Genomic DNA, 57,014 nt, shown 5'->3' with positions numbered 1-57,014 from the left:
CTCATGGCCGGCCACCCCGAGCGGTAACGGCAAGTGCCCGAACAGATCCCAGATCACCAGGACTGTGATGACGGTGGCGGCGATCACCAGGTTGGCGACCACCAGGCGCCGCGCCCGCCGGGCCAACGCGACCACCGCGCCGATCGTCGACAGGTCGTCGCCGACCGTGACCACGTCAGCCGTGTCGACCGTCAGATCGGCACCGCTGCGACCCATCGCCATCGAGGAATGGGCGGACGCCATGGCCGGTGCATCGTTGATCCCGTCGCCCACCATCAGCACCCGCCGTCCACCGGATTCCAACTCCCGGACCGCAGCGGTCTTGTCGTCGGGCAGCAGACCACCCCGCACATCCTCGATGCCAAGCTGCTCGGCCAGCCGCGACGCTGCGACCTGGTTGTCACCGGTGAGCAGAACCGGCTGACATCCGGTGAGCGCGTGCAGCTTCCGGACCGCATCCGCGGCACCCGGGCGCACCCGATCCTGCAGACCCACCACCCCGATCGCCTCCCCGTCGACCGTGACGACGACAGCAGTCGCCCCGGTGGCCTCGATCTCGGCCACGTCCGGGACCGCCGGGCCTCGATACGTCGCCGGACTCAGGACCTCGACGGTGCGCCCATCGACGACCGCCCGGACACCACGACCCGCGCGAGCGGTGAAATCGGCGGCCTCCGGAATCCGGATGCCTCGCATCACCGCCTCGGCGACGACGGCGCGTCCGATGGGATGCTCGCTGAATTGCTCTGCGGCAGCGGCAGTTGCGAGGACGTCGCCGCTGTCGCCACCGGGCAGCCCCACAATCTGCACGACGCGCGGGGCTCCCGTGGTCAAGGTCCCGGTCTTGTCGAGCACGACGACGTCGGTATCGGCCAGTCGCTCCATGGCGACCGCGGACTTCACCAGCACTCCGTGCCGGCTGGCGTTGGCGATCGAGCACAACAGCGGCGGCATGGTCGCGAGCACCACTGCACACGGCGACGCCACGATCATGAACGTCATGGCGCGCAACAGGGTTGAGCGCAGATCCGCACCCAACACCAACGGCACCGCGAACAGTGCCAGGGTGGCAGCCACCACCAGCACCGAATAACGTTGTTCGATCTTCTCGATGAACAGCTGCGTGGTGGCCTTGGTTGCCGAAGCCTCGGCGACCGCCGCGACGATGCGCGCCATCACCGTGCTTGAGGGGTCGCGGGTGACGGTGACCTGCAGGGCCCCGGTGGTGTTGAGCGTTCCGGCGAAGACGTCGTCGCCCACCTGTTTGGCGACCGGCAACGGTTCACCGGTGATCGAGGACTGGTCGACGTCCGAGGATCCACCGAACACGGTGCCGTCAGCCGAGATTCGTTCCCCGGGCCGGATGAGGATTCGGTCACCGAGGCGCAGAGAGCCTGCGGCGACGACGCGATGGGTGCCGTCCTCGTCGAGGACGGTCGCGTCGGCCGGAGCCAGGTCGAGTAGACCACGCACCGAACGTTCGGTGCGTGCGGTGGCCACGTCCTCCAGCGCGCCCGACGTCGCGAAGATGACGATCAGTAGCGCGCCGTCGATCACCTGCCCGATGGCTGCCGCACCGATCGCCGCGAGGATCATCAGCAGGTCGACATCGAGCGTGCGGGCACGCAGCGCCTGCACACCGGATACCGCCGACTGCCAGCCGCCGGCGAGATAACACGCCAGATACAGGGTCCACCACAGCGGTTGCGGAGCATTCGCCGCTTGCGCGAGCACGCCGCACAGCATCAGCACAAGGGCTGCGGCCGCCCAACGCACCGAATCCAGGGACCACATCCATGCACCGACACCGCGTGAACCTGCGGGCCCCGCGTCGGCGCCGGACAGCGGCGACCGGTCGGTCGACAGAGCGGTCATCGACGACACCTCTCGTTCGTGCTCGGCCCCTACAGCGCATACATTTATACATGTAAAGATTGAAATGTATCAACCATGTTTGTTCCGCATGCTTGAATGAGTGCCATGGGCCACGGAGTTGAGGGGCACGCGACGCCGGCAGCGTCCCTCGACGCCGTCTCAGCGACCAAAGTCGCCGAGACGCTGCAGGCCCTGGCATCCCCCAACCGATTGCTGATCCTGACCCGACTCCGGGAATCGCCGTGCTCGGTCACCGAACTGTCCGCGGCAGTCGGCATGGAGCAACCCGCGGTTTCCAATCAACTCCGGTTATTGCGGGCGCTAGGCCTCGTCACCGGTGACAGGTCCGGTCGCAACATCGTGTACCGGCTCTACGACAACCACGTCGCCCTACTGCTTGACGAGGCCATCTACCACATCGAGCACCTCCGGCTCGGCGCCCGCGACACCTCCGCCTGAGCCCCTAAAGCCGCCGCAGCCAAAGAGTTTCACGCAGTGTTCACCGGCGTGTCCGCAGCCGAAATAACCGTCGCGCAAAAAGCCGCGCAGTTTAGGGAATCCTTTATTTTCACCGTGGAGCGAACTATTGTGAAGTCGTTATATGTTGATGTCCGCCCATACTCGGGAGTTTGCTGCCGGTCATACCGACGGCACCCGAACAGTGAGGAGTTGAACGACGATGCGCATGGCAACCAAGGGATCCTGCACCTGTCGCTGTAATGCCTGCGACGGTGGCCACCACTGCGGAAACCCCCCGAACTGCAACGCACGGCGCTGACGCCGTCGGTGGCCTGTCGTCCGGGCAACCGGCGACAGGTCACCACCCGTAGCCCCTACGCCGCCTGATCATCGGGCCATCACCTCATCGATCGCACCGATCGGTCGTGCGATTTCGCGCTTCGCCACATTTCTCACCACTCCCGCATCCCCGGTTCTGAGCCGTCGCTGTCTTATGCTGCGGCTGTGCTCACCGCGTTGACCTGGGGCCTGGTCGCCGCATCCTCATTGCTCATCGGCGCGGTCGCCGGTGTCGTCCGCGACTGGAATCGACGTCTCGTCGGCCTCGTGCTCGGTTTCGGCGCCGGGGCACTCATCTCCAGCATCTCCTTCGAGCTCGCCGAGGAAGGCTTCCGAGCCAGCGGCGGCTGGGCCGTGGCGCTCGGCCTGGCCCTCGGGGCCGTGGTGTTCTACCTCGCGGACAAAGCAGTAGATCGAATGGGCCGCAAGGGAACCCAGACCGCCGGGTTGCCCCTGCTGCTGGGCGCCCTACTCGACGGCATTCCCGAACAGGCCGCGCTCGGCATCGGTATCGCCACCGGGGCCGGTGTCAGCCTGGCGCTGGTGGTCTCCATCTTCGTGTCGAACCTGCCCGAATCCATCGGGTCGGCCAGCGACATGCGATCCGCCGGAGAACCGGCCCGCCGGATCGTGGGCGGATGGGCCGCGATCGCCGCACTGTGCGCGCTGGCCACCGTGGGCGGCTACCAGCTGCAGGATGTCGCCGGCGCCCAATTGCAAGGCGGGATCAACGGATTCGCCGCCGGTGCACTGCTGGTCATGCTGGTGGGCTCGATGATTCCGGAGGCCACCGAGAAAGCCGGCGAAAACGCCGGTCTGGCGGCCGTGCTGGGATTCGCCGTCGCCGCCGGACTGTCGCTGGCCGGGTGAAGCGCTCGCGCGTTAGGTTCGGCAGGTGACTGCGCAGTGGCACCTGGGGCCCGTCACCGTCGGGGTGCACAACCTGTTCGTCGCCCTCGGGGTGTTCGCCGCCCTGCTCGTGTTCGTCACCGAGGCCCGCCGGCGCGGCGCTGTCAACGAGCAGTCCGTGGTCGCCGCGGCCGGCGCGCTGATCGGTGGTGCGATCGGGATGAGGTTGACCGGGTGGATCCGTCACCTGGACTTCAGCGCCAATCCGACCCTGGCGCAGGCCTGGCAGTTCGGCTCGCGCAGCATCCTCGGCGGACTGCTCGGGGCCTACCTCGGCGTGCTGATCGCCAAGCGTCTCGGCGGTTACCGCGGGAAGACCGGCGACCTGTTCGCACCCGCAGTCGCGCTCGGCATGGCAATCGGCCGCATCGGCTGCCACCTCACCGAAGCGCCCGGACGGCCCACCACGCTGCCGTGGGGAATCCACGCCCCGGCCGACACCCCCGAATGTCCCGGATGTCTGGCCGGCCTGGCGATGCATCCGTCGTTTCTGTACGAGATCGCCTTCCAGCTCACCGCATTCGCCGTGTTGCTGTGGCTGCGTCCCCGGATCGGCAGGCCCGGTGAGCTGTTCGTGCTGTACGTCGCGGCCTACGCGGTGTTCCGCTTCCTCGTCGAGTTCGTCCGGGCCAACGGGACGGTGTGGCTGGATCTGACCCGCCCGCAATGGTTCCTGCTGCCATCGCTGCTGATCCTGGGATTTCGCCTGTGGTACGGCTACCGCCGCGGGTACTATCGCAACCCAGCCCGCATTGAGGAGGTGCCCGCATGACGACACCGCCCGATCCTCCCGATGACACACCTCCCGAGGGCTTCCTTCCACCGCCTTCCGGACCGCCTGCCTTCGGCCCCCAAAGCTTTGAACCACAAGGGATCCCACCGGCCTATCACGGCGAGCCCGCTCCGCCACCACCTCCGCCTCAGGGCTACCCCGGATATCCGTACCCGACCGCCTATTCGTACGGCCCGCCGCCGAAACCCCCGCAGCGCATCTCCGTCCTCATGGTGATTCTCGGTCCGTTTATCTATGCCGCGCTCAACCTGGTGATCGGCTTCGTCGCCTTCATGGGCGCCGGCGCGACCGACAGCGCCGGCGGCAGCGCCAACCTCGTCCTCGGCGGGGCCGCAGTGTTCTTGGCCGCCGTCGCCTTCGGCGGCGGGTTCCTGATGTTGATGTCCAAGAATCCGACGGCAAGGGGCCTCGGCATCGGACTGATGGTGGGCTGGGCCCTGATGTCGCTGTTCACCGCAGGCTTCTGCACCGGCGTCAACCCGGAGCTGTACGCCCGGTGAGCACCGGGATGGGTTTGCGCGGCGACCGCCTGCACCGCTACGTCACTGCGTTCTGCCCGCACTGCCACAGCGAGGCACCCGAGCGCCCGCTGGCCGACGTCGTGCGCCTGGCCGGCATCCTGGTCGAGCGCGACGGGCATATCTGGCTCGAACGCGGCTGCCGCACACACGGGTTGGTACGCACCCTGTACGACGAGGACCCCGAGATCCTGTCCTACCTCGAGGAGTGGACCGCTCCGACCAAGGCCCACATCCCCGACGTCGCCGGGAACTTCGACCCGATCCCGTCGGCCTACCTGCGTGGCCTGCCCGAGATGCAGACCCAGCACACCTGCATCCTGCTGCAGGACATCGCGGAGACCTGCAACCTGCGCTGCCCCACCTGTTTCACCGACAGTTCGCCCGATCTGCGGCATGTGGTGCCCACCGCTGACGTCCTCGCCAACGTCGATCAGCGGCTGGCCCGCGAGAACGGCCGCATCGACGTCCTGATGCTCAGCGGCGGTGAACCCACTCTGCACCCGAACCTCGCCGAACTGCTCGATGAGCTGGTGGCCCGTCCGATCACCCGAATCCTGATCAACAGCAACGGGGTGCGCATCGCCAACGACGACGCGTTGCTGGATCTGCTCACCGCGCACCGCGAACGCGTCGAGGTGTACCTGCAGTACGACGGTTTGTCCGAGCAGGCCCACCGCCACCACCGCGGTGGCGACCTTCGTCGCACCAAAAGCCAAGCCCTACAACGGCTCTCCGAGCGGGAGATCTTCACAACCCTGGTGATGACGACTGCACTGGGCGTCAACGACGACGAGATCGGCGACATGGTCCGGCTGGCCCTGGACACCCCCTACGTCGGTGGGCTCACCATTCAGCCGCAGTTCGGCTCCGGGCGGTCAGGGGCGATCGACCCCATGCACCGGCTGACCCACACCGGGGTGCTCAAGCGGCTGGGACCCCAGACCGGCGGCGCCGTCACCTGGCGCGACCTGACCGCTCTGCCCTGCTCGCACCCGCACTGCTGCTCGGTCGGCTATCTGGTCCGTGACGACAACGACCGGTGGCGCTCGCTGGTATCCCTGATCGGCACCGAGAGTCTCAAGGACAAGCTGGGCCTGGTGTCCAATCGGATCGCCGACGCCGAACTCCCCCGCGAGCTGCGCATGGCCGTTCAGGAGTCACTGCTCGGGCTGCTCTCGGAACAGTCGTCCCTGTCGCACCCTCAGATCGGTGACGTCTGGCGCGCCATCTGCGAGGGCTGCGACCTGGGTATGGGGACACTGCTGACATTGGCGTCCTCGGCACTGCCCGGCCGCCGCCGCAAGATCCGCAAGCTGCTTGGCGAGCGCGTAGTGCGCCTGACCGTCAAACCGTTCATGGACATGTCCACGATGATCGAGGAGCGGCTGACCCAGTGCTGTGTCCACGTCGGCACCCGCTCCGACCAGTCGGACACTGCCCAACACCAGTGCGCGCCGTTCTGCGCCGTGCAAGCCTGGCCTGCACTGGGGCGTCAACGGCTGTCCCTGTCAGTAGGCCGGGCACTACCGCTCATCGAGATTCGATGAGCAGGAAAAACGGCTGGTCATCGTCACATTCGGTTCCGACCAGCAGCGTTCGGGACCAGGTCAACGACGCTTTCTGCCAGGCACCGATGGCAGAAACTGTGAACTACTGTTCCTAACCGTCCTCTTAAGCTGATAACTTCGCATGAAGTGGGTGTCCCACTGCCGGGGGGCCTGCCACCTTTCTTTGGACCAGTCAGGAGTGAACGCCTTGAAGAAGACGAACATCAGTACGGCCTTTGCCGGAGCGGCTATCGCCGCCGCGGCGATCGTCGCCAGCGCCCCGATGGCGCTCGCCGACGCCGAGGACAGTGCTGTCACCACCGCTGCGCTCGGCGGCCAGGGCAAGCTGGACGGCGGTACCCAGGTCTGGACTGTGACCGACCTGAAGCCCAGCACTGACACCATCAACTACACCCCGCGCGGCACCCTGTGGGAGGTCACTGCGACCAACGAGGCCCTCCAGGGCTCGGTGACGCCGATCGTCTCCAACTTCAACGTCCGCGCCGCCGACGGCCAGAACTACCGCGCGCTGTTCCAGGTGCCCAGCACCCAGGGCGTCAACCCGGCCACCCTCGCCCAGGGCCAGAAGACCAGCGGCAAGATCTACTTCGATGTCACCGGCGACCAGCCGACGTCCGTCGTCTACAACGCCGGTGGCCATGACGTGCTGGCGTGGGACAAGACCGCTACGCCCGCCGCGGCCCCGGCCGCCGGCGCCCCGAAGCGTCCGGCTCCTGCCGCCGCTCCGGCCGCCGCCCCGGCACCTGCCGCAGCTCCGGCTGCCGGTGCTCCGAATGCGGCTCCGGCCGCCGCCTCCCCGGCTCCCGCGCCCGCCGCCGTTCCGGCTACGCCCGCCGGCACCGGTGCAGGCAACGCTGCTACCGCGCTCTCGCCGGCCGCGACCCCGGGCGCTCCGGGTGCACCGGCCGCAACCCCCGCCGCTCCTGGCACTCCGGGCGCTCCGGCCGCCACCCCGGCCGGCACCGAAGCGGTTCCGGCCGCTCCGGCCCCGGGCACCGAGTCGACCCCGGTCGCTCACGGCACCCCGGTCGCCGAGGGCGCACCGGCGGCCACCGGTGCGGGTAACGCCGCCACCGCGATCTCGCCGGCAGAAGGTGTGCCCGCCGAGGGTGCGCCCGCCGCTGCTCCGGGCGCTCCTGCTCCGGCTGCTCCGGCACCGGGTGCTCCGGCCGCTCCGGCCGCTCCGGCCGCTCCGGCTGCTCCCGCCACCGAGCCCGCACTGGTTCCGGCCGGCACCCAGCCGGTCATCACGCCCGCCCCGGCCCCCGCGGTCGCCCCGGCGAGCAACCACGGGACTGCGTCCTGATCTAAGTAGTCAAGGCGACGGCCGAACGCGGGCAACCGCGTTCGGCCGTTGTTTTATGTGTGGGGTGTTGCGCTGCCCGCTGCGCCGCGCCCCGCCGTTTTCTACACCAGGGCTGCCGATCGCGTGGTCCAACGACCCCACGGTAGAAAACGATGAGGCGCCGCCGCGTGGCCCGTTCGATCACCCGCCGCGCCCGCCGCGGTTTTCTACACCAGGGCTGCCGATCGCGTGGGATCACAACCCAGGTGTAGAAATCTGCGCGCGGAGAAGCGCTTTCGAAACGTAAGAAGCGCCAACAGTGCGGGAAAAGGTCAGGCGATCGACAGCGCGATGCCGTCGAGAATGTCGTGCTCGCTGACCACCAGTTCACCGATACCGGCCCGATCGCTGAGAACGGCCGCCAACTCCTCGACGATGATCGCACCACCACCGATCACGTCAGCGCGGCCGGCATGCATCGGCCCCAGCGCGAGGCGTTCGGCCTTGGTCATGCCGATCAACCGCTCACACACTCCGAGCAGACCATCGAAACCTATGCGGGACAAGTGAATTGCCTCGGGATCGTATTCGGTCATCCGCTGCGCCAGCGCCGAGAGCGTGGTCATCGTCCCGGCCACACCCACCCATGTGTGAGCACCGTCGACCGGCACCACCGCAAGCGCCTCGGCCAGGCCGTCACGAGCCACCAGCCGCGCCTGCTCCACCTGGTCCGCGGTGGGAGGATCGGAGTGCAGGCACCGTTCGGTGAGCCGCACACAGCCGATGTCGGCAGAGAAGCTCGCCTGTACGGCCGTCTCGCCCAGCACCAGTTCGGTGGAGCCGCCACCCAGATCGACCACGACGAAAGGTCCTGCGGCAGGGTCGAGTTCACCGACCGCACCACGGAACGACAGCTCGGCCTCCTCGGTACCGGTGATCACCTCAGCCAGCGATCCCGGGACCACCTTGCCCAGCAGACGTGCGGTCATCGCGAAGAACTCGTCACGGTTACCGGCGTCCCGCGCGGCCGACGTGGCAACCATGCGTACCGCGGTCACCGAATGCTCGATCATCAGCGCCACATAGTCAGCAAGCGCGGATTCGGTGCGCGCCAAGGCTTCCGGAGCGAACTGTCCGGTGGCGTCGACGCCCTGCCCCAGCCGTACGACCCGCATCTCACGGTGCACATCGTGAAGCTTGCCGTCCACCAGATCGGCGATCAACAGGCGGATCGAGTTGGTGCCACAGTCAATTGCACCGACCCGGCGCGGGCCGTCGATTGCGTCGACCCGACTCAAACCCACACCTCTCGATCCAAGATTCCTGCCATCGCCGGCTCGACCGCGAGCACTGCGAGCGCTTCGTCACCAAAGGGGTTGACACCGGGACCTTTTGCCAACGAATGGGCCATCACCACATGTAGGCACTTCACGCGGTCGGGCATACCGCCGCCGGTGAACGTGGTGCCCAGCGATCCGATCTCGTCCCGCTCGGCCAGATACGACTCGTGCGCCCGGCGATACGCGGCGGCCAGGGCCTCATCCTCTTGCAGGCGTTCGGTCATCTCCCGCATCAGCCCGGAGGATTCCAGCCGGCTCGCGGCCGCCGTCAGCGCCGGATGCGTCAGGTAGTACAGCGTCGGGAATGGCGTACCGTCGGGCAGTTTCGGCGCGGTCTTGACCACGCCGGGTTCGCCGTTGGGACAGCGGTAGGCGACCTCAAGAACGCCGCGTGGCTCGCGGCCCAATTGCCGTGTCACAGCCTCGATGTCGGCGGGATCAACCATTGGGACCTCTGGACGGCTCGGCTGGTGGCGGAACGGGGGGTGGAGGTGGGCCACCCGGTGCCGGCGGTGGTCCACCGATGGTCGGGGAAACCCCGTGCGGTTCATCGGCAATCGTGTGCCATAGCGAGGTGTACCACGGCTGCCCCACGGGCACGGCAGATCCCGGCAGCACAGGCTCGCCCGGTTCGCCCGCCGCGATGGCTCCGGGCGGCAGTTGCACCTGATATGGAGTGTCGCCGGGCATGACGAAGCCGAGCCGCTCCCTGGCCTGGGCCGCGATGTACACCGGGTCGGCCAGTTTGACCTTCTGTTGTTCCAAGTCGGCGATCTTGGCGCGCAACTGCTCCTCGCTGGCCTTGAGTTGTTTCATCTCGGTGCGCTGGGCGAAATAGGTGCGAACCGGACCCGCGATGGTCAGCGTCAGCACACACACCACCGCGGCGAGGATCGCCGCTCGGCGCGCCGTCGACCCGAACCGCTGTTCTGACTGCAGCTCGGCCTGCTGCTGCGCCTGCACCGCAATGGCTTTGGTGACCGTCTCGTCGGCAACCGGTTCCGCCTGTGCCGGACGGGACTCGGTCGCCCGGCGCCGGGGCTGTGAAGCGCGCGGCCGATTCGACTCCCCAGCCTTACCCGGCTTGCCGGGTCGGGAGGCTGGGGACCGCCGCTTCGGGTCTGGCCGCTTCGCTTCAGGCATCGACGTGTGGGGGCGCAGGCGCCTGCGTTACTTGGCCTCGAACCGAGGGAACGCGAGATCGCCCGCGAAGCGCGCAGCGTCGCCCAGCGCCTCCTCGATACGCAGCAACTGGTTGTACTTGGCCACCCGCTCGCTGCGGGCCGGGGCACCGGTCTTGATCTGACCGCTGCCCACCGCGACCGCGAGGTCGGCGATGGTCGTGTCCTCGGTCTCACCGGAGCGGTGGCTCATCATGGTGCGGTAACCGCTGTTGTGTGCCAGCGCAACGGCATCCAGCGTTTCGGTGAGCGTGCCGATCTGGTTGACCTTCACCAGCAGCGCGTTGGCGGCGCCGCGTTCGATGCCATCCTCGAGGCGTTCCGGGTTGGTGACGAACAGGTCGTCGCCGACCAGCTGGATCTTGTCACCGATGGCCGAGGTCAGTGCCACCCAACCGTCCCAGTCGTCCTCGGACAGGGGGTCCTCGATCGAGACCAGCGGGTAGGAGTCGAGCAGGCCGGCGTAGAACTCCGCCATCTGCTCGGCGGTGCGGGTTTCCTTCTCGAAGGCGTAACCCGTGCCGTCCGTGTAGAACTCGGTGGCGGCGACGTCCAGCGCGAGTGCCACATCGCTGCCCAGCTTGAACCCGGTGGCCTCGATGGCAGTGGCGATCAGGTCCAGGGCGGCCTTGGTGCCCGCGACGTCGGGGGCGAAGCCGCCCTCATCGCCGAGACCCGTGGACAGGCCCTGCTTCTTGAGCACGGACTTGAGCGAGTGGTAGACCTCGGTACCCCAGCGCAGCGACTCCTTAAAGGAGGGAGCGCCGATCGGGGCGACCATGAACTCCTGGACGTCCACCCCGGTATCGGCGTGAGCGCCACCGTTGAGGATGTTCATCATCGGCACCGGAAGGATGTGCGCGTTCGGACCACCGAGGTAGCGGAACAGCGGCAGCGCGGCGCTGTCGGCCGCGGCCTTGGCCACCGCCAGCGAGACGCCGAGGATCGCGTTGGCGCCGAGACGCGACTTGTCCGGGGTGCCGTCCAGATCCAGCAGCGCCTGGTCGACGAGACGCTGATCGTCGGCGGCCAGGCCGATGATCGCCGGGGCGATCTCGTCGAGAACGGCCTCAACCGCCTTCTCGACGCCCTTGCCGCCGTAGCGGGAGCCGCCGTCGCGCAGCTCCACCGCTTCGTGCTCACCGGTCGACGCGCCCGACGGCACTGCCGCCCGAGCGAACGTGCCGTCGGTCAGGGCCACCTCGACCTCGACCGTCGGGTTGCCACGGGAGTCGAGGATCTCGCGGGCTCCAACCTGCTCGATGATGGGCACTGGCTTCTCCTTATTGAGTCCGGCGTGTAGGGATGAGACTAGATCGTGGCGGGCGCGACGGCGTGTTTGGGCTTGTCACGCGGGTCACCCACGCGCGTCACAAGCCGTGGCCACCGGCATACGCCGTCGCCCAGTCACGGACCATCCGGGCGTACTGGTCGGAGTTGTTGTAGGCCTTCAGCGCCTTCATCCAGCCCCGCGGCGTGGACAGGTCCTTGCCATACCAGCACAGCAGGCCGGCGGCCGAGAGCGCGGCGTCGTCGAAGTTGTCCGGGCTCACGACCCCGTCGTTGTTGGCGTCCACCCCGAAATGACCCCAGGTCTCCGGGATGAACTGCATCGGCCCCATGGCCCGGTCCATCAGCGGATCCCCATCGAGCTTGCCCTTGTCGGTGTCAGGAATGCGCAGATTGCCGGCCGTCCCGTCCAGCTGGACGCCGCGGATCGGTGGCGTGACGTCGCCGTTGCGGGCGATCATCGCGCCGCGGTAGGTGCCGTGGTGACTCTCGACCATGCCGATGCCGGCCAAAGTGGTCCAGGCCACCTTGCAGTTGGGATTCTCCACCTGGGCGACGCGCGCCGCGTAGGCGTAGGCCTCCAGGGCGTTGACGGGCATGCCCATCGCGGGCGCTCGCTGCGCCGCCCATTCGTGGAGCTGATCGGCCGGTCGGCCCTTGGCATAGGTGTCGATCGCAGGCACCGCGTCCCCGGCCGGCGGTGGCACACCTTCGGGAATTGGGGTCCCCAGATGCCACGAACAGCTGGATGCCAACAGCAGCGCTGTCGCAGCAATAACGGCGACAGCCCGCAGCCAACGCACTGGCGACACCGGACTCCCTCAACCCCGCTCGGTCTGATTGGCCATCGTCGCATGCGCGACCGTGGACGCGTCGGGCGACGGGGGCGTGCCGGAAGAACGGCAGGTGAAGTCAGCCGGTCCCACAGACCCCCCTGCTAAGGTGAGCCACGCCTTGCTATGGCAAGGCAAGGCTACATTTTTCACGGTGCTTTCACCCCGGTCGAACGAGGACGCTTTGATGACTGTCATCTCGGACGTTCCGACCAGCACGCTGGCCGCCTCCAACGTCACATCGCAGGTATTCGGCAGTGGCCTGATCGGTTTGCGGGAAGGTCTCGAAGCCGCCATCGTGGTCTCGATCCTGGTGGCGTTTCTGGTCAAATCCGAACGCCGCGACGCGCTCAAATGGGTGTGGCTGGGAGTCGGCGCCGCGATTGCCATGACCGTCACCGTCTTCCTCGTGATCCAGTTCGGTGAGAACACCATCAGCGGACTGGGCGCCGAAGCCATCGCCGGCATCGCCTCACTGATCGCCGTCGTCATCGTCACCACCATGGTGCTGTGGATGAAGAAGGCGTCGGCCTCGATGTCGGGCCAGCTGCGCGGCGACATGTCGCAGGCGCTGGAGACCGGCGGCCTGGCGGTGGCACTGCTGGCCTTCCTGGCGGTGGGGCGTGAAGGGGTCGAGACCGCGCTGTTCATGGTCGGCTACGCCGAAGCCGAGACGCTGTGGCCGCTGATGGGTCTGATCATCGGTGTGCTGATCGCCGCCGCGATCGCCTACGGCATGTACGCCGGGGCCGTCCGGATCAACCTCGCCAAGTTCTTCAAATACACCGGCATCTTCCTGATCGTGGTGGCCGCCGGAATCCTGGCCTACGGCATCAAGGCGCTGCAGACCGTCGGCTGGATCCCCGGGCTCAGTGCCAAGGCCTTCGACATGAGCGGTGCGTTCGACTGGTCGGCCTGGTACGGCGAGATCATCCAGGGCGTCTTCAACATCGACCCCACACCGACCGTGCTGCAGTTCGGTGCGTGGGTGGCCTACATCGTGGTGGTGCTGGCGCTGTTCCTGAAGCCGGTGCGCGCCCACAGCGCCGCCTCCGGCGCCTCAACCACTTCCGAGCCGTCCTCCGAGTCGACCGTCGAGCCGGAGACCTCCACCGCACCCGAAAGGTCGACCAAGTGAAGATGACCCCTGTCGTCAAGACCGGATTCGCGGCCACCGCCGCGGTGCTGGCCGGCATTTCGATGAGCGCCTGCCAGGCCAAGGAGACCACCAGCGGCGACGACGCCAAGGCGGGCACGATCACCGTCGACGCCTCCGACACCGAGTGCAAGTTGTCCGGGACGACCGCGACCACCGGGCCCAGCACCTTCGAGGTCACCAACACCGGCGACAAGGTCACCGAGTTCTACGTCTACGGCGAGGGCGAGCGGGTCATGGGCGAGGTGGAGAACATCTCACCCGGACTCAGGCGGCAGCTGATCGTTCAACTCACCCAGCCCGGCACGTACCAGACCTCGTGCCGGCCCGGCATGGTCGGCGAGGGCATCCGCGGCAACTTCGAGGTCACCGGCGAGGCCGTGCAGGTCGATACCGAGGGCAAGTTCAAGGACGCCGCCGACAACTACAAGCGCTACGTGATCAGCCAGGTCGACGCCCTGGTTCCGGCGACCGAGGAATTTGTCGCCGCGGTCAAGGCCAAGGACGTCGAAAAGGCCAAGGCGCACTACCCGACCTCGCGCGTCTACTGGGAGCGCATCGAGCCGGTCGCCGAATCCTTCCCCAATGACCTCGATCCGCGAGTCGACCTGCGTGAGGCCGACCTCGAGCCCGGGCAGAAGTGGACCGGCTTCCACGCGCTGGAGAAGCAACTGTGGGTCACCGGCCTGCAACCGGACGCCAACGCCCTCGGCGATCAGCTGATCGCCGACGTCAAGGAACTCCAGGCCGGGGTCAAGGCACCGGACTGGACCATCGACTCCACCCAGATCGCCGGTGGTGCACAGGGTCTGCTCGACGAGATCGCTATGAGCAAGATCAGCGGCGAAGAGGACATCTTCAGCCACACCGACCTGTGGGACTTCCGGGCCAACGTCGAAGGTTCGCAGACCGCGGTGGCCTCGGTGCGGCCGATCCTCGACGAGCGCGACGCCGAGCTGGGCAAGCGGGTGGACGCCCGCTTCGCCGACGTCGAGAAGTTGCTGGAGAAGTATCGTGACGGCGACGGCTTCGTCTCCTACGACAAGGTGACCGAGCCGCAACGTCAGGAACTGTCGCGCGCCATCGACGCGCTGAGCAAAGAAGTGAGCCAGGTACAGGGTGTCATCGCCAAGCAGTGATTCTCCGGAATCCACCCCGGATGCCGAGCAGTCCGCCGGATTCTCCCGGCGCAAGCTGTTCGGCGCCGCCGGGGTCACCGCCGCGGTAGTCGGTGCGGCCGGCGCCGGTGCGCTGGCCGGCCGCGCTTCGGCGGCCAGCGTCCCGCACGGTGTCCTGCAGGGGCCGGTCCCGTTTCGAGGTGACCGGCAGGCAGGCATCATCACCGAGGCGCAGGACCGGATGCACTTCTGCTCCTTCGATGTCACCACCGACAACCGCGAGGACGTCGTTGCACTGCTCAAGCAGTGGACGCAGATGGCCGAGCGGATGACGCGCGGCGAGGAGACCGAAGACGGCGGCGCCGTGGACGGCAATCCGTATGCGCCACCCTCGGATACCGGTGAGGCACTGGGACTTCCGGCCTCACAGCTGACCCTGACGATCGGGTTCGGGCCGTCGTTCTTCCGCAAGGACGGTAAGGACCGCTTCGGCATCGCCGACAAGCAGCCCGCCGAACTCAAGGATCTGCCAAAGTTCCCCAACGAAACCATGGATCCGGCCCGTAGCGGGGGCGACATCTGCGTCCAGGCGTGCGCCAACGATCCCCAGGTCGCGGTGCATGCGATCCGCAACCTGGCCCGCGTCGGGTTCGGCACGGTCGCGGTGCGGTACTCACAGCTGGGGTTCGGCCGTACCTCGTCGACCACCCGGGACCAGGCCACCCCACGAAACCTGTTCGGGTTCAAGGACGGAACGAACAACCTCAAGTCCGATCAGACCGATCTGCTCGACAAGAACGTCTGGGTGGGCGAGGGTGACGGGCCGGCCTGGCTCACCGGCGGCAGCTACCTGATCACCCGACGGATCCGGATGCGCATCGAGAACTGGGATCGCACCACACTTCTGGAGCAGGAGCGGGTGATCGGCCGGCAGAAGGGCAGCGGCGCCCCCAACGGGTTGCAGCAGGAATTCGACGAGCTCAATTTCGAGATCACCGACGGCAAGGGCGATCCGAAGATCGACAAGGACGCCCATGTTCGGCTGGCCTCGGCCGACCACCTCGGCGGCATCGAGATCCTGCGTCGCGGCTACAACTTCACCGACGGTTCGGACGGTTTCGGCCACCTGGACGCGGGCCTGTTCTTCATCGCGTTCGTGCGCAGCCCCGAGAAGCAATTCATCCCGATGCAGCGCGAGTTGTCCCGCAAGGATCTGCTCAACGAGTACATCACCCACACCGGTACAGCCATCTTCGCCTGCCCGCCCGGGCTGCGTGGCGGTGACAGCTCGGGGTACTGGGGTTCGACGCTGTTCGAGTGAGGCACTGACCCGATGACGCGCAACACCCGAATGCTGCTCACCGCACTGGCAATCGCGGTGCTGGCCATCGGCGTCTTCGTGTATCAGTCGACTCGTGATCGCGGCGGCCCGCCACCGGTGGCCGCCGTCGAATCCGGCCAGGTGGTGCGCGAGAACAGTCATCGGCTGAACTCCGTTCCCGACAGCGACGTGACATTCGTGGAGTTCCTCGACTTCGAGTGCGAAGGTTGTCGCGCGGTGTATCCCTCCATCGAGCAACTGCGGGCCGAGTACGGCGACCGGGTGAACTTCGTCATCCGGTACTTCCCACTCAGCGCTCACTACAACGCCGAACGAGCGGCACGCGCCGTCGAGGCCGCCGCCCAGCAGGACAAGTTCGAGGCGATGTACAAGAAGATGTACGACGCCCAAGATCAATGGGGCGAAAAGCAGGATCCGGCGGACGAGGTATTCCGGGGCTTCGCAGCAGAACTCGGTCTCGACATGGCCGCATTCGACAAGTCCTACAGCGACCCAGCCACCGCCGCCCGCGTCCAACTCGACGTGGCCGACGGCCGCGCCCTGGGCGTACAGGGAACGCCGACGTTCTTTCTCAACGGCGAGCGCATCCAGCCCCACAGCTATGACGATCTGACCTCGCTGTTCGACCAGGCACTGGCCGAATAGCGAGACGGCCCAGCACGGTCAGGCACCGAGCAGGATCTGGCTGAGCCGAGTGGTGGTTGCGACGCCGTCGTCGTAGCCGCCCTGCCCGTTGAGTCCGTTCATGATCGCCAACGTGTAGCGCTGATTGGGTCCGGCGAAGCCCACCGAGTTGATGACCCAGCCGCCCTGTTCCTGCGACCAGCCGTTCTTGTTTCCCGGATTCATCGACGGCCCCGCACCCCAGACGCCCCACTGTTGCTCCCCACCGACCCGTTGCATCTCGGCCACCACGGCAGCCGCATCGGACGGATTCAGTTGGGTCAGTGTGTAGTTCATCAACCGGTCGAGATCGTTGGTGGTCGATTTCTGGAAACCCCAGTACGGAAACATGTCACCGAAGCCCGGTTGCGGTCGAAGGTCGGTCATGCCGTAGCGCGGGAAGCCGGCGTTGAACGCCTTGTGATCCGCCCCGCCGTAACGGGTCCACAGCGCGTCGGCCGCGTCATTGTCGGAGTTGCGCAACATGTTCACCATCAGCTGCCGGTCGTTGCCCGACATCCGCAATGCTCCGGCACGTTCCCGGGTCAGCAGGTCGACCACCATGGCCAGCTTGATGGTGGACGCGGTCCAGATCATCTGGTTCGCATTGGGATTGGCATAGCGTGTGCCTGCGGCGCGATCACGTAGGACGTAGCCGACGGTGCCCGGCCGCGACGCCAGGTAGGAATCTGCCGCCGCGATGCGCGAACGCAGATCACATCCCGTGGCCGTGCAGTCCGCAATGGCCTGCGGTGCAACCACCATGCCCAGCACGAGCGCGAGGACGGTGGCGGCGGCCCGCAGCATCGTCATGGCCCCACGGTAACGGGGCAATGAGGTGGCAAGCTGCTGGCACGCCGTCAGGATGGACGGGCCAAACTTCGCAGTGGCCGAACCTCCGTTGAAACAGCCCAGAACGGTCCGCCGCGACCCGCGTTTGTAACGTGGTGGCGGAGAAACCGGCCGGAAACCGCCCTGACGTTACAAACGCGGGCGGCGTCAATCGCTAAGGGCGATCGCCCTCGTCGGTCTCGTCGCCCTCGGAGACTGAAGCGCCCTCTTCAGCTGCGTCGTCGGCCGCGTCGCCCTCAGAGTCCGAATCATCCGCGTCGGCGTCAGCTTCCTCGGTGTCCGCGACGTCCTCGACTGGAGCGGCATCCTCGTCATCGTCCCCGAGCTCGCCGTCCGCATCGGGCTCGGGCTCAGGCTCGACAACCGCCCACGGCCAGTAGGTCCGCCACTCGTCCTCGGTGATCGACCCCAGCGGTGTCACGTCGAGTTCCTCGGGAACGTCCTCGCCACGGCGACCCGCCGCGACATCGGACTCCACCACCCGCACGGTGTCCATGAACTCCAAAACCGCGCTGCGCAAATCATTCTCGGCATCGGCATCCGCAGAAACCACCACCGAGGTCAGCGCAACCGGCACCAGGTCGCCGGGCAGCCCAGCCTGGGCTACCCGGGCCAGCACTTTCTGCGCCAGTGCCAGAGCTGGTTGCCCCGTGGGCACGTCATCCATCGACGACCCGCGGGCTTTCACCTTCTGTTCCTGTGCCTTGCGCTGCTCCCACTGGGCCAGCTGCTCATCCAGGGAAATCGATTCTCCGGCAAGGACTGCCGGGACCCGGTTACCGAGCTTGCGCACCAGTGAATCGGCGACATCGTCGATGTTGAACGGGTGAACGGGCGCATCCTCGGCGATGCGGGCGTGGAACAACACCTGCAGCAGCACATCGCCGAGTTCCTCGCGCAGCTCGTCGGCGTTGCCGCCGCGCACCGCGTCGAAGAGCTCGTAAGTCTCCTCCAGGAGATAGCGACGCAACGAGTCGTGGGTCTGCTCGCTTTCCCACGGCCCGTCGGTACGCAGCTTGTCCATCATCGCCACGGCGTCCACGAGCCGCTCCCCGGCCTGCGCCCGCGGGGCGGCGATCAACCGGTCCCCGGCCGCCAAACGGGCCTTGACCGCGGGATGCTCCGGGTCGGAGGACAGCAGAACGGGAGCATCTTCACCGTCATAGGCCGGTCGCGCCGCCGGCAGCGACCACGGCACCTTGACGGGCATTTCCTCGGTGTACTGCACATCGCCGGTGAGCAGATCGATCGCGTCGACAGGGATCAGCGAAGGGCGGCGCGGGTCGACCAATACGACGGTCATCGAGCCCCACCCCTTCCATTTCGACGAGATTTGCTGATCTCGGTTATACCAACACTGTGCCCGACTTCGACGTACGTCGTGAGCACGGCCAACGCGGCGATTCGCCCGCACCGGGCGGCAGCCACACGGGATGGCCGCCCTGCCCGAAGGCAAGGCGGCCATCATGTCACAGGCCGTGGTTTACGACTCCGGCGGGAACTGGCCCTCCGGGATCACCCAGTGACCCGGCGTCTGGTCGTAGAACGGGTTGGCGACTCCATTCACCGTGGGCAGCGTCTTGAGCTGACCAGGCGCGATTCCGAAGAACGGATTCGCAACGCCGTTGATGGTCGGTGAGTTCGTCAACTGACCCGGCGCGATGTTTCCGTTCGGCTGCCCGAAGAAATTATCTACCTCGGGAAACCTGACGGTCGGAACGTTCACATCGGGAACATTCACAGCCGGCACATTCACATCAGGAACATTCACACTGGGGACGTTCACATCAGGAACATTCACAGCCGGCACATTTACATCGGGGACGTACACGCTGGGAACATTCACATCAGGAGCATTGACGCTCGGAACGTTCACATCAGGAGCATTAACGCTCGGAACGTTCACATCAGGAACGTTGACACCCGGCACATACACATTTGGCGTGCCCACATTGGGCACCGCCGGACCGGGAACCGGAGGCGGCGTGGGCACGTTCGGAACGGCCTGCGCCAGGCCTGTACTCAGGCCAAACGCGCCCAATCCCAGTGCTCCGGCCATCGTTGTGGTTACTGCGAACTTCTTGAAGTTCATGGTCACTCCTTCGCCTTGCCTCACCGCGACCTGTCGCCAATAGACGTCAATCGCGTGATGTTCGGTTTGGGAAATTGCATGACCGCCCTATGGCCGACGATCTCGCCGCCTCTTCTGCAGACGACTACGCAATACCTTGACCCCCCGCATATATGTCGGATCCCCGTGTCGGTGCGTTAACAGCGCTTCGCGGATACGGTCAGGCGCAGACGCCAGAAAGGCGCCGCGACCAGGCAATAAGATGCGAGAAAAAAAATTACAGGCCCGCGGTGATGTCGATGCTGCCCTCGGTCTGCCCGTGGAGCACCAACACCAGGCCGGCCACCATGCGGACAATGTCGAGGTCACGGATTCGCGGGGAGCCGATGCCGTCGGTCTCACGCGGGATCGGCACCTGAACCACCGAGGTGGTGGCCCGGTAGTGCGCACCCGGGTACATCCGCTTGAGCCGCAACTGCGCGGAATCGGGAAGGACCAGCGGCGACAGTTTGATCGTCGATGCCGACACCGCACCGATCTCGGTGATGCCGTACTCGCGGCACAGCAGCCGCAACCGGGCTACCGCCACCAGCCGCTTCACCGGCTCGGGCAACGGGCCGTAACGGTCGACGAGTTCGTCGACCACGGCCTTCACCGCGTCCTCATCCGTCGCCGCCGCGAGCCGCCGGTAGCCCTCCAGCCGCAGCCGATCACTGCCGATGTACTCGGGCGGCAGGTGAGCATCGACCGGCAGATCGACCCGCACTTCCTTTGGCTCCTCCGCTGTGGCAACGGTTTTCCCGTCGGCAGCAGCTCGGTAGGCCTCGACAGCCTCGCCCACCAGTCGCACATACAGATCGAAACCGACCCCAGCCACGTGGCCGGACTGCTCGGCGCCGAGCACGTTGCCCGCGCCGCGGATCTCCAGATCCTTCATGGCCACCGCCATGCCCGCACCCAGCTCGTTGTTCTGCGCGATAGTGGCCAACCGGTCGTAGGCGGTCTCGGTCAGCGGTGAATTGGGCGGGTAGAGCATGTAGGCGTATCCGCGTTCGCGGCTTCGCCCCACCCGGCCACGCAGCTGATGCAGCTGTGACAACCCGAAGGTGTCGGCCCGTTCGACGATCAGCGTGTTGGCGTTGGAAATGTCCAGGCCGGTCTCGACGATCGTGGTGCAGACCAGAATGTCGTACTCGCGGTTCCAGAAGCCCTCGACGGTCTTCTCCAGGGTCTCCTCGTTCATCTGTCCATGCGCGACGACGACCCTGGCTTCGGGCACCATCTGACGAATCCGCGCCGCGGCCTGGTCGATGGTGCGCACCCGGTTGTGGATGTAGAACGCCTGACCATCCCGCAGCAGCTCACGACGCAGCGCCGCGGCCACCTGCTTGTCGTCGTGCGGGCCGACATAGGTCAGCACCGGATAGCGCTCTTCGGGCGGGGTCAGGATTGTCGACATCTCCCGGATGCCGGCCAGGCTCATCTCCAGGGTGCGTGGGATCGGGGTGGCGCTCATCGTGAGCACGTCGACGTGTGTACGCATCGACTTGATGTGCTCTTTGTGTTCGACGCCGAAGCGCTGTTCCTCGTCAACAATGATGAGGCCCAAGTCTTTCCAGGTCACCCCGGTCTGAAGCAGCCGGTGCGTGCCGATCACGACGTCGACCGAACCGTCCTTCATTCCCTCCATGGTGGCCCGCGATTCCGCCGGATCGGTGAACCGCGACAATCCCTTGACCGTCACCGGAAAACCCGCCATCCGGTTGGTGAAGGTCTGCAGATGCTGATCGGCCAACAATGTCGTGGGCACCAGCACAGCGACCTGCTTGCCGTCCTGCACGGCCTTGAACGCCGCCCGCACCGCGATCTCGGTCTTGCCGTAACCCACATCGCCACAGATCACCCGGTCCATCGGAACCGGTTTCTCCATATCGGATTTGACCTCGGTGATCGCGGTCATCTGGTCGATGGTCTCGGTGAAGCCGAACGCATCCTCCATCTCGTTCTGCCATGGAGTGTCCGGACCGAACGCATACCCGGGCGCGGACTGCCGCTTGGCGTACAGCGCGACGAGCTCACTGGCGATCTCCCGAACTGCCTTGCGGGCCTTGGTTTTCGTATTGGCCCAATCGCTGCCGCCGAGCTTCGACAACGACGGCGCTTCACCGCCGACGTAGCGCGACAGCTGATCCAGCGAATCCATCGGCACGTACAGCCGGTCCGATCCGCCACCTCGTTTGGATGACGCGTACTCCAGCACCAGGTACTCACGACGCGCTCCGCCGACCACCCGCTCGGTCATCTCGACGAACTTGCCGATGCCGTGCTGATCGTGCACCACCAGATCGCCGGCGGTCAGCGCCAGCGGATCGACGACGTTACGTCGTTTGGCCGCAAGCTTTTTGCCTTCTGAGGCCGTCACCCGATTACCGGTCAGATCGGTCTCGGTGATGATGACGAGGTTGGCTCCGGGCAGGATCACACCGTCGTGCAACGGCCCCTTGAGCACCCCGACCACACCGGCCTTGGGCGCCGTCCCCGGTTCCAACATGCCTGCAGGCGTGTCGGAATCGCCGAGCTGCTCCACCACGCGGTGCGCCGTACCTGTGCCCGGGGTGACCACCGCGGCGTAGCCACCGGTGGCCACGTGGGCGCGCAGCATCGCGAAGATCTCTTCAAGGCTCTGCTGGCTGCGGGCCGATGGAGACGGCCGCAGGTCGAGTTCGGTGGCCTTGCCGTCGGGCAGCTGGCTCAGCGTCCACCACGGATGACCGCCGGCCACGGAATCCTCACGGGCCTGCTCGAACGGGACGAACCCGGACGCACCCAGCGCCTCGAGGTCGATGGGGGCATCCCCGCCGACGGCAGCCGTCGACCACGACGCCTCCAGGAATTCCTGGCCCGTCTTGATCAGGTCCGCGGCCCGGGTCCGCACCTTCTCCGGGTCGCACAACAGCACCGGGGCACCCTCGGGGAGGTGGTGCGTCAGCGTCGTCGGCTGCACCGGATGCAGCAACGGCAGCAGGGCCTCCATCCCGTCGACCGGGATGCCTTCGGCGAGCTTGGCCAGCATGTCGGGCACGCTGCCCGGCACGCTGTTCTCGTGCGTGGGGTGTTCTTGAGAAAGCACCGCAGCACGGCGGCGCACATCCGGCGTCATCAGCAGTTCGCGGCATGGCACTGCGACGACGTTGTGCACCGGGATCTCGGGGATCGAACGCTGGTCGGCGATCGAGAACATCCGCATCTCGGAGATCTCGTCGCCCCAGAACTCGACACGGACCGGATGCTCGGCAGTGGGCGCGAAGATGTCGAGGATGCCACCTCGCACGGCGAACTCCCCGCGTTTGCCGACCATGTCGACGCGGGTGTAGGCCAGGTCGACCAGGCGGGCGACGACGGCCTCGAACTCGGCCTCCGCACCGACGGTGAGCGTGACCGGCTCGGTATCCACCACGTCGGGGGCCATCGGCTGCAGCAGCGAACGCGTGGTGGTGACCACCACCCGCAGCGGCGGCCCCAGCGTCTCGTCCTCGGGATGAGCCAACCGGCGCAGCAGCAACAATCGGGCAGCGACGGTCTCGACCCCCGGGGACAACCGCTCGTGCGGCAGCGTCTCCCAGGAGGGGAACAGTGCGACGGCATCGCCGACGACGCCTCGCAACTCGGCGGTCAGATCGTCGGCCTCGCGCCCAGTGGCAGCCACCACCAGCAACGGGCCCTGCTGGGCCAGCCCGGCAGCCACCAGCACGCGGGCGCTGGCCGGCCCGACGAGCGCGAGATCAGCGGGCCGGTCGGCGGCGCGGCGAAGGACGTCCTGCAGAGACGGATCGGTTAATGCCAGCTCGACGAGACCCGCGATCGGGGTCTGGACATGGTTGTGCCCCGGTGCGGTCATGATGGCGCCATTCTACGGGGCCGGGAATTCGGCTCCGCCCCGCTCTGTCCGGGGAGATCATGGACCGATGAAGCGGTGGGCGGCGGCGCTCGCGGTCGTGCTGACGGTGGCGCTCGCGATCATCTGGCTGACCGGCCGGCACTCGTCGGAATCCACGCACGAGGCAGTACCGACGCACCTCGGACCGGACGGCGTCCCCGACTTCGCCGCCTACCCCGCCGTCGATCCGACGCAGTATGTCCTGCGTGAAGGCCAGGGATTTCCGGTCCAGGGATTTCGCACCCCCGACGGCTTCGCCTGCATGACCACCCAGCACCGCGCGATGTACGCACTGGATTGCCGTGGCCCCTTCGTCGGAGCGCCCAACGATGCCAACCTGGCACACCTGTTCAGTTACGGCACGACCAACGGCGCGATACCGATGAGCTTCACCCGTACCGCAGAGCCGCTCAGCCCGGTCGACGGCCTCACCGCGGACGAAGCCGCGATGCTCCCGGCCGGCCAACGCTTCGACGCGGGCAACGCCACCTGCGTGCACACCGACGACATCCTGCTCGCCTGCCGGATGGCCGATCCCGTCAAAGGCAACGGGTTCATCGCGACGGCGACGGAGACGAAGTCCTTCGGCAGGGCCTGAACACGTCAGGATCGGCCCCGGTGACGTCAAGGAAACGTCAAGCTTGCTGACAGCTCCGCTGCCACGGCCCACGGTGGAGTCATGACCCTGCTGGACATCCTGCCCTCACTTCGCGACACCACCCGACCGCGGCTCGACCCGAACATCTGGCCACTGACGACGGGTGTCGACGAGTTGGGTCGGATCACTGTGGGCCGGGTGGCGCTGGCCGACATCGCCGACGAGTACCGCACCCCGGCCTATGTTCTGGACGAAACCGATTTCCGCACCCGTGCCCGGCGCTACCGCGCCGCCCTCGGTCAGACCGAGGTGGTCTACGCCGGCAAGTCATTGTTGACCACGGCCGTCGCTCGCTGGGCCGCCGAGGAGGGCCTCGGAGTGGATGTCTGCTCTGCGGCCGAACTCGCGACAGCCCTGGCCGGCGGGGTCGACCCGGCGCGCATCGTGATGCACGGCAACGCGAAGTCGTGTGACGAGCTGCGCGATGCCATCGACGTCGGGGTGGGCCGGATCGTGATCGACTCGCCGATGGAGATCACCTACCTGGCCGGATTGGTGCGCCGGCCCCAGCCGGTACTGATCCGGGTCACCCCGGGCATCGACATCCACGGGCATCGGGCGGTCACCACGGGTGTGACCGATCAGAAGTTCGGCTTCGCTCTGGCCGACCGCCGGGCTGCCCGCGCCGCGGCCCGCATTCTGGCCACCCCGAACCTCGATCTGGTTGGCCTGCACTGCCATATCGGTTCGCAAATCACCGATCCCACCCCCTACGGAGTGGCGGTGCGGCGCCTGATCGGCGCCATGGCAGACATCCGTGCCGAACACGGCCTGGTGCTGACGGAGCTCAACATCGGTGGCGGCCACGGGGTTCCGTACGTCCGCGGGGAAGCGGCCCTCGACATCGGCGCGTTCGCCGCCGTCGTCGACGACGAGCTGACCGCGGCGTGCGCGGCCGAACGCTTTCCGCGGCCACGTCTGGTCGTCGAGCCCGGCCGGGCCATCAGTGCGCGAGCGGGCGTGACGCTGTACCGGGTACACGGGGTGAAATCCCAGCCGGGCGGCCGCACGTTCGTCGCGGTGGACGGCGGCATGAGCGACAACCCGCGGGTCGCCCTGTATGGAGCGAAATACACTGTGGCCCTGGCGAATCGCCATCCGCTGGGACCGACGATGGTGGCCACGGTGGTGGGCCGCCATTGTGAGTCCGGTGACGAGATCGCGCGCGATGTGGAACTACCCGCGGACATCCATGCCGGCGACCTGCTGGCCGTGGCCTGCACCGGCGCCTACCAGCACAGCATGGCCTCGACCTACAACATGGTCGGGCGCCCTCCGGTGGTATCGGTGCGCGACGGCGCCGCGCGGGTGCAGGTGCGCCGGGAGACGACGGCGGACCTGCTATCGCGGGACTTGGGATGAGCGCTCGCGCGAAGACCCAGGCAGCTACTTTGAATTATCCTGCTCGACAGCATCTTTGATCCTGGTAAGCCGGCGTTCCCAGCCCGCCGCGATGCCGTCGAGCCGCCGCGCCACCTCACTGAGCCGAGCCCCCACCGTCTCGTACCTGATCTCCCTCCCGACCCGGGTGGCCACCACCAGGCCGACATCGGTGAGCACTCTCAGGTGTTTGGCGATGGCCTGGCGACTGATCGGGAGCTCGTCTGCCAGCCCTGACGCCGAGGCCGGCCTGCGCCCCAGGGCAACCAGAACCTGCCACCGACTGTCATCGGCAAGCGCAGCGAAAACCTCGACCGGCGAGGCGTTCTCAGGCATCGGCGGCGGCCCCCACCAGGTACTTCTGGGCGAGGGCGAGCTCAAGCGGCCAGCCGCCGCTGTGGTCGTCGAACCGGGAGCGGCGGTCAGCCTCGGGCTCGTCGAGCGAGGCGAACCCACTCTCGACAACCCGGAGCACCACGCCCGATGGCGCCGGGGTGATCCAGAATTCGACGAGGGTGGATGAGCTGTCGAGGTCATCGGCGTCGATGTGCCACCGGAAGGCTGCATAGCGCGGCTCATCGAGTGTGACGGTTCGCAACGCGAACTTCCCGTGCGTGGGGTCGGTGACGATCGCGACGTCGCCGTCACGATCGATCTGATGTTCGGTGATCCGCTCTTCGTTGATGTACCAACCGGGTTCGCTCACCAGGTCCCAGACGCGTTGCGCCGGTGCGTCGATGGCGATCTCGCGCTCGATGCGGTCGAAGTCCGTGGTCATGTCAAGGTTCCTCTCTTGGCGGAATTGCTGCAACCCAAGAGTTGCACATAAGTACCCGTTGCTGCAACCTCAAGGTTGCAGTTTGTACGAGCGAACCGCTGACCTACTCCTCGTGCAGGATCGGGTCGGACTCCAGATGCGTCAGCCCGTTCCACATCAGGTTGACCACATGCGCGGCCACCACTTCTTTCTTCGGCTCGCGGACGTCGAGCCACCACTGCGCGGTCATCGACACCGAACCGACCAGCGCCTGGGCGTACAGCGGCGCCAGGTCCGGGTCGAGCCCGCGCCGGGAGAAATCCCCGGCCAGAATCGAGGACACCTGGTTGACCGCATCGTTGAGCAGCGTCGAGTACGTACCCGAAGTGATCGCCGCCGGCGAGTCCCGGATCAGGATGCGAAAACCGTCGGTGCGCTCCTCGACATAGGTCAGCAGGGCCAGCGCCACCCGCTCGACCCGCGTCCGCGACCGGTTGTTGGTCAGCGACGAGGTGATCCCGTCCAGCAGGGCCGACATCTCCCGGTCGACGACGACGGCGTACAGACCTTCCTTGCCGCCGAAGTGCTCGTAAACCACGGGTTTGGAGACATTGGCGCGCTGGGCGATCTCCTCGATCGACGTCCCCTCATAGCCCCGCTCGGCAAAGAGCGACTTGGCGATCTCGATGAGCTGTTGTCGCCGTTCACTGCCGGTCATCCGGGCCCGGGGGGCCCTGACTTCCTTGTCGGGTGCTGCCACGCATATCAGGCTAGACCGTTCGACTAGAGTCTCTTCCGAACATTCCGTCGTGGTGTAATCGGCAGCACCTCTGATTTTGGTTCAGATAGTTCAGGTTCGAGTCCTGGCGACGGAGCTCACGATCCCGGCGAGCGACCGCAAAATGACACAGTTGGCGGCGTGCCAGCACGGATGCTGGGGGCACCTCCCGCTTGCGGGGGAGGTCGCCCGGCAGAGAAGGGGATGATGGTGTCGACCACCGAAGCCGCAGTCGTCGTACTGGCAGCAGGTGCCGGGACCCGAATGCGCTCGGACACCCCCAAGGTGCTGCACACCCTGGCCGGCCGCAGCATGCTGAGCCACGCGGTCCACACCGTGGCCAACGCCGCCGCCCAGCATCTTGTCGTCGTTCTTGGCCACGACCGGGAGCGCATCGCCCCCGCGGTCGGCGAACTGGCCGACAAGCTGGGCCGCACCATCGACGTCGCCATCCAGGACCAGCAACTGGGCACCGGTCACGCCGTCGCCTGCGGCCTCAGCTCACTGCCCGACGAATTTGCCGGCACGGTCGTGGTGACCTCCGGCGACGTCCCACTACTCGATGCCGACACCCTGGCCGGGCTCATCGAAACCCACAGCGCCGCGACGGCCGCCGCCACCGTGGTGACCACCACCGTGCCCGACCCCACCGGCTACGGTCGCATCCTGCGCACCCAGGACAACGAGGTCATCGGCATCGTCGAGCAGGCCGACGCCACCGAGTCGCAACGTGCCATCCGGGAGATCAACGCCGGGGTGTACGCATTCGACATCGCCGACCTGCGCTCGGCGCTGAGCCGGTTGAGCTCGAACAACGCGCAGCAGGAGCTGTACCTGACGGACGTCATCGCGATCGTGCGCCAGGACGGCCGGACGGTACGGGCCATGCACGTCGACGACAGCGCCCTCGTCGCCGGCGTCAACGACCGGGTGCAGCTCTCCGATCTGGGCGCCGAACTCAACCGCCGCATCGTGGCCGGCCACCAGCGCGCCGGCGTGACGATCGTCGACCCCGCCACCACGTGGATCGACGTCGACGTGACCATCGGCCGCGACACCGTCGTCCGCCCCGGCACCCAGCTCCTGGGGACGACCGAGATCGGCGCCGGCTGCGAGATCGGCCCGGACTCCACCCTGACCGATGTCGAGGTGGGCGACGGCGCATCGGTGGTGCGCACGCACGCCCAGCTCGCCGTGATCGGCGCGGGCGCAACCGTCGGCCCCTTCGCCTATCTGCGCCCAGGCACGATCCTCGGAGCCGAATCGAAGCTCGGCGCGTTCGTCGAATCGAAGAACTCGACCATCGGCGCGGGCACCAAGGTGCCGCACCTGACCTACGTCGGCGATGCAGACATCGGCGACCACAGCAACATCGGGGCGTCCAGCGTCTTCGTCAACTACGACGGCGAGAACAAGCACCGGACCACCATCGGCTCCCATGTGCGCACCGGCTCCGACACGATGTTCATCGCGCCGGTCTCCGTCGGCGACGGTGCCTACACCGGTGCCGGCACCGTGCTCCGCGACGACGTCCCACCCGGCGCGTTGGCGGTCTCGGACAACGCCCAGCGCACCATCGAGGGCTGGGTCGAGCGCAAGCGCCCGGGCTCGGCCGCTGCCGAAGCCGCCCGCAAGGCCCGCGCCGCCGAAGACTGAGCACATCTGCGCCTCGGATCGCAGTCACTATCGAGCAGCAATCCGAGGCATGGGCGGTCGCCCGCGGACGCCTTGCTCCCCGCCCAGCTCGGTGCCGTTGGGAAGTTTCGTGTTGGCAATCTGGTAACCCGGCTACGAACTACCAGAAACGCTACGTACGATTGCTCCGTATCGATCCCCAACCGCGAAGGCAGCGAAGTGGCCACGGACTGGACCGACAATCGAAAAAACCTGATGCTGTTCTCGGGGCGCGCGCATCCGGAGCTGGCGGAGCAGGTGGCCAAGGAGCTCGGGGTCGAGGTCACCGCGCAAACCGCGCGGGACTTCGCCAACGGCGAGATCTTCGTCCGGTTCGATGAATCTGTGCGTGGTTGCGACGCGTTCGTCTTGCAGAGCCACCCCGCACCGCTGAACCAGTGGCTCATGGAACAGCTCATCATGATCGACGCGCTCAAGCGCGGCAGCGCCAAGCGCATCACCGCGATCCTACCGTTCTATCCCTACGCACGGCAGGACAAGAAGCACCGCGGCCGCGAGCCCATCTCGGCCCGCCTGGTCGCCGACCTGCTCAAGACCGCAGGCGCCGACCGTATCGTCTCGGTCGACCTGCACACCGATCAGATCCAGGGCTTTTTCGACGGTCCCGTCGACCACATGCGCGGTCAGTCACTGCTGTGCGGCTACATCGCCGACAAGTACGCCGGCACCGACATGGTGGTCGTCTCTCCCGACTCGGGCCGCGTGCGCGTCGCCGAGAAGTGGGCCGACGCCCTGGGCGGCGTCCCGCTGGCCTTCATCCACAAGACCCGTGACCCGCTGGTGCCCAACCAGGTGAAAGCCAACCGGGTCGTCGGTGACGTCAAGGGGCGGACCTGCATCCTCACCGACGACATGATCGACACCGGCGGCACCATCGCCGGCGCGGTCAAGCTGCTCCGCGAGGACGGCGCCAAGGACGTCATCATCGCCGCGACTCACGGCGTGCTCTCCGATCCGGCCGCCCAGCGCCTGGCCGACTGCGGTGCCCGCGAGGTGATCGTCACCAACACGCTGCCGATCACCGAGGACAAGCAGTTCCCGCAGCTGACCGTGCTGTCCATCGCCCCGCTGCTGGCCAGCACCATCCGCGCGGTGTTCGACAACGGCTCGGTCACCGGACTGTTCGACGGGTCGGCCTAGCGTGCCGGCACGGATCTACCACAACCCCAAGTGCTCCACCTCTCGTAAGACGCTGGATCTGTTGCGCGAGAACGGGATCGAGCCTGAGGTGGTGCAGTACCTGAAGACGCCGCCGACGCGTGACGAGATCGCCGCGCTGATCAAAGCTGCGGGGATCGACGTGCGCACCGCAGTGCGCAAACGTGAATCCCTGTACGCCGAACTGGGTTTGGCCGATGCGTCCGACGACGAACTGCTCGATGCGATGGCCCAGAACCCGATCCTGATCGAGCGCCCGTTCGTCGTCACCGACAACGGCACCCGGCTGGCCCGGCCGATCGATTCGGTGCGCGAGATTCTGTGAAGCGGCTGCTCGCCACGGCCGGCGCGCTGGCGGTGCTCGTCACCGGTTGCGGCGCCGAAACGCCTGATTACAAGTCGATCTGGACCACGAGCTCGACGACCCCCGCTGCCCCCGCCGACAACCAGCCGGTGCCGCTGTGGCAGTACCTGGAAGACTCCGGCGTGGTCGGTGAGCCCATCGCACCCGAGAAGATCCCGCATCTGACGGTGACCATGCCGAGCCCCCCGGGCTGGCATCCCTACAACAATCCGAACCTGGCCCCGGGCACCCGGATGATCGCCAAGGGCAACACCTACCCCACCGCGATGATGCTGGCGTTCACCTTGCACGGTGATTTCGATGTGCCCAAGGCCCTCAAAGACCACGGCTACGCCGATGCCCAGTTGTCGGAGAACTTCAAGCAGCTCAATGCTTCCAACGCGGACTGGAAGGGCTTCCCGTCGGCGATGATCGAGGGCAGCTACGACCTCAACGGCAAGCGCATGCAGAGCTACAACCGCGTCATCATCGCCAACGATGGGTTACAGCCCCCGCAGCGGTACCTCATCCAGCTGACCGTCACCACCTACGCCGACGAAGCTGCGGCACAGGGACCGGACATCGAATCGATCATCGCGGGCTTCAACATCGCGAAGAAGTGATCGGGCCGCCCGTAGGGTGGTCAGCATGAGTGGATGGACCAGCGCCGACCTGCCCTCGTTCTCCGGCCGCAGGGTGATCGTCACCGGCGCCAACAGCGGGCTGGGGCTCGTCACGGCCCGTGAGCTGGCCCGCGTCGGCGCCAAGGTGACCGTTGCCGTCCGCAACCTGGAAAAGGGCACCGCGGCCGCCGAGACGATGACCGGCGGGCAGGTGGAGGTGCGCAAACTCGACCTGCAGAACCTGGCCTCGGTCCGCGAGTTCGCCGACACCGTCGAAAGCGTCGACGTGCTTGTCAACAATGCCGGCATCATGGCGGTCCCGCTGAGCCGGACCGTCGACGGCTTCGAGAGCCAGATCGGCACCAATCACCTCGGGCATTTCGCCCTGACCAATCTGCTGCTGCCCAAGATCACTGACCGCGTGGTCACGGTGTCGTCGCTGATGCACCTGTTCGGGCAGGTCAATCTGCGGGACCTCAACTGGAAGTCCCGGCCGTACTCGGCATGGCTGGCCTACGGGCAGTCCAAACTGGCCAACCTGATGTTCACCTCCGAGTTGCAGCGCCGCCTGACTGTGTCGGGCTCGCAGGTGCGCGCACTGGCCGCTCACCCCGGCTATTCGGCCACCAACCTTCAGGGCCAGAGCGGCAACAAGTTCGGTGCCCGCATGATGGCCGTCGCCAACCGGATATTCGCCAGCGAGCCGTCGTTCGGCGCCCGCCAGACGCTCTATGCGGTGTCCCAGGATGTTCCCGGCGACAGCTTCATCGGGCCGCGGTTCGGCCAGTTCGGCCCCAGCCAACCGGTGGGGCGCAGCCCGCTGGCCCGGCGGGTGGACACCCAGAAAGGCCTGTGGGACCTGTCCGAGCAGCTCACCGACACGGCATACCCGCTGTAAGGCCCAGCTCCGATTTTTGGTGGCGGGCCCCGTCTTTGCTACCCTGACCTGGCGTCACGGCGAGGGTGGACCTTTGGGGCCACCGTTATCGGCGGGAACTTCTTCAAGTGTTGCGACCCTTGCCGTGCTGACGATCTGACCGCAGTACCGCAATTTAGAGGAGCAACATCATGGCCAAGACCGCCGCCAAGAACATTCCCAACAAGCTGACCGCGACGGTGCGCACCCGCACCGGCAAGGGCGCCTCACGCCAGGCCCGCCGCGACGGCAACGTGCCCACCGTTCTGTACGGCCACGGCACCGACCCCCAGCACCTGGAGATCAACGCCCGCGAGTTCGCCGCCGTGCTGCGCCACTCGGGCACCAACGCCGTGCTCACCCTCGACATCGAGGGCAAGGAGCAGCTGGCCCTGACCAAGGCGCTGGACATCCACCCGATCCGCCGCAACATCCAGCACGCCGACCTGCTCGTCGTGCGCCGTGGCGAGAAGGTCACCGTCGAGGTCACCGTCACCATCGAGGGCGACGCCGTCCCGGGCGCCCTGGTCACCCAGGACACCAACACCATCGAGATCGAGGCCGAGGCCCTGTCGATCCCCGAGCACCTGACCGTGTCGATCGAGGGCGTCGAGACCGGCACCCAGATCCTGGCCGGCCAGATCGAGCTGCCCACCGGCGTTTCGCTGGTGTCGGATCCCGAGCTGCTCGTGGTCAACGTCGTCGAGGCCCCGAGCGCTGAGGACCTCGAGTCCGAGGGCGCCGGCGAGGCTGCCGCCGAGGCCCCGGCCGAGGAGCCGGCCGCCGAGGCTGCCGAAGCCGCCGAGTAAGTACCCCTTTCGATGGCCGAGCCGCTGCTGGTGGTGGGCCTGGGTAATCCCGGGCCCGCCTACGCCAAGACCCGGCACAATGTCGGGTTCATGGTGGCCGATGTACTGGCCGCCCGCATCGGCTCGGCCTTCAAGGTGCACAAGAAGTCCGGCGCCGAGGTGATCACCGGCAGGCTCGCAGGAGCCCCGGTGGTACTGGCCAAACCTCGGTGCTACATGAACGAGTCCGGTCGTCAGGTCGGGCCGTTGGCCAAGTTCTACTCGGTGCCACCGGGCCGCATCGTGGTCATCCACGACGAACTCGACATCGACTTCGGCCGGATCCGGCTCAAGGTCGGAGGCGGCGAAGGCGGCCACAACGGATTACGGTCGGTGGCGTCGGCCTTGGGCAGCAAGGACTTTCAGCGGGTCCGCATCGGAGTGGGCCGCCCGCCGGGCCGTAAGGATCCGGCGGCGTTCGTGCTGGAGGCCTTCACTGCCGCCGAACGCGCCGAGCTGCCGACGATCTGCGAGCAGGCCGCCGATGCCACCGAGCTGTTGATCGCCCAGGGCCTGGAGCCCGCCCAGAACACCGTTCACGCCTGGTGATTCGCTGCGGGCTTCCTCGCGCGAGCAGACGCAAACTTGCCCTTTTTCACACGAAAATGGGCAAGTTTGCGTCTGCTCGCGGACGGACTGCACCGGCTACCAACGGAACGGCCTATCCAGAGTGAGCGTGCGCTCGGCCGGTGCATACCAGCCCTGCGCCGCATGCTGGTCGGTGTGCAGATAGCACTGCACCCTCACCTCGTGGCTACCCGGACGAAATGTCAGCAGCCGGCTGATCGGCAGGGTCGTGATCGGCATGTGATGGCGGCTCAGTGACGCCATATTCATGAAATAGGTTCCACCCCAGGCCTGCTCGACATGGGTTTTGCCGCCATACGAGTCGTCGGGATTGGTGTGGGTATGCCCCGCCAGCCACAGCGCCACCGCCCCCGGATGTTCGGTGAGATACCGCTCGAAGGCCCCGGAATCCGGCTTGCCGCCAACCCAGTACAGGTAGGACGCGCCTTGCGGCGTCCCCTCCAGGAACGGCCGATGGTAGTGCTCATGGAGCTTCCCATCCGAATCCCGGCGCACCCCCTCCCACTCCCCCGATGCCACCGTGGTGTCCTTGAGGACGTAGTGGTGCACCGTGACGATGATCGAACCACGGTTCTGCTCAACCATGTTCGCCCACCACTCGAACGTCTCGGCGGACACCACTCCGCCGGGATTACCCCCGAGCGTGCCCCGACCGACCGTCTGCGACGGCTCGTTGCGGTCGCTCAGCATCAGGAACAGCAGGTTGCCCACCCGAAACGAGTACCGCTCCCAGGTCCCGCTGACGGGATAGGGCCGGGCTGTGGCGTCGACCCCGGAATGTGCGGTGTGCGCACCCAGCGGATCGATCCATTTCTGCCACCACCAGGCGTCGGGTTCGGAAAGACCACTGCGATCGTGATTCCCGCACACCGAGTACACGTCCTCGCGCCGGTGCTTGCGCATCACCGACAGCTGCCTGCGGACCTCCCGCCCCTCGGCGTCATCGGGCAGGCTGTGATGCGCGCCGGACATGTCTCCGACGTCTACCGCGATGTCCCAGTCGAACGGCGGACCGCCCTCGGCGCCACCGTATTCCGACTGCCGGATGGCGTCGGCCAGGCTCTCCCGATCGAACTGGTTGTCGGTGCCCACGTGAGCGTCGCCGAACGCCCAGAGCCGGAACTCACCCTGCTTCGCCATCGTCGCGACAGATTAACGCCACGGTCCGGCGACGTCTGGTGTTGCGCTCAGGCGGATTTCAACTGCCGTCGAGCGCGCGGATTCCACTGGCGACCACCTGCACGGTCTTGTGCGGAAACCGTTTCTCGGCGTGAGCCTTGGCTGCCGAGTTCGGCAGCACGTACAGCGTTTCCCGTTTCTCCTGCAGAGGTTTGAGCACGCGGTCCATGAACTCCTTGCGGTCGTCGAGGTAGGGTTCGATCACGTCCTCCCCCGCTGGGCACACCGCCAGGCAGTAGGCCGCCTTGTAATTGGCTTTGAAGGACAGGCTCTGCCACATCGAAGCGTTCTCCGAATCACTGACCCGGGAGCGGAAGTCGGCTGCGTCGGCACTGTCGGCGATGGTTTGCGCCCAGTCGGTGAACCCACCCATGAACTCGCGGTAGTTGTGCACCGAGCAGGCGGCGAAGTCGAACTCGCCGTCCTTCCCGATGGCGCCGACCGGGCAGGCCGCCACACACAGCTTGCATTCCAGGCACGGCGAATAATCCAGCGGCTCACCGTAACTGCTTATCGGTGAGCCAACCAGAATGGTGGCCAGCAGGATGAAATTGCCGAATCTGGGGTGGATGACGTTGCGGTGGATGCCCATCACTCCCAACCCCGAGGCGACCGCGACGGGTTTGTGTGCCACCACCCAGATCCGCCCCGGGTATCTGTCCATCTCCATCGGGAAGGTGGCCGACGGGTTCACCGCGCTGCGGCCTGCGTCTTCCAGTGCCCGGGTGATCCGGTGAGCAGCTTCGTTGATGATCTCGCCGCTGCGGTGGAACTCCTGGTTGGCCACGCTGCGAGTGGACGACCGGACGTTGTCGCGGTTCATCTTGACCACCAGCGAGATGTAGCTGCGCACCCCGGGCAGCGCAGCCTCGACATGTTCGCGCTCGGAGGCCAGAGCGGGATCATCCACCGCGGCGAAGGCAACGTCGTCGGCTCCGGCGTCCAGACACAGTTGCCGCAGCCAGTCCGCGTCGATCACGTCGGGCACCACCGCGTCGGCGCGGGCGCGCACCGCGCGCACAGTCGGGTGATCGGCCAGACGGGGTGAAAGCTTTGGCTTCATGCAGCTGAGTATAGATAACTATACCCAGAGTGCAAGGATCCGTCGTCGCGCCGTAAAGAAACCGTTCGGGCTCGGTCCGAGCGCGTGCGCAGCGGGTACACCCGAGATATGGACGGCATTCGGCTACTGACCCCACTGCTCGACGGCTCCCGGGTATGGGGTTGCGTGCAGATCCGGCCGGGCCGTTTCGGCATCACCTACTACCGGCTGGTGGTCTACCCGCCGGGCCTGAGCACCGCAGAGCGCCGGTTGGTCCGACTGGCCCGCGGCTGGCCACTATGGGGAATGCTCGTGTGGTTGCTGTGCGAGCTCTGGCTGAGCGGGCAGATGTCACCCTGGCCTGCGTTCGGTGTGGCCACCGCGGTCTACTGCGCCACCGGCGCCATCACACTCGGTCTGTCCGGCAGCGCCTTCCACCGGGTGCGGACACTGTGCGCCACGACGATGGCCGGCTACGACGATCCAGGACCGCAGAGTGCCCGGGAGCGCCTGGTCGTGCTCGCCGCGACACTCCTGCAAGCCGATGAACGCCGCGACCGCGGTGAGCTCACCGCGGTCGATCACGAGCTGATCTGGTGGCAGGTCTACAACCGGATGGGCACCGACCACGCTGCAAACACCAAGCAGGCCAGCTGATGTCGGACATGCTCGAAGTGATGTCGATGATGGCGGCACCGGCCGCGATGCTGTTGATGTTGCGCGGCTACGTAATTCGGCAGAACCGGCTCGCCGATACGGCTGAGCGCACGGCGCACGCGTCGACTCCATAAACGCCACGAGCGGGCGTGCCACCAGAGGCACGCCCGCTCGCGGGTGTCGGTACTACGGGGTTGCCTAGCGGCGTGCCCCCGGCATTCCGAGCCACGGGAACACCGGGATGTTGGCGGGCGGCGCCGTTGTTCCGGGCCTTGCCTTGATCGATGTGCTGCCGTTGGTCGTGCAGATGGTCTTGGTGGCGGTCTCCTGGCAGGTCGGCCTAGCCGAAGCCATCGGCGCCGAAAACACTGACACCGCAACCAAACCCGCCATCAGAAAAGCAAACTTCCCGCGACCTGTCATCATGTCCTTCCCCTTCCGGGCTACGATCGCGATACCAGAATGGTCATGCGCCACATGGGCCGGCATCCGCTCGCTCATCAGGGGCAGGCCGATACGACAACAAAGGAATCTGCATCGAGCGGGGTGTTGTTGGCAGCCGCCTTGTTGAATGCGTCCTGGCGGGCAGCCTCCACCGTCGCGCCGGCTCCGCCGGCTACCGCGTGATTGCTGGGACTGGCGACGGACACGATGCACAGGTTGTCGTTGGTCACCTCGTCGGCAGTGCATTCCACACCGCCGGCATTCGTGCATGCCGCGATCACTGCCGCGGAGGCCTCCTCGGCGGTATCACCGGTAGCCGTGAAACCAGCCAAGGTGTCGACGAATTCGCCAGTGCCCACCGCCGCAAACATGTCTTCGGGATCTTCGACGTAACCTCCGGGACCGCCCGCCCAGGCGGTGCCCGCGGTAATCCCGGCGGCGACAACGCCTGCGCCTAGGATCGCCGAAACCCATCGGGATTTGACCATGCCGGTCCTCTCGTCAAATTAGTTTCGGCGTCAGAATACACAGGTCACGCACAGTTCACCGGCCGTCCAACAAATGACTGCGTGTCATTCCACGACGAATGAACCAGTACGCGTCGTGTTGCGGCAGAACACAAACCGCCCCGTTTCCATCGAAACGGGGCGGTTTTGGTACGAAGTGCTGCAGCTAGCCGGTGACGAGCGAGACCGAGTTGGCCCGACGCAGCTTGCCCGACGGGGTCTTCGGGATGCTGCCGGGACCGAGCACCACGACGTTGCGCGGACGCATGTCGACCTCGGACACCACCTCGTGTGCCACCTGATGCTCGATCCGGCGCACCTCGGCCGGATCCTGCCAGGCGTTGGACTCCACGGCGACGGCGAAGGTCTCGCGCGAGTGACCAGCATCCAGACGCACCGCCACGGCGCAGCCCGGCCGCACACCTTCCACCCGGCCGGCCGCACGCTCGATGTCCGTCGGGTAGATGTTGCGCCCGGCCATGATGATCACGTCCTTGACGCGACCGCACACGATGACGTTGCCCTCCTCGGTGATGTAGCCGAGGTCGCCGGTGTCGTACCAACCGTGCTCGTCCTGAGCCGGCAGGAAGCCGCCCATGGTGATGTAGCCGGGGGTCAACGACTCGCCACGCAGCTCGATGACGCCGACGCCGCGAGCGGGCATCACGTCGCCGTGCTCGTCGACGACACGGGCCTCGAGGTCCTTCAGCAGCGGGCCGAGTGAGGCCAGCCGGCGGGTGTTGCCCTTGGTGGCGGGCACGGCGCGGCGCAACGCGGCCAGCAGGTCGGCGTCGACCTCGTCGACCACCAGACCCGCGTTGCACGGGGAGAACGACACGGCCAGGCAGGTCTCGGCCATGCCGTAGGCCGGCAGGATCGCCGACGAGGGCAGCCCGAACGGCTTGCCCGCGTCGAGCAGGTCCTCGACGTCAGCCGGCTCCACGGGCTCGGCGCCCGAGAGCGCGAACCGCAGGGTGGACAGGTCGTACTCGCCCGGCTTGGCCTGACGGCGCAACCGCTTGGCGAACAACGCATAAGCGAAGTTGGGCGCCGCGGTCATGGTGCCCTTGTACTTGGTGATGAGCTTCGCCCACAGCAGCGTGTCGCGCAGGAAGTCCATCGGCGTGACCTTGACGAGCTCGGCGCCGAAGTACATCGGGATGGTCAGGAAGCCGACCATGCCCATGTCGTGGAAGCAGGGCAGCCAGCTCACCATGACGTCCTTGTCGACGTCGTACTCCGCACCGATGAACATCGCCTCGGCGTTGGAGTGGATGTTGCGGTGCGTGATCTGGACTGCCTTAGGAGACCCTGTCGAGCCAGACGTCAGCTGCATCAGCGCCAGATCGTCCTCGCCGGTCTCCACCGGATCGATCGGGTCGGCAGCCAGCAGGTCGGCGATCTTGACGACCTTGATGCCCTTTTCTTCGAGCACCGGGATGGCCACCAGGAACGGCTCGGAGACGATGACGGCGTCGGCCTCGATCATGCCGATCACGTTCATGGTGTCCTCGGCCCACACCGCCAGGTCGGTGCGCGGGGTCGGCTGGTGCAGCATGGTCAGGCTCGCGCCGCGCATCCAGACGCCCTGCGCGGTCGGCGCGATCTCGACGGGGAAGCCGGCCAGCACGCCCACGGCGTCGCCGTGACCGATACCCGCGGCGGCCAGACCGCCTGCGATCCGCCGGGCCCGCTCGTGAACCTCACCCCAGGTGTGGCGAACCGGCTCATGCGGCTCACCAGTGACCATTCCGCGCTTGCTCTCACGAGCATTGCGGAACATCTTCTCGGTGAATCTGCTCACGACGACCTCCTTGGGTTCCGCGGCCCCCACACCGACGACAGTGCGCCAGGTGCAGTTGCCCGGTTATCCATGCTCCGCCCGCTGTGCACCGCTTTTGGGTAGGCGCGCGCACACGATTGGGGAGCAGTTATGTCTCGAAAAGGTGATGCCCCAGATCCGGGTGTACGTCTGGGCGACCCCCCACCGTCATGGACGGCGGGAGCACAAGTCGCATCCGATGCGAGATCGCTAGCATTCACCGCCGCTCATCTTAAGAGACCCTTAAGTAACTGCCAAACCCTCGCGATAATTGAGGTCTGCGTCACAGTTTCAGACAGACGTCGACGGGTACTCCGTCGATTTCTACTCGGCGGGTTGTTCCGGCGCAAAGTTCGCAGCCCTGGCGTCGAAAACAGCGACGAAACGGCCAAGCAGCCCGCCTGCCAGAGCCGTCCGTCAGGCCGACGTCGACGGCTCCGGAACGACGCGGGCACCGCTGACGGGACCGCTGGCCACCCGCACCGTCCGGCACACCCCGGCCCCGGCAAGTTCAGTCCCCACGTCCACCGCCGACGTCGACGACGGACACAGGAACGCACACGTCGGGCCCGAACCGGACACGATGCCGGCGAGGGCACCGGCCTCCACCCCGGCACGCAGCGTCCGGCGCAGCTCCGGGTACAGGCTCAGGGCGGCCGGCTGTAGGTCGTTGCCCAACAGCGCGGCAAGTTCGGCCGGATCACCGGAAGCCAGCGCAGCCAGGACAGGCTCGGGCTCCTCGGCCCGCGGCGGGCCGCCCGTCGAGGTGTCTGCGCGCAGCCGATCCAGCTCGCCGAACACCTTCGGGGTGGACAGACCCTTGTGCGCGAAGGCCAGCACCCAGTGGAAGGTGCTGCGGGCCAGCACCGTGGCCAGCTCCTCGCCACGGCCGGTGCCGAGCGCGGTGCCGCCGTGCAGCGCGAACGGGACATCACTGCCCAACCGGGCCGCCAGGGCGTGCAGATCGCGCCTGGGCACCCCGAGCTCCCACAGCGTGTTCATCGCCACCAGCACCGCGGCCGCGTCGGCGCTGCCTCCTGCCATGCCACCGGCCACCGGGATCGACTTGTCGATGCTGATCGCCACATCAGGGGACCGGCCCACGTGTTCGGCCAGCAACTCGGCGGCGCGCCAGGCCAGGTTGCGCTCGTCGGTGGGCACCGACTCCACGCCCTCGCCGGCCACCGTCAGCGACAGCATGTCGGCATTGCGCACCGTCACCTCGTCCAGCAGCGACACGGCATGGAACACCGTGGTGAGGTCGTGGTACCCGTCGTCGCGCACATCCCCGACCGCCAGGTGCAGATTCACCTTGCCGGGGACACGCACGGTCACCGACCCGGTGGGGACCCACTCGGACGCGGTACTGCCATCGGATGCTGACACGGCCACGACACTATCGCCGCTCACCCGTGGTTGTCGGTGAACCTAAGCTGAGACGGTGCCCTCAGCCGAGGTGATCATCGCGGGCTACACCGCGGTGAAAGTGGTGGGGAGCGGCGGCTCAGCCGTCGTATACCTGGCCCGCGATCCCGACGGTTCCACCGTCGCGCTCAAGGTTCTCGATGATCGGCACCGCCAACCCGCCCATCTGGCCCGGCTGCAGCGCGAGTTCGACTTCGCCAGGCAGCTCACCCACCCCAACATCGTCACGGTGTACGCGGCAGGCCCGAGCTGGCTGGCGATGGAACTTTTCGACGGCGGCACGGTGAGCAATCTGCCCGGCACACCGGAGCGGCTCACCGCGTTGGCCCAGATCGCCGGGGCGCTCGATCACGCCCACCGGCACGGGATCGTGCACTGCGACGTCAAACCCGCCAATATCCTTGTCGATCAACCATTTTCGAGGGCAGTTCTGATCGACTTCGGAGTGGCCCACTCGATGGCCGCGGACGTGGCTGCCAAGTTGGCCCACGACCGGCACGGCCGGATGAGCCTCGACCCGGCCCGGCGCATCACCCGCCAGGCAGCCCGACCACACCCGGATATCCAAGCGTCACTGCCCTATTCGGCACCCGAGCTCCTCAGCGGCCGGACACCTTTGGCGGCGACGGATCAGTACGCGCTGGCGTGCACCACAGTTGAGCTGCTGACCGGAGCACCGCCGTTCTCCGCAGATACCGCGATAGCCCTGATCGATCATCAGATGTACAGCCGACCACCACGAATATCGCAGCGGTGCAACTGGATTCCACCGTCGGCCGACCCGATCATCGCCAGGGCACTCGCGAAGGACCCCGAGCGCAGACACCCCTCGTGTTCGGAGTTCGTCAGCCTGATCGCCGAGGCGCTCAGGTCCCCGATGTGAAGAAGATCGCGAGATTGTCGGACAATCTCGCGATCTTCTTCACATTCGGCGGTCCTCAGCCTTGCCGTGCCGCCTCAACCTCGGCGGTTGCCTCGATCTGAGCTGCGGCCTCACCCTCGGCTTCCTTGGCCCGCTGCAGGAGTCGGACGAAGTCGGCGATGCCGAGCGTCTCGCCACGGCGCGACGGGTCGATGCTGGCGGCGAGCAGCCGCTCTGCCGACTCGTTGCCCGAACCCGCCCAGTCCGCGAACGCGTTGCGAGAGGTCTTGCGCCGCTGCGCGAATCCGATGTCGATGAGCTGGAACACCTCATCGCGGAACTCGGCGTCCGTCGGCCACGGCGATGTCTCGTACCGGTCGATGCGGACCAGTCCGGAGTACACCCGCGGGATCGGCCAGAACACCGTCGGCGAGACCATCCCGTGCCTGCGCACGTTTCCGTAGAAACGCGCCTTGGCACTCGGCACGCCGTAGTCCTTGCCGCCGGGCTCGGCCGCCAGACGCTCGGCCACCTCGGCCTGCACCATGACCATCACCGTCCGGATCGACGGGAACTCGGCCAACAGGTGCAGCAGTGCGGGCACCGCCACGTTGTACGGCAGATTCGCCACGAGCGCCGTCGGCTGCTCGGCCAGATCAGACGGCATCAGCGTCAGGATGTCCTGGTTGATCACCGTGAGCCGGTTGATCTCGCTGTGGGAATGATCGGCGATGGTGGCCGGCAATTGCTTGGCCAGCACCGGGTCGATCTCCACTGCGGTCACCCTGGCACCACGGTCCAACAGGGGCAGTGTCAGCGACCCGAGACCGGGTCCGACTTCGAGCACATGGTCGTTCCGGTGAATCCCGGAGGCCGACACGATGCGCCGAACGGTGTTGGCATCATGAACGAAGTTCTGGCCAAAGGCCTTGCGTGGTCGAAAGTCGATTTCTTTCGCCAAGCGTCGTATCTCGGTCCGCCCGAGCAGTCGAATAGTCAGCGCGCCCCAATCCTCCCACTACACACTGGCCAAGCTCCCCAACCCTGCCGGGCCTGCGTCACCGTAGCAATCGCAATCTGCTCTTCTCTAGTCGCCAGATCGGCCCTCGGAGCATACCTCAGACCACCCTGTCGCTCCCAGGTGTTCTGGTCGAATTGGACCCCACCAAAAAATCCGTTACCTGTGTTAATGGCCCAGTTACCTCCCGCTTCGCACTGCGAAAGGGCGTCCCAGGCAGCGCCGTTGGTGACCGGCGGAACTTCGGTGCCAGGCTTTGCTCCGACGCGCAGCACACCGTCACGAGCCGGGTTGATCACGACATTGGCTACTGGCAGTCTGCCGGTCTCCACGCCGTTCACCTTGGCCACGGCGTAGGTCACGTCCTGGGTGCCCGGGGCGCCGGGCTCCTCGACGACCTGCCGGCTCATGTTCATGGAGGCGTCTTCGATGCGCTGATGACCCGGTTCCAACGCCACCCGCTCGGTGACCTTCTCGATGCGCATGCGGGTCACCTGAACCTGCATACCCTCGGTGACCGGGGTCGATGCGGCCGGAACGACGGTGTCGTTCTGCTCCAGCGGGGCCCCCGCCGCGGCCAACAGGCCGGCCACGTTCGGGGCGGCCAGATGCACGGTCTGCACGTTGCCGCCGTCATCGATCCGGACGGTCTTGGCGCTCACCACGGGCAGCGCCATGCCGCCCAGCGGAACCCTGCTGCCGCGGGAGGCCGCGGCCGGTGCCTTGTCGGTCATCTTCAGCTGCGCCAAGGCCTCATCGACGGTCGAGGCAGTGGTCCACACCTGCTTGCTGTCATTGCCGTCCAACGACAACTCCAGCGGTCGGCTACGGCGCAGAACGATGGTGTCGGCCTGATGCACGGACTCGTCGGCCGAGGGGTAGAGATCATCCCGATCGCCGACCGAGAACCCGTTCTCCTCGACCACGTCGATCACCCGCGACTTCATCGTCGTCACGGTCATCGGCGCACCGTCGACGCTCAGCGTCACGGTCTTGTGCGATCCGACGGCGTAGCCCCCGGCAGCGGTCAGCGTGACCAGCAGGGCCCCCACCACGCCTCGCAGCAGCGGAGATCGGGATTCATGAATTTTGTTGAGCGCGTCCACGGTTCTCGCATTTCTCCCCGGTACGGACGGCATAGATCACCGCCGGCGGTTGAGGTTTGATCACAAGACGGTAACGAAAAGGGGTTCACTCGGCAACTAGAGCCGGCGACTCCCCGTTAAGTCCGTACACCCGCGCCGCAGTGGCTGCGGTCTCGGACGCGACCTCTTCGGCAGGTCGGTCCAGCAACTCTGCGAGTGCCCGCACAGTGTATGGGAGGCAGTACGGCTCGTTCGGTGCTCCGCGGAACGGATGCGGGGTCAGAAACGGCGCGTCGGTCTCCACCAACAGCTGGCCCGGGGGGATCACCCGAGCAGCTTCCCGCAGCTCAGCGGCATTACGGAAGCTGACAGTGCCCGAGAGGCTCAATACCCAGCCGGCCTCGACGCAGGTGTGAGCCATCTCCGGTCCTGACGAAAAACAGTGGAAGATCACTGTCTCGGGCGCTCCCTCGGCGCGTAGTACGTCGAGCACCTCGGCGTCGGCGTCCCGGTTGTGGATCATCAACGGCTTGCCGGTGCGCTTGGCCAGGTCGATGTGCCACGCGAAGCCCTCGCGCTGCTCGGCGGGCGTCGCGCAGCCGTCCAGCCGGCCCGGCCAGTACAGGTCCATCCCGGTCTCGCCCACCGCGACCACCCGCGGATGGGCCGCCAGCCGCTCCACCTCGGCCCTGGCCGCGTCGTCGAGCGCGTTGGCCCGGGTGGGGTGCAACGCCACCGCGCCGAAAACCCGCTCATCAGCTTCGACGGCCGTGGTTACCCAGCGCGCCGAGTCCAGATCGTCGGCGATGGTGACCGCCTGGCCCACTCCGACCGCGGCCGCGCGATCCATGATCGCCCGGACGTCCTGCGCGGTCTGCGCGCCGCACGCGTCGAGGTGGGTATGTGCGTCGACCAGCGGAGCCAATGGCTCCGGAGCCGGCGGCTTCTCCCTGGCTGAGCGTTTGGATCCCACCGCAACACAATAAGGTGGGGTCCAAATGAGTGAGCCTTTCTACATAACTACGGCCATCGCCTACCCGAACGGCGCGCCGCACATCGGGCACGCCTATGAGTACATCGCCACCGATGCGATCGCCCGGTTCAAGCGACTCGACGGCTTCGATGTGCGCTACCTGACCGGCACCGACGTGCACGGCCAGAAGATGGCCGATACCGCCGCTGCCGAGGGCATCTCGGCCGCCGAGCTGGCCAACCGCAACTCCGACGTGTTCCAGCGGTTGCAGGAGAAGCTCAACATCTCCTTCGACAGGTTCATCCGCACCTCCGACGCCGACCACTACGAGGCGTCCAAGGAGATCTGGCGCCGTATGAACGAGGCCGGCGACATCTACCTTGGCACCTACTCGGGTTGGTACTCGATCCGCGATGAACGATTCTTCGCCGAGGACGAGACGACCGCGGGTCCCGACGGCACCCGCACCGCGATCGAGACCGGCACCCCTGTCACCTGGACCGAGGAGCAGACCTACTTCTTCCGGTTGTCGGCCTACGCCGAGCGCCTGCTGGCCCACTACGAGGCCCATCCCGAGTTCATCGGGCCCGATGTGCGCCGCAACGAGATCGTCAGCTTCGTCTCGGGCGGACTGAAGGACCTGTCGATCTCGCGGACCACGTTCGACTGGGGTGTGCCGGTTCCCGACCACCCTGATCACGTGATGTACGTGTGGGTGGATGCGCTGACCAACTACCTCACCGGCGTCGGGTTCCCGGACGTGGCCTCCGATGCTTTTCAGAAGTACTGGCCGGCCAAGCTGCACATGATCGGCAAGGACATCATCCGGTTCCACAGCGTGTACTGGCCGGCGTTCCTGATGTCGGCCGGGATCGCGCTGCCCGAGCGGATCTTCGCGCACGGCTTCATCAACGTCAAGGGCGAGAAGATGAGCAAGTCGGTCGGCAATGTAGTGGATCCAGTCGATCTGATCGACACGTTCGGCCTCGATCAGGTGCGGTTCTTCTTCCTCCGTGAGGTGTCCTTCGGTCAGGACGGCAGCTACAGCGAGGAAGCCATCATCGGGCGGATCAACGCCGACCTGGCCAACGAGCTGGGCAACCTGGCGCAACGTTCGCTGTCGATGGTGGCCAAGAACCTCGACGGCGTGGTGCCCGACCCCGGATCGTTCAACGAGGACGACACCGCACTCCTGAGTGCCGCCGATGCCCTGCTCGAGCAGGTGCGCACGCACTACGATGTGCCCGCGATGCACCTCGCACTTGAATCGATCTGGTCGGTACTCGGCGCAGCGAACCGCTACTTCTCCGCCCAGGAGCCGTGGGTCCTGCGCAAGTCCGACGATCCAACAGACCAGCAACGGTTCGGTACGGTGCTCTACACGACGCTCGAGGTGGTGCGGATCGCGGCGCTGCTGACGCAGCCGGTGATGCCGGACTCGATGGCCAAGCTGCTCGACCTGCTGGGCCAGCCGACCGACGCACGCGACTTCGACTCCATCGGGACCCGGCTCAAGCCAGGTACCGAATTGCCCGCGCCCACCGGGGTTTTCCCCCGCTACCAGATGGACTGAGATGGCTGTACTACACGAGAAACTGCAGGCGATCTACGAGGAAGTATCGCAACGCAACGCCGGTGAGCAGGAGTTCCACCAGGCCGTCTACGAGGTCCTGACCAGCCTCGGTCCGGTGGTGGCCAAGCATCCCGACTACGCCGACGGCGCCATCATCCGCCGCCTGTGCGAGCCCGAGCGGCAGATCATCTTCCGGGTGCCCTGGCTCGACGACTCCGGCACCGCGCAGATCAACCGCGGCTTCCGAGTCGAATTCAACTCGGCGCTCGGCCCCTTCAAGGGCGGCCTGCGGTTCCACCCGTCGGTCTACCTCGGCATCGTGAAGTTCCTGGGCTTCGAGCAGATCTTCAAGAACTCGCTGACCGGCCTGCCGATCGGCGGCGGCAAGGGCGGGTCGGACTTCGACCCCAAGGGCCGCTCCGACGCCGAGGTGATGCGCTTCTGTCAGTCCTTCATGACCGAGCTGTACCGCCACATCGGTGAGTACACCGACGTCCCGGCCGGCGACATCGGCGTCGGCATGCGCGAAATCGGTTACCTGTTCGGCCAGTACAAGCGGATCACCAACCGCTACGAATCCGGCGTGCTCACCGGCAAGGGCCTGACCTGGGGCGGGTCGCAGGTCCGCACCGAGGCCACCGGTTACGGCACGGTCTTCTTCGTCGACGAGATCCTGCGGTCGAGCGGGCAGTCCTTCGACGGCAAGCAGGTCGTGGTGTCCGGTTCGGGCAACGTGGCGATCTACGCCATCGAGAAGGTGCACTCGCTGGGCGGGACCGTGGTGGCCTGCTCGGACTCCAGCGGATACGTGCGCGACGACAAGGGCATCGACCTCGACCTGCTCAAAGAGGTCAAGGAACTGCGCCGGGGCCGCATCGAGGACTACGCGGAGGCCCGTGGCGGCGCCGCACATGTCGTGACGGACCGCAGCGTGTGGGAGGTGCCGTGCGACATCGCGTTGCCCTGCGCCACCCAGAACGAGGTCTCCGGCGACGATGCGACCCTGCTGATCAAGAACGGCTGCCAGATCGTGGCCGAGGGCGCCAACATGCCGTGCACGCCCGACGCGGTGAAGTACTTCGAAGAGGCCGGGATCAAGTTCGCCCCGGGCAAGGCTGCCAACGCGGGTGGTGTGGCCACCAGCGCGCTGGAGATGCAGCAGAACGCCTCGCGCGACTCGTGGACCTTCAACGACACCGAGGAGCGACTGGCCGACATCATGCGCCGCATCCACGATCGCTGCCTCACCACCGCCGACGAGTACGGCCAGCCGGGCAATTACGTGGCCGGCGCCAACATCGCCGGCTTCATCCGGGTGGCCGACGCGATGCTGGCGTTGGGGCTCGTCTGACGACACCTTCCGGGTGATGTGGGTCACATCACCTGGAGTCCCGTCACAAATCCGCGTCCCGCGGTGTCTTGAGGGCATAAGCCTTTGAGAACAGGAGACGCTCCCATGACCGAAACAACTGCGCAGAACACCCGAGTGGTCGTGATCGGCGGAGGGTATGCCGGGGTGCTGGCGGCCAACCGACTGCAGGGCACACCGGGCGTGGCTGTCACGCTGGTCAATCCGCGGCCCGAGTTCGTCGAACGGATCCGGCTGCACCAGCTGGTGGCCGGAAACCACGATGCCACCGCGGCCTACGACACGCTGTTGGGCGCCGGGGTGCGGCTGCTGGTCGACGGTGCCGAGTACATCGACGCCGACATCCGCCAGGTGCAGCTGACGTCCGGCGACGTCATCGACTACGACTACCTGGTCTACGCCGTCGGAAGCACCGGCGGGGTGCCCGCCTCCGTGCCCGGCGCTGCCGAATTCGCCTATCCGCTTTCGGAATTGGAGCAGGCCCAGCGCTTACGCGCCCGGCTGCAGGACGTGCCGATGGCGGCACCGGTGGTCGTGGTCGGCGGCGGGCTGACCGGCATCGAGGCGGCCAGCGAGCTGGCCGAGGCAGGCCGCAAGGTCACGCTCGTCACCGACGTGGTCGGCGCCTCGGTGGGCGCGGGCGCCCGTCGCTCGATCGTCAAGGCGCTCACCAAGCTGGGCGTCTCGATCATCGACGGGCCCGAGGTCCTGGTGACCGCGATCGAGGCCGACGCCATCACGCTGGCCGACGGTAATCGGCTGCCGAGTGCGGTGACGGTGTGGACCACCGGGTTCGGGGTTCCCGGCCTGGCCGCGGCCAGCGGACTGCGTACCGACGAGCTGGGCCGGTTGCTCACCGACGAGACCCTGACCAGCGTCGACGACGCGCGCATCGTGGCAGCCGGCGACGCCGCCGCACCGTCGGGGGTGCCGCTGCGGATGAGCTGCCAGTCCGCAGGCCCGTTGGGGGTCCAGTCGGCCAACACCGTGCTGGCCCGCATCGCGGGCGCCGAGCCCAAGGTGATCAACCAGGCCTTCGCCGGACAGTGCGTGAGCGTCGGCCGTAATGCCGGGACAGTGCAGCTGTGCCACTCGGACGACAGCCCGCGCCGCGTCTTCATCGGCGGACGGACCGGCGCCTTCTTCAAGGAACAGGTCTGCCGGGCGACGCTGACGTTCCTGCGCAAGGAGGGTGTGAAGCCGGGGTCGTACTTCTGGTTCAAGGGCGACAACCGAGCACGCCAACTGGCCGAGGCACAGCAGGAGACACTGGTCGGCGCGGACGCGAGGAGCAAGGACAACCGATGAGCACCCCCGGCGCAGGTAACTCGACCTCGTACTCGAACGAACACGCCGAACGGTTCACGCTGCTACGGCCGCTGTTGTTCACCATCGCCTACGAGATCCTCGGGACGGCAACGGAATCCGATGACGTCCTGCAGGAGAGTTACCTGCGCTGGGCCGAGGTGGATCTGGACACGGTCCGCGATACCAAGGCGTTCCTGGCCCAGCTCGTCACCCGCCAGGCGCTCAATGCCCTTCGCGCCCAGTCACGGCGACGCGAGGAGTACGTGGGCCCGTGGCTGCCCGAACCGCTGCTGTTGACGGCCGGGGTCGCCGGCGACGCATCAGCCGATGTGGTGCTGGCCGAGTCGGTGTCGATGGCCATGCTGGTGGTGCTCGAGACGTTGACCCCGGACGAGCGCGCAGTGTTCGTGCTGCGCGAGGTGTTCGGATTCAGTCACGACGAAATCGCTTCGGCGATCGGCAAATCCAGTGCATCGGTGCGCCAGATGGCACACCGGGCCCGCAACCATGTGCAGTCACGGCGTAAGCGGTTCGAACCGGTCGACCCGCAGGTGTCGACAGAGATCACCCAGCGGTTCTTCGCGGCCGCCACGACCGGCGACATGAACACGTTGTTGGAGTTGCTCGCACCCGATGTGGTGTGGACGGCCGACAGCGACGGCAAGCGCAGCGCCGCGCGCAGGCCGGTGACCGGCGCCCAGTCGGTGGCCAAGCTGGTGGTCGGCCTCATGCGGTTCATCGACCAGGGCGGTCGCTTCGAGCCGACGACCTACAACAACGCCCCCGCGTACAAGTTGTACCTCGAAGACAGCTTCGAGGGCGTGGTCACGGTCGAGGTCGCCGACGGCAAGATCACCCATTTCTACGCGATGCGCAATCCGGACAAACTGACCGGCGTCGACATTCCGCGGGTGATCAGTCGCTGAGTTTCCCTCGCGCTACTCCCGCCGAGCAGACGTAAACTCGCACTGTTTCCCCTTGAAACGTGCGATTTTGCGTCTGCTCGCGGGAGGACGCAAGCTAGCTCCATGCGGATCGAGCGGCTGGGCGCGCTGGGCGATGCCCCGGCGGTGCTGCGCGGTGTCGCCGCGGCGGCCTCCCGCGCCGGCGTGGCGCCACCCGCCGCGCTGATCGGCAACTGGTTCTCGTCACGCGCGGTGATCGCACCCTCGGTGTCGGTGACATCGGTTGCGCCCGACACCGCCTTCGCGGTGGCACAGGACGCTTCGGGGCCGTCGGACGCGGTCGGGGGCGGGTGGTTCGGCTACCTCGCCTACCCGGATCCCGGCGCCGACGGCACACCACCGCGGATCCCGGTGGCCGCCGGCGGCTGGTCGGACTGCGTGCTGCGCCAGGACTCCGAGGGCCTTTGGTGGTTCGAAAGCCTCAGCGGCGCAGCGCTTCCCGCCTGGCTGCGAGCACTGGAACCGGCGCAGCCGGGAGGCTACACCCTGAGCTGGGTGGCCCCCGACCGCGATGATCACCGCCGTGGCGTGCTGGCCTGCCTGGACGCCATCGCGGCGGGCGAGGTGTATCAGGCCTGTGTGTGCACGAGGTTCACCGGCCGAATGGACGGCGAGCCGATCGATTTCTTCACCGAGGCGGTGGCCCGGACCGCGCCCGCACGGGCCGCGTATGTGGCCGGCGACTGGGGTGCGGTGGCGTCGTTGTCGCCGGAGTTGTTCCTGCGCCGGGCGGGCACCGCGGTGACCTCCAGTCCGATCAAGGGCACGCTGCCGTCCTCGGCCGACCCCGCCGACCTGCTGGCCTCGGTCAAGGATGTCGCCGAGAACGTCATGATCGTCGACCTGGTCCGCAACGACCTGGGACGGGTGGCGACCACCGGCAGCGTGACGGTGCCCGAACTGCTCGCGGTACATCCGGCGCCCGGCGTCTGGCACCTGGTCTCGACGGTCACCGCCGAGCTACCCACGCAGGTGCCGATGAGCGCCCTGCTGGACGCCACCTTCCCCCCAGCCTCGGTGACCGGCACACCGAAGCGACGGGCCCGCCAACTGCTGCGGCAGTGGGAAGCGGCACGTCGCGGAGTCTATTGCGGCACAGTCGGATTGGCGTCACCAGTGGCAGGATGCGAGCTGAACGTCGCGATCCGGACCGTGGAATTCAACGCCGACGGCTCGGCGGTACTCGGCGTGGGCGGCGGCATCACCGCCGATTCCGACGTCGACGCGGAATGGGAAGAGTGCCTGCACAAAGCGGCCTCGATCGTTCAATCCCGGGCGCGCAGCACAGCGTCGTAGAGCTCGCGCCGTGAAGGCGCCCCCGGGTTCGCAGCGATCACCTGGGCGCAGGCGTCCTTGACCCGGATGCCGTCGGCCACCAGCTCCTCCACCTCGGCCACCAGGTCGGACAGTTCCACCGACGGGGTGCCCCCGGCCAACACGACGGTGATCTCCCCCAGCACTCCGTCGGCGGCCCACTCCGCGAGCTCGGCCAGGCTGCCGCGGCGGACCTCCTCGTGCGTCTTGGTGAGCTCGCGGCACACCACGGCACGACGCTCCGGTCCCAGCACCTCGACGGCGTCGCGCAGGGTCTCGGCCAATCTGCGCGGCGATTCGAAGAACACGCTGGTGCGCGATTCGGCTGCCAGGGTCTGCAGCCAGGCCAGCCGGGCGGCGTGTTTGCGCGGCGCGAAACCCTCGAAACAGAACCGGTCCGAGGCCAGCCCGGACACCGCCAGCGCCGTCGTCACCGCAGAAGGACCCGGCAGGCACGAGACCGGCAGCCCGGCCTCGGCGCAGGCCGCCACCAGTCGGTAGCCGGGATCGTTGATCAACGGCATACCGGCGTCGCTGACCACCAGCACCGTCGCGCCGGCCGCGATCTCCGCGACCAGGCCGGGCACGCGGCTCGCCTCGTTCTGGTCGAAGAAGCTCAGGATCCGACCGGACGGTTGCACGCCAAGCGACTGGGCCAGCGCACGCGCGCGCCGGGTATCTTCGGCCGCCACGATGTCAGCCGTCGTCAACGCCTCGACCAGCCGCGTCGACGCATCGTCTGGCCGACCCAGCGGCGTGGCGCCGATCAGTAGTTTGCCGGGTGTCACGCCAGACAGCCTACGATCGCTTGCGTGACCGCCACCGCCACCGATACGCCGACGGCTGGTCGCTCGGTCCCTCTGATCAGCCCCGCGCCGCTGATCCCGCCTGCCGATTTCGGCCCGACCGACCGGCTGCAGGGCTGGTTGATGACGGCGGTCATCACCGGACTGGCCGCGATAAGCCGGTTCCTGAACCTGGGCTCGCCGACCGACGCGGGCACCCCGGTGTTCGACGAGAAGCACTATGCGCCGCAGGCCTGGCAGATGCTCTACAACCACGGCGTCGAGGACAACCCCGGCTACGGGCTCGTGGTGCACCCGCCCGTGGGCAAGCAGTTGATCGCGATCGGCGAGGCGCTGTTCGGATACAACGGGCTCGGCTGGCGGTTCTCCGGCGCGCTGTGCGGTGTGCTGATCGTGATGCTGGTGGTGCGGATCGGGCGCCGGCTCAGCCGCTCCACCCTCGTCGGCGGTATCGCCGGACTCCTGCTGATCGCCGACGGGGTCAGCTTCGTCTCGGCCCGCACGGCGCTGCTGGACGTGTTCCTGGTGACGTTCGTGGTGGCGGCGTTCGCCTGCCTGATGGTGGACCGCGACGACGTCCGCCGGCGCATGCACACCGCATTCATCGAAGGCCGGATCGCCGAGACGCCGTGGGGTCCGCGGCTGGGCGTGCGGTGGTGGCGGTTCGGTGCGGGCGTGCTGCTCGGCCTGGCGTGTGCGACGAAGTGGTCCGGGCTGTACTTCGTGGCGTTCTTCGGCGTGATGACGCTGGTGCTCGACGCGATCGCGCGCAAGCAGTACCACGTACCGGCACCCTGGCGCGGCATGCTGCGCCGCGATGTGGGGCCGGCCGCTTATGTGTTCGGCCTGATCCCGTTCGCGGTGTACCTGGCGTCGTACGGGCCGTGGTTCGCCTCCGAGACCGGCATCAACCGGTACGAGGCGGGCCAGTCCATCGGCGAGAACAGCATCATCCCGCTGCCCGACGCGCTGCGCTCACTGTGGCATTACACCTACGCCGCCTACCATTTCCACGCCGGGCTGACCAACGCAGACGGCAACCACCACCCGTGGGAGTCCAAGCCCTGGACGTGGCCGATGTCGTTGCGGCCGGTGCTCTATGCGATCGACAACCACGATGTGGCCGGGTGCGGCACGCAGTCGTGTGTGAAGGCCGTGATGCTGGTGGGCACTCCGGCGATGTGGTTCATCGCGGTGCCGGTGCTCGGCTGGGCCCTGTGGCGGGCCGTGGTGCGACGGGACTGGCGCTACGGCGTGGTCCTGGTCGGTTACTCGGCGGGTTTCCTGCCCTGGTTCTTCGACATCGACCGGCAGATGTACTTCTTCTACGCGACGGTGATGGCGCCATTCCTGGTGCTGGCGATCGCGCTGATCCTCGGCGACATCCTGTACAAACCCAATCAGAACCCCGAACGCCGAACCTTGGGCCTACTGGTGGTGTGCTTCTACGTGGCATTGGTGATCGCGAACTTCGCGTGGTTGTACCCGGTCCTGACGGGCATCCCGATTTCGCAGTCGACCTGGAATCTGGAGATCTGGTTGCCTTCGTGGCGCTAGTTGGGCGTTGACCGGTCCTGCGCCGGCTTGTCGCCGTTCGCGGTTTTGGCGGGGCCCTTCGCCGATTTCTACTTGAGGGCTGCAGAACCCCACGCACAACGACCCTCACGTCGAAAACGGCGAGCAAGGGCTAGAAAACGGCGAGCATGCCCACGACAGTCGAGCTAGAGCAGGTCCCGCGCTGCCGGGCAGGACATACAGCGCGGCCCGCCGCGGCCCGTACCCAGCTCCGAAGCCTCGATCGGCAACACCTCGATGCCCGAATCCGCCAGCCGGGCATTGGTTTCGGCATTGCGTTCGTAGGCGACCACCACACCCGGCGCCAGAGCCAGGGTGTTGTTGCCGTCGTCCCACTGCTCGCGTTCGGCCGTCACCGGGTCGAGCCCCGTGTCGATCACCCGCAGTTGCTCGATTCTCATCGCAGCCGCGGCGGCCTGCACGAACGGCACTTCGTCGTCGATTCGGATCCCGGCTTCGGTGCGGTGAATGGTGAACGCCGACAACGAGTCCACGATGTTGGGGTACATCACCACCGCGTCGACATCGACCATGGTGCACACGGTGTCCAGGTGCATCTGGGCGCGCTCCTGCCGGATCGGCACCGCGAGCACGGTATGGGCGAGGTCGTCGTCGAACAGACTGCGCGCCAACGCCTCGGCACCGGCTGGCGTGGTCCGCTCCCCCACGCCGACCGCCACCACACCGGGCCCGAGCAGCAGCACGTCGCCGCCTTCGACGGGTGCCGAGCGTGACTCGTAGGCCCGCCGAACGCCGAGGAACCGTGGATGGTGGGCGTAGATCAGATCGGTCAGCGAGGTCTCGCGCACCCGGGCCGGCAGCGCGAGCGAGGTGATGGCCACGCGCGGGCCGATCCAGAACGACGAATCCCGGGTGAACAGCAGGTTGGGCAGCGGCTCGATCACGAAGTCTCCGCCGTGGTGCATGAGGCGCACCAGCGACAGTTCGGCACCGTGAAAGGGCACCTCGTTGAAGGTCATCCCGGCCATCAGGATGTGCGCCAGATCGGCCGGCGGCAGGCCACGTAGATAGGCCGAAAGTTCCTGGGCCAGTGGCACACCCAGCCGCCGTGCATCGACCGCGGCGGAGATGCCGTGCATGCGGGCGGCGCCGCTGTCGAGCGCCTCGGTCAGCAGATCGGCCAGGAGCAACACCTCGACGCCGCGGGACCTCAGCACTGCCGCGAAGGCGTCGTGCTCACGCTGCGCCTTGGCCACCCACGGCAGCCCGTCGAACAGCAGGGCATCGTTGTTGCGCGGGGTGAGCCGCTGCAACTCCGGCCCCGGCCGGTGCAGGATCACGGCGCGCAGTGTGCCGACCTCGGAATTGGAACCGAACGCCGCAGTTTCCACACCATGACGTTAACTCAACTATGGTTGAGGTGTATGGAGACGCACGAGTTAACTCCTGGCGAGATGTCGCAGCGCAGCGGCGTGGCGGTGTCGGCACTGCACTTCTATGAGCGCGAGGGGCTGATCGCCAGCCGCCGCACCTCGGGGAACCAGCGCCGCTACGCACGCGAGACGCTGCGCCGCGTGGCGTTCATCCGGATGTCCCAACGCCTCGGCATTCCGCTGGCCCGCATCCGCGAGGCGCTGGCCGGCTTGCCCGCCGACCGGGTGCCGACCAGCAAGGACTGGGCCAAGCTCTCAGCCGGTTGGCGCCAGGACCTCGATGACCGCATCGTGCATCTACAACGGTTGCGCGACAACCTGACCGGCTGCATCGGCTGCGGCTGCCTGAGCCTCAAGACCTGCCTGCTGACCAACCCGGGGGACGTCCTCGCCGAGCAGGGCCCGGGCGCCTCCCGCCTCTAACGCAATCGAACGTCTGTGCGATACACTCGCGCGCATGGAGCTGGCGTTGCAAGGCTCACTGTTCGAGCACGCTGAACGGCGTCGACTCGGCAACGACGCCTGGGTGGAACTGCGCTCGGGCTGGTTGCCCGACGCCGATTCACTGTTCGAGGAGTTGATGGACGGGATCCCCTGGCGATCCGAGGAACGCGAGATGTACGACCGCGTGGTGGCGGTTCCGCGCCTGGTCAGCTTCCACCACCTGATCGACGAACCGGTGCCGCATCCCCGGCTCAAACAGATCCGGCGCAGGCTCAACGACACCTTCGGCGGCGAGCTCGGGGAACCGTTCACCACCGCGGGCCTGTGCCTGTACCGCGACGGCAACGACAGCGTCGCCTGGCACGGCGACACCATCGGTCGCAGCCGCACCGAGGACACCATGGTGGCCATCGTCGGGCTCGGCGCGACAAGGGTTTTCGCACTACGCCCACGCGGCGGCGGTCACGCCCTGCGCTTACAGCACCGCCACGGCGACCTGCTGGTGATGGGCGGGTCGTGTCAACGCACGTGGGAGCATTCGATACCCAAGACCACCAGCCTCGTCGGGCCGCGCATCAGCATCCAGTTCCGCCCGCAGGACGTGCGCTGAAGCGCCCAACTAGCCCCGAACCGCGGCGACCGCGGCGCTGAGCAGCTCGCGGGCCCGCTTGTCGTCCACCGGTGCCACCGGCTTGTCCGGGACCACCAGGGGGTTGGCCGTGACGATCACCATGAACGTGTCGAAACTCGCGACGTAGTTGTACAACTCGCCGGTGCGGGCCTGGCCGCCCATCGCGGTCTGCACGATGCGGTGCGTCCCCGTCGTGCGGGCCCCGTCGATCTTCGGGGCCTCGACCACGTCCACCTGCCCGCGCATCCCGGGGCCCAGGAACTTCACCTGCTTGCACGCATCGCCGGGATCGTTCAGCGGGACCGGCTCGGAGGTCTCTAATGCCATCACGATGAACCGGTTACCCGCGCCTTCGGCCGTGGTGGCCGCCACGTTGCCCTTCAGGTCCTCCGGCAGGGACTGTCCCTCGGCGAACTTCGCGCAATCGGCAGGTTCGATCTTGACCCCGGGCGGCATTTTGTGCGGCGCGAGCTTCTTGGGGTCGATCCCGGCCGGGGCGACGTCGGTGACCTTGAACTCGGGCCCGAAGCTGGAGCGCACTTTGGCGACGTTGGCGATGTCCGCGTTGGCGGACGTCGACGGGTCCGATTGACCGCACGCGACCAATCCGGTGGCGCAGGCAAGGACGCCCGCGGCGGCGAGTAAGACGTTGCGGTTCTCCATCGCTGGACAACATACCTGGGCTCGCCCACATACCCGGGGCGACCGGCTCAGCCGCGTAACGCCGAAACCGATTTCACCAGGAGATCGGAGGTGAACGCGGTATCGAGCGCAGGATTGGGTGATCCGGGATCCGTGACGACGGTGATGAACACGTGGTAGTCAGCACCCTCGGAATGCAGATCGGCGGTGAAAGTGTCGGCGTGAGATCTGGTTTCGGTGCCGCCTTCGACGACTGTGGTGACGGCGGTGGACATTCCCGCGGTCACCGCGCCCTCGATCACCGGAGCAGTAACGGGCGTGACGGTACCGGTGGAATGTCCGCCCGACACACTCCACTGTTCGCACGTTCCTTCGGCGTCGGGATCGGGCGCGTCCGCGCCGGGATGCCCCGCTTTTTCTTTCGCAACGGCCGCGTACACGATGCCCCCGGGCCCAGAGGCCGACCAACCCCGGCCGGGTTCGGTGTCAGGGGCGGCTGCCGCTGCGCACCGCGCCGGGGCGGCGGTCCAGTCCGGCCCGAATCCCCACAGCGACACCGGGGTCGCCCGTGGGTCGATGGCCACCACTTCGTAGCCGGACGGCAGCTCCTGGCGCACCCGGTCGATGCGGGCCGGGTTCACCGTGGCGGCACCGCCGGTGGTCTGAGGCGAAGAAGACGTCGACGTCGGTTGCGGCGCCGGCCC

56 protein-coding genes and 1 tRNA gene (1 of these 57 running past the window's edge) are annotated in these 57,014 nt (G+C 67.0%); 31 read left to right on the top strand and 26 right to left on the bottom strand.

Annotated elements, in window-relative coordinates; all coding sequences use genetic code 11:
* On the bottom strand, positions 1-1,875 hold the 5' portion of the coding sequence (locus A5779_RS28700; protein ID WP_064887117.1) for a heavy metal translocating P-type ATPase. The gene continues 72 nt to the left of window position 1, outside the view; 1,875 of the gene's 1,947 nt are visible here — the first part of the coding sequence; the start codon lies at positions 1,873-1,875; its stop codon lies off the left edge, out of view.
* A gap of 105 nt (positions 1,876-1,980) precedes the next feature.
* On the opposite strand from A5779_RS28700, the gene A5779_RS28695 reads away from it, so the two are divergent.
* From A5779_RS28695 to A5779_RS28670, 6 genes are all read left to right on the top strand, one after another.
* Positions 1,981-2,334: an ArsR/SmtB family transcription factor gene (locus tag A5779_RS28695; RefSeq protein WP_064887127.1), complete on the top strand. Its 354-nt coding sequence runs from the start codon at positions 1,981-1,983 to the stop codon at positions 2,332-2,334.
* A 504-nt stretch (positions 2,335-2,838) separates the two neighbouring features.
* Positions 2,839-3,543 carry a ZIP family metal transporter gene (locus tag A5779_RS28690; protein WP_064887116.1) on the top strand — a complete coding sequence of 235 codons (705 nt, stop codon included), beginning with the start codon at positions 2,839-2,841 and terminating at the stop codon, positions 3,541-3,543.
* Positions 3,544-3,568: 25 nt separating this feature from the next.
* A complete protein-coding gene (locus A5779_RS28685; RefSeq protein ID WP_064887115.1) occupies positions 3,569-4,354 on the top strand; it encodes a prolipoprotein diacylglyceryl transferase in 786 nt (261 codons plus the stop codon).
* Complete coding sequence (locus A5779_RS34670; RefSeq protein ID WP_236734914.1) at positions 4,351-4,875, top strand: hypothetical protein; 525 nt, start codon at positions 4,351-4,353, stop codon at positions 4,873-4,875. The genes A5779_RS28685 and A5779_RS34670 overlap by 4 nt, the downstream gene beginning before the upstream one ends.
* 8 nt (positions 4,876-4,883) lie before the next feature.
* A complete protein-coding gene (locus tag A5779_RS28675; RefSeq protein ID WP_064887126.1) occupies positions 4,884-6,443 on the top strand; it encodes a radical SAM protein in 1,560 nt (519 codons plus the stop codon).
* Positions 6,444-6,651: 208 nt separating this feature from the next.
* The gene (locus A5779_RS28670; RefSeq protein WP_207549132.1) at positions 6,652-7,770 is read left to right on the top strand and encodes an MPT63 family protein; all 1,119 of its coding nucleotides are present in this window, start codon (positions 6,652-6,654) and stop codon (positions 7,768-7,770) included.
* A gap of 311 nt (positions 7,771-8,081) precedes the next feature.
* Here A5779_RS28670 and A5779_RS28665 read toward each other — a convergent pair whose 3' ends face one another.
* The 5 genes from A5779_RS28665 to A5779_RS28645 all read right to left on the bottom strand — a co-directional run bounded on the left by A5779_RS28665 (position 8,082) and on the right by A5779_RS28645 (position 12,372).
* Entirely contained in the window at positions 8,082-9,047 is a 966-nt protein-coding gene (locus A5779_RS28665) for a Ppx/GppA phosphatase family protein (RefSeq protein WP_330220088.1), read from the bottom strand.
* Positions 9,044-9,535 (bottom strand): DUF501 domain-containing protein, encoded by a 492-nt coding sequence (locus tag A5779_RS28660; RefSeq protein ID WP_064887112.1) that lies wholly within the window; start codon positions 9,533-9,535, stop codon positions 9,044-9,046. The genes A5779_RS28665 and A5779_RS28660 overlap by 4 nt, the downstream gene beginning before the upstream one ends.
* Positions 9,528-10,232, bottom strand: coding sequence for an FtsB family cell division protein (locus A5779_RS28655; protein WP_064887111.1), 705 nt, complete (start codon positions 10,230-10,232; stop codon positions 9,528-9,530). The genes A5779_RS28660 and A5779_RS28655 overlap by 8 nt, the downstream gene beginning before the upstream one ends.
* A 27-nt stretch (positions 10,233-10,259) precedes the next feature.
* Positions 10,260-11,543 (bottom strand): phosphopyruvate hydratase, encoded by a 1,284-nt coding sequence (gene eno, locus A5779_RS28650; protein ID WP_064887110.1) that lies wholly within the window; start codon positions 11,541-11,543, stop codon positions 10,260-10,262.
* A gap of 97 nt (positions 11,544-11,640) precedes the next feature.
* Complete coding sequence (locus A5779_RS28645) at positions 11,641-12,372, bottom strand: lytic transglycosylase domain-containing protein (RefSeq protein ID WP_064887109.1); 732 nt, start codon at positions 12,370-12,372, stop codon at positions 11,641-11,643.
* Between the two features lie 208 nt (positions 12,373-12,580).
* Here A5779_RS28645 and efeU point away from each other — a divergent pair, with 208 nt between their 5' ends.
* Genes efeU through A5779_RS28625 form a run of 4 tightly spaced genes read left to right on the top strand, consistent with a single transcriptional unit; the run spans position 12,581 to position 16,654 of the window.
* Positions 12,581-13,531 carry an iron uptake transporter permease EfeU gene (gene efeU, locus A5779_RS28640; protein WP_064887108.1) on the top strand — a complete coding sequence of 317 codons (951 nt, stop codon included), beginning with the start codon at positions 12,581-12,583 and terminating at the stop codon, positions 13,529-13,531.
* A complete protein-coding gene (efeO, locus tag A5779_RS28635; protein WP_064887107.1) occupies positions 13,528-14,688 on the top strand; it encodes an iron uptake system protein EfeO in 1,161 nt (386 codons plus the stop codon). Before efeU ends, efeO begins: the two co-directional genes overlap by 4 nt.
* The gene (gene efeB / locus A5779_RS28630) at positions 14,669-15,988 is read left to right on the top strand and encodes an iron uptake transporter deferrochelatase/peroxidase subunit (protein WP_064887106.1); all 1,320 of its coding nucleotides are present in this window, start codon (positions 14,669-14,671) and stop codon (positions 15,986-15,988) included. Before efeO ends, efeB begins: the two co-directional genes overlap by 20 nt.
* A 12-nt stretch (positions 15,989-16,000) precedes the next feature.
* Positions 16,001-16,654, top strand: a complete 654-nt coding sequence (locus tag A5779_RS28625) for a DsbA family protein (protein WP_064887105.1) — start codon at positions 16,001-16,003, stop codon at positions 16,652-16,654.
* An 18-nt stretch (positions 16,655-16,672) separates the two neighbouring features.
* Here A5779_RS28625 and A5779_RS28620 read toward each other — a convergent pair whose 3' ends face one another.
* From A5779_RS28620 to mfd, 4 genes are all read right to left on the bottom strand, one after another.
* Positions 16,673-17,485, bottom strand: coding sequence for a serine hydrolase (locus tag A5779_RS28620; RefSeq protein WP_082941892.1), 813 nt, complete (start codon positions 17,483-17,485; stop codon positions 16,673-16,675).
* Positions 17,486-17,678: 193 nt separating this feature from the next.
* Positions 17,679-18,827 carry a nucleoside triphosphate pyrophosphohydrolase gene (locus A5779_RS28615; protein ID WP_064887104.1) on the bottom strand — a complete coding sequence of 383 codons (1,149 nt, stop codon included), beginning with the start codon at positions 18,825-18,827 and terminating at the stop codon, positions 17,679-17,681.
* 180 nt (positions 18,828-19,007) lie between these two features.
* On the bottom strand, positions 19,008-19,616 hold the full coding sequence (locus tag A5779_RS28610) for a hypothetical protein (protein WP_064887123.1): 609 nt from the start codon (positions 19,614-19,616) through the stop codon (positions 19,008-19,010).
* A gap of 256 nt (positions 19,617-19,872) precedes the next feature.
* Positions 19,873-23,493 carry a transcription-repair coupling factor gene (gene mfd, locus A5779_RS28605; RefSeq protein WP_064887103.1) on the bottom strand — a complete coding sequence of 1,207 codons (3,621 nt, stop codon included), beginning with the start codon at positions 23,491-23,493 and terminating at the stop codon, positions 19,873-19,875.
* Positions 23,494-23,560: 67 nt separating this feature from the next.
* Between mfd and A5779_RS28600 the strand changes: the two genes are divergently transcribed.
* Both A5779_RS28600 and lysA read left to right on the top strand, forming a co-directional pair.
* A complete protein-coding gene (locus A5779_RS28600) occupies positions 23,561-24,130 on the top strand; it encodes a hypothetical protein (protein ID WP_064887102.1) in 570 nt (189 codons plus the stop codon).
* A gap of 81 nt (positions 24,131-24,211) precedes the next feature.
* A complete protein-coding gene (lysA, locus tag A5779_RS28595; RefSeq protein ID WP_064887101.1) occupies positions 24,212-25,552 on the top strand; it encodes a diaminopimelate decarboxylase in 1,341 nt (446 codons plus the stop codon).
* Positions 25,553-25,576: 24 nt separating this feature from the next.
* Here the strand turns inward: lysA and A5779_RS28590 are convergent, their stop codons facing one another.
* The 3 genes from A5779_RS28590 to A5779_RS28580 form a co-directional block, all read right to left on the bottom strand.
* Complete coding sequence (locus A5779_RS28590) at positions 25,577-25,906, bottom strand: ArsR/SmtB family transcription factor (RefSeq protein ID WP_064887100.1); 330 nt, start codon at positions 25,904-25,906, stop codon at positions 25,577-25,579.
* Positions 25,899-26,348, bottom strand: coding sequence for an SRPBCC domain-containing protein (locus tag A5779_RS28585; protein WP_064887099.1), 450 nt, complete (start codon positions 26,346-26,348; stop codon positions 25,899-25,901). Before A5779_RS28585 ends, A5779_RS28590 begins: the two co-directional genes overlap by 8 nt.
* 103 nt (positions 26,349-26,451) lie before the next feature.
* Entirely contained in the window at positions 26,452-27,045 is a 594-nt protein-coding gene (locus A5779_RS28580) for a TetR/AcrR family transcriptional regulator (RefSeq protein ID WP_064887098.1), read from the bottom strand.
* An 85-nt stretch (positions 27,046-27,130) separates the two neighbouring features.
* On the opposite strand from A5779_RS28580, the gene A5779_RS28575 reads away from it, so the two are divergent.
* The 8 genes from A5779_RS28575 to pth all read left to right on the top strand — a co-directional run bounded on the left by A5779_RS28575 (position 27,131) and on the right by pth (position 33,237).
* A tRNA-Gln gene (locus A5779_RS28575) sits at positions 27,131-27,202 on the top strand.
* Between the two features lie 110 nt (positions 27,203-27,312).
* The gene (glmU, locus tag A5779_RS28570; protein WP_064887122.1) at positions 27,313-28,761 is read left to right on the top strand and encodes a bifunctional UDP-N-acetylglucosamine diphosphorylase/glucosamine-1-phosphate N-acetyltransferase GlmU; all 1,449 of its coding nucleotides are present in this window, start codon (positions 27,313-27,315) and stop codon (positions 28,759-28,761) included.
* 198 nt (positions 28,762-28,959) lie between these two features.
* The gene (locus A5779_RS28565; protein WP_064887097.1) at positions 28,960-29,940 is read left to right on the top strand and encodes a ribose-phosphate diphosphokinase; all 981 of its coding nucleotides are present in this window, start codon (positions 28,960-28,962) and stop codon (positions 29,938-29,940) included.
* A 1-nt stretch (position 29,941) separates the two neighbouring features.
* Entirely contained in the window at positions 29,942-30,283 is a 342-nt protein-coding gene (gene arsC / locus A5779_RS28560; protein ID WP_064887096.1) for an arsenate reductase (glutaredoxin), read from the top strand.
* Positions 30,280-30,924: an LpqN/LpqT family lipoprotein gene (locus A5779_RS28555; RefSeq protein WP_064887095.1), complete on the top strand. Its 645-nt coding sequence runs from the start codon at positions 30,280-30,282 to the stop codon at positions 30,922-30,924. Before arsC ends, A5779_RS28555 begins: the two co-directional genes overlap by 4 nt.
* Before the next feature lie 25 nt (positions 30,925-30,949).
* The gene (locus tag A5779_RS28550) at positions 30,950-31,822 is read left to right on the top strand and encodes an oxidoreductase (protein ID WP_064887094.1); all 873 of its coding nucleotides are present in this window, start codon (positions 30,950-30,952) and stop codon (positions 31,820-31,822) included.
* A gap of 170 nt (positions 31,823-31,992) precedes the next feature.
* Positions 31,993-32,649, top strand: coding sequence for a 50S ribosomal protein L25/general stress protein Ctc (locus tag A5779_RS28545; RefSeq protein WP_064887093.1), 657 nt, complete (start codon positions 31,993-31,995; stop codon positions 32,647-32,649).
* Positions 32,650-32,661: 12 nt separating this feature from the next.
* Positions 32,662-33,237 carry an aminoacyl-tRNA hydrolase gene (gene pth / locus A5779_RS28540; RefSeq protein ID WP_064887092.1) on the top strand — a complete coding sequence of 192 codons (576 nt, stop codon included), beginning with the start codon at positions 32,662-32,664 and terminating at the stop codon, positions 33,235-33,237.
* Between the two features lie 96 nt (positions 33,238-33,333).
* Here the strand turns inward: pth and A5779_RS28535 are convergent, their stop codons facing one another.
* Together A5779_RS28535 and A5779_RS28530 are read right to left on the bottom strand one after the other, a co-directional pair.
* Positions 33,334-34,416: a metallophosphoesterase family protein gene (locus A5779_RS28535; RefSeq protein ID WP_064887091.1), complete on the bottom strand. Its 1,083-nt coding sequence runs from the start codon at positions 34,414-34,416 to the stop codon at positions 33,334-33,336.
* A gap of 58 nt (positions 34,417-34,474) precedes the next feature.
* Positions 34,475-35,518, bottom strand: a complete 1,044-nt coding sequence (locus tag A5779_RS28530) for a 4Fe-4S binding protein (protein WP_064887090.1) — start codon at positions 35,516-35,518, stop codon at positions 34,475-34,477.
* 108 nt (positions 35,519-35,626) lie between these two features.
* Here A5779_RS28530 and A5779_RS28525 point away from each other — a divergent pair, with 108 nt between their 5' ends.
* Positions 35,627-36,154 (top strand): DUF6611 family protein, encoded by a 528-nt coding sequence (locus tag A5779_RS28525; RefSeq protein WP_064887089.1) that lies wholly within the window; start codon positions 35,627-35,629, stop codon positions 36,152-36,154.
* Entirely contained in the window at positions 36,154-36,288 is a 135-nt protein-coding gene (locus A5779_RS34825; protein WP_269085856.1) for a hypothetical protein, read from the top strand. The genes A5779_RS28525 and A5779_RS34825 overlap by 1 nt, the downstream gene beginning before the upstream one ends.
* 64 nt (positions 36,289-36,352) lie before the next feature.
* On the opposite strand, the gene A5779_RS28520 is transcribed toward A5779_RS34825, so the two are convergent.
* The 4 genes from A5779_RS28520 to A5779_RS28505 form a co-directional block, all read right to left on the bottom strand.
* Positions 36,353-36,655 (bottom strand): hypothetical protein, encoded by a 303-nt coding sequence (locus A5779_RS28520; RefSeq protein ID WP_236734913.1) that lies wholly within the window; start codon positions 36,653-36,655, stop codon positions 36,353-36,355.
* A complete protein-coding gene (locus A5779_RS28515) occupies positions 36,655-37,086 on the bottom strand; it encodes a DUF4189 domain-containing protein (protein WP_064887088.1) in 432 nt (143 codons plus the stop codon). Before A5779_RS28515 ends, A5779_RS28520 begins: the two co-directional genes overlap by 1 nt.
* 184 nt (positions 37,087-37,270) lie before the next feature.
* Positions 37,271-38,908: a fatty acyl-AMP ligase gene (locus A5779_RS28510; RefSeq protein ID WP_064887120.1), complete on the bottom strand. Its 1,638-nt coding sequence runs from the start codon at positions 38,906-38,908 to the stop codon at positions 37,271-37,273.
* Between the two features lie 435 nt (positions 38,909-39,343).
* The gene (locus A5779_RS28505; RefSeq protein ID WP_064887119.1) at positions 39,344-40,312 is read right to left on the bottom strand and encodes a 4-(cytidine 5'-diphospho)-2-C-methyl-D-erythritol kinase; all 969 of its coding nucleotides are present in this window, start codon (positions 40,310-40,312) and stop codon (positions 39,344-39,346) included.
* 55 nt (positions 40,313-40,367) lie between these two features.
* Between A5779_RS28505 and A5779_RS28500 the strand changes: the two genes are divergently transcribed.
* Positions 40,368-41,234, top strand: a complete 867-nt coding sequence (locus A5779_RS28500) for a serine/threonine-protein kinase (protein ID WP_064887087.1) — start codon at positions 40,368-40,370, stop codon at positions 41,232-41,234.
* A gap of 55 nt (positions 41,235-41,289) precedes the next feature.
* Here the strand turns inward: A5779_RS28500 and rsmA are convergent, their stop codons facing one another.
* The 3 genes from rsmA to A5779_RS28485 form a co-directional block, all read right to left on the bottom strand.
* Positions 41,290-42,213 carry a 16S rRNA (adenine(1518)-N(6)/adenine(1519)-N(6))-dimethyltransferase RsmA gene (rsmA, locus tag A5779_RS28495; RefSeq protein ID WP_064887086.1) on the bottom strand — a complete coding sequence of 308 codons (924 nt, stop codon included), beginning with the start codon at positions 42,211-42,213 and terminating at the stop codon, positions 41,290-41,292.
* On the bottom strand, positions 42,210-43,337 hold the full coding sequence (locus A5779_RS28490; protein ID WP_064887085.1) for a resuscitation-promoting factor: 1,128 nt from the start codon (positions 43,335-43,337) through the stop codon (positions 42,210-42,212). The genes rsmA and A5779_RS28490 overlap by 4 nt, the downstream gene beginning before the upstream one ends.
* Positions 43,338-43,422: 85 nt before the next feature.
* Positions 43,423-44,289: a TatD family hydrolase gene (locus A5779_RS28485; protein ID WP_064887084.1), complete on the bottom strand. Its 867-nt coding sequence runs from the start codon at positions 44,287-44,289 to the stop codon at positions 43,423-43,425.
* A 25-nt stretch (positions 44,290-44,314) separates the two neighbouring features.
* Between A5779_RS28485 and metG the strand changes: the two genes are divergently transcribed.
* The 5 genes from metG (at position 44,315) to A5779_RS28460 (ending at position 50,800) form a co-directional block, all read left to right on the top strand.
* A complete protein-coding gene (metG, locus tag A5779_RS28480) occupies positions 44,315-45,862 on the top strand; it encodes a methionine--tRNA ligase (protein WP_064887083.1) in 1,548 nt (515 codons plus the stop codon).
* A gap of 1 nt (position 45,863) precedes the next feature.
* On the top strand, positions 45,864-47,213 hold the full coding sequence (gene gdhA / locus A5779_RS28475; protein WP_064887082.1) for an NADP-specific glutamate dehydrogenase: 1,350 nt from the start codon (positions 45,864-45,866) through the stop codon (positions 47,211-47,213).
* A 105-nt stretch (positions 47,214-47,318) separates the two neighbouring features.
* Positions 47,319-48,539 carry an NAD(P)/FAD-dependent oxidoreductase gene (locus A5779_RS28470; RefSeq protein ID WP_064887081.1) on the top strand — a complete coding sequence of 407 codons (1,221 nt, stop codon included), beginning with the start codon at positions 47,319-47,321 and terminating at the stop codon, positions 48,537-48,539.
* On the top strand, positions 48,536-49,465 hold the full coding sequence (sigJ, locus tag A5779_RS28465; RefSeq protein WP_064887080.1) for an RNA polymerase sigma factor SigJ: 930 nt from the start codon (positions 48,536-48,538) through the stop codon (positions 49,463-49,465). The genes A5779_RS28470 and sigJ overlap by 4 nt, the downstream gene beginning before the upstream one ends.
* A gap of 102 nt (positions 49,466-49,567) precedes the next feature.
* Positions 49,568-50,800, top strand: coding sequence for an aminodeoxychorismate synthase component I (locus tag A5779_RS28460; protein WP_064887079.1), 1,233 nt, complete (start codon positions 49,568-49,570; stop codon positions 50,798-50,800).
* Here the strand turns inward: A5779_RS28460 and rsmI are convergent.
* A complete protein-coding gene (rsmI, locus tag A5779_RS28455) occupies positions 50,770-51,606 on the bottom strand; it encodes a 16S rRNA (cytidine(1402)-2'-O)-methyltransferase (RefSeq protein WP_064887078.1) in 837 nt (278 codons plus the stop codon). The two genes, A5779_RS28460 and rsmI, sit on opposite strands and share 31 nt — an antisense overlap.
* Before the next feature lie 24 nt (positions 51,607-51,630).
* On the opposite strand from rsmI, the gene A5779_RS28450 reads away from it, so the two are divergent.
* Positions 51,631-53,181, top strand: coding sequence for a dolichyl-phosphate-mannose--protein mannosyltransferase (locus A5779_RS28450; RefSeq protein ID WP_064887077.1), 1,551 nt, complete (start codon positions 51,631-51,633; stop codon positions 53,179-53,181).
* Positions 53,182-53,345: 164 nt separating this feature from the next.
* Here the strand turns inward: A5779_RS28450 and arcA are convergent, their stop codons facing one another.
* Positions 53,346-54,551: an arginine deiminase gene (gene arcA, locus A5779_RS28445; RefSeq protein ID WP_055116997.1), complete on the bottom strand. Its 1,206-nt coding sequence runs from the start codon at positions 54,549-54,551 to the stop codon at positions 53,346-53,348.
* 33 nt (positions 54,552-54,584) lie between these two features.
* On the opposite strand from arcA, the gene soxR reads away from it, so the two are divergent.
* Positions 54,585-55,016, top strand: coding sequence for a redox-sensitive transcriptional activator SoxR (gene soxR / locus A5779_RS28440; RefSeq protein ID WP_055116999.1), 432 nt, complete (start codon positions 54,585-54,587; stop codon positions 55,014-55,016).
* Between the two features lie 34 nt (positions 55,017-55,050).
* Positions 55,051-55,647 (top strand): alpha-ketoglutarate-dependent dioxygenase AlkB, encoded by a 597-nt coding sequence (locus A5779_RS28435; protein ID WP_064887076.1) that lies wholly within the window; start codon positions 55,051-55,053, stop codon positions 55,645-55,647.
* 9 nt (positions 55,648-55,656) lie between these two features.
* On the opposite strand, the gene A5779_RS28430 is transcribed toward A5779_RS28435, so the two are convergent.
* Together A5779_RS28430 and A5779_RS28425 are read right to left on the bottom strand one after the other, a co-directional pair.
* Positions 55,657-56,331, bottom strand: a complete 675-nt coding sequence (locus tag A5779_RS28430) for a DUF5642 family protein (RefSeq protein ID WP_064887075.1) — start codon at positions 56,329-56,331, stop codon at positions 55,657-55,659.
* 47 nt (positions 56,332-56,378) lie between these two features.
* Positions 56,379-57,014, bottom strand: a 636-nt coding sequence (locus A5779_RS28425; protein ID WP_165609842.1) for a DUF5642 family protein, incomplete at its 5' end; no start/stop codon positions are given.

This window comes from Mycolicibacterium peregrinum (genome assembly GCF_001665625.1).
GTDB lineage: Bacteria > Actinomycetota > Actinomycetes > Mycobacteriales > Mycobacteriaceae > Mycobacterium > Mycobacterium peregrinum_B.
The sequence above is the reverse complement of the archived record's forward strand: the minus strand, read 5'-3'. Positions and strand labels throughout refer to the sequence as shown.

Bases quoted from the DNA above. Each gene is read 5' to 3' on its own strand.
- A5779_RS28695 (WP_064887127.1), top strand. From the start codon at position 1,981: ATGGGCCACGGAGTTGAGGGGCACGCGACGCCGGCAGCGTCCCTCGAC.
- A5779_RS34670 (WP_236734914.1), top strand. From the start codon at position 4,351: ATGACGACACCGCCCGATCCTCCCGATGACACACCTCCCGAGGGCTTC.
- A5779_RS28675 (WP_064887126.1), top strand. From the start codon at position 4,884: ATGGGTTTGCGCGGCGACCGCCTGCACCGCTACGTCACTGCGTTCTGC.
- A5779_RS28660 (WP_064887112.1), bottom strand. From the start codon at position 9,535: ATGGTTGATCCCGCCGACATCGAGGCTGTGACACGGCAATTGGGCCGC.
- A5779_RS28655 (WP_064887111.1), bottom strand. From the start codon at position 10,232: ATGCCTGAAGCGAAGCGGCCAGACCCGAAGCGGCGGTCCCCAGCCTCC.
- efeU (WP_064887108.1), top strand. From the start codon at position 12,581: ATGACTGTCATCTCGGACGTTCCGACCAGCACGCTGGCCGCCTCCAAC.
- A5779_RS28625 (WP_064887105.1), top strand. From the start codon at position 16,001: ATGACGCGCAACACCCGAATGCTGCTCACCGCACTGGCAATCGCGGTG.
- A5779_RS28620 (WP_082941892.1), bottom strand. From the start codon at position 17,485: ATGACGATGCTGCGGGCCGCCGCCACCGTCCTCGCGCTCGTGCTGGGC.
- A5779_RS28615 (WP_064887104.1), bottom strand. From the start codon at position 18,827: ATGACCGTCGTATTGGTCGACCCGCGCCGCCCTTCGCTGATCCCTGTC.
- A5779_RS28610 (WP_064887123.1), bottom strand. From the start codon at position 19,616: ATGAACTTCAAGAAGTTCGCAGTAACCACAACGATGGCCGGAGCACTG.
- mfd (WP_064887103.1), bottom strand. From the start codon at position 23,493: ATGACCGCACCGGGGCACAACCATGTCCAGACCCCGATCGCGGGTCTC.
- A5779_RS28600 (WP_064887102.1), top strand. From the start codon at position 23,561: ATGAAGCGGTGGGCGGCGGCGCTCGCGGTCGTGCTGACGGTGGCGCTC.
- lysA (WP_064887101.1), top strand. From the start codon at position 24,212: ATGACCCTGCTGGACATCCTGCCCTCACTTCGCGACACCACCCGACCG.
- A5779_RS28590 (WP_064887100.1), bottom strand. From the start codon at position 25,906: ATGCCTGAGAACGCCTCGCCGGTCGAGGTTTTCGCTGCGCTTGCCGAT.
- A5779_RS28585 (WP_064887099.1), bottom strand. From the start codon at position 26,348: ATGACCACGGACTTCGACCGCATCGAGCGCGAGATCGCCATCGACGCA.
- A5779_RS28580 (WP_064887098.1), bottom strand. From the start codon at position 27,045: ATGACCGGCAGTGAACGGCGACAACAGCTCATCGAGATCGCCAAGTCG.
- glmU (WP_064887122.1), top strand. From the start codon at position 27,313: ATGGTGTCGACCACCGAAGCCGCAGTCGTCGTACTGGCAGCAGGTGCC.
- A5779_RS28550 (WP_064887094.1), top strand. From the start codon at position 30,950: ATGAGTGGATGGACCAGCGCCGACCTGCCCTCGTTCTCCGGCCGCAGG.
- A5779_RS28545 (WP_064887093.1), top strand. From the start codon at position 31,993: ATGGCCAAGACCGCCGCCAAGAACATTCCCAACAAGCTGACCGCGACG.
- pth (WP_064887092.1), top strand. From the start codon at position 32,662: ATGGCCGAGCCGCTGCTGGTGGTGGGCCTGGGTAATCCCGGGCCCGCC.
- A5779_RS28535 (WP_064887091.1), bottom strand. From the start codon at position 34,416: ATGGCGAAGCAGGGTGAGTTCCGGCTCTGGGCGTTCGGCGACGCTCAC.
- A5779_RS28530 (WP_064887090.1), bottom strand. From the start codon at position 35,518: ATGAAGCCAAAGCTTTCACCCCGTCTGGCCGATCACCCGACTGTGCGC.
- A5779_RS28525 (WP_064887089.1), top strand. From the start codon at position 35,627: ATGGACGGCATTCGGCTACTGACCCCACTGCTCGACGGCTCCCGGGTA.
- A5779_RS34825 (WP_269085856.1), top strand. From the start codon at position 36,154: ATGTCGGACATGCTCGAAGTGATGTCGATGATGGCGGCACCGGCCGCG.
- A5779_RS28520 (WP_236734913.1), bottom strand. From the start codon at position 36,655: ATGAGCGAGCGGATGCCGGCCCATGTGGCGCATGACCATTCTGGTATC.
- A5779_RS28515 (WP_064887088.1), bottom strand. From the start codon at position 37,086: ATGGTCAAATCCCGATGGGTTTCGGCGATCCTAGGCGCAGGCGTTGTC.
- metG (WP_064887083.1), top strand. From the start codon at position 44,315: ATGAGTGAGCCTTTCTACATAACTACGGCCATCGCCTACCCGAACGGC.
- gdhA (WP_064887082.1), top strand. From the start codon at position 45,864: ATGGCTGTACTACACGAGAAACTGCAGGCGATCTACGAGGAAGTATCG.
- A5779_RS28470 (WP_064887081.1), top strand. From the start codon at position 47,319: ATGACCGAAACAACTGCGCAGAACACCCGAGTGGTCGTGATCGGCGGA.
- sigJ (WP_064887080.1), top strand. From the start codon at position 48,536: ATGAGCACCCCCGGCGCAGGTAACTCGACCTCGTACTCGAACGAACAC.
- A5779_RS28460 (WP_064887079.1), top strand. From the start codon at position 49,568: ATGCGGATCGAGCGGCTGGGCGCGCTGGGCGATGCCCCGGCGGTGCTG.
- soxR (WP_055116999.1), top strand. From the start codon at position 54,585: ATGGAGACGCACGAGTTAACTCCTGGCGAGATGTCGCAGCGCAGCGGC.
- A5779_RS28435 (WP_064887076.1), top strand. From the start codon at position 55,051: ATGGAGCTGGCGTTGCAAGGCTCACTGTTCGAGCACGCTGAACGGCGT.
- A5779_RS28430 (WP_064887075.1), bottom strand. From the start codon at position 56,331: ATGGAGAACCGCAACGTCTTACTCGCCGCCGCGGGCGTCCTTGCCTGC.